Source organism: Faecalibacterium prausnitzii (genome assembly GCF_003324185.1).
GTDB lineage: Bacteria > Bacillota > Clostridia > Oscillospirales > Ruminococcaceae > Faecalibacterium > Faecalibacterium prausnitzii.
On record NZ_PXUP01000005.1, the window covers coordinates 115344 to 159723 of the forward strand.

A 44380-nucleotide genomic window follows, 5' to 3' on the forward strand; every position below is an offset into this window, starting at 1 on the left:
TGCGCAGCAAGCTGCAGGGATTATAAGAACGAAAGGAGAATTACATGGCATCCAAAAAGAAGGAGGAACTGCTGCAGCCGGAGATGCAAACGCAGGCACAGCCCGCCGCGCAGTCCACTTACAGCGCCGAGGGGCTGAACAGCCGCGCCGATGTGGAAAAGGCCATGGCAAACGTCAGCTACCGCCCCGGTCAGCAGGTGACCGATGCGGCCGACGCCCTGAAGCAGTGGCAGCAGAACCGCCCCGCAGACTACCAGAGCAGCTATCAGGATAAGATCAACAGCCTGCTGGGGCAGCTGCTGGAGCGGGAGAATTTTCAGTACAGCTACACCCGCGACCCGCTTTACCGCCAGTACGAGCAGCTGTATACCCAGAACGCCCACAACGCCAGCGCGGACGCGGCGGCACAGGCTGCTGCCCTGACCGGCGGATATGGTTCCAGCTATGCCACCAGTGCGGCGCAGCAGGCCTATCAGCAGCAGATCGGCGGGCTGGCCAGCGCCATCCCCACCCTGTACAATCTGGCGCTGGATACCTACCAGAGCGGCGGCGAGGAGCTGGTGAACCGGCTGGACCAACTGAACGGACAGGAGCAGAACGCCCAGACCCTGTACGACCGTCAGCTGCAGGACTACTACACCCAATTGCAGCAGAAAGGCGAGGCTTACAACGACGCCTATGCCAAGGACTACGGCCAGTATCAGGAGCACCTGAACCGGCTGGACACCCTGCACGGCTACTACACCGCGCAGGAGCAGGCGGAAATCAGCCAGCGCCAGCAGACTTTCAATAACATCATGACGGTGCTGGGCGTCATCGGGGACGTGGTGCAGCTGGCCATTACCGGCACCACCGGTCTGGGCACGTTGGCGGGCAGCCTGCTGAACACCGGGTACAACATCTACTCCGGCAACCGCGCCTACGAGGCCGAGCGCGCCGACACCCAGTGGAGCCAGCAGATGCAGGAAAAGCAGCGGCAGGACGCACTGACCCAGCAGCAGTACGATAACACCGCCAGCGAGCGCGCCTATCAGGACGCGCTGAAACAGCAGGCCTTCAACAACAATGTGACTACCCAGAAGCTGAATATCGCCAAGGGCGAGTGGGCGCTGAAGCAGGCTAACGCCCAGCAGAAGGCCGCACAGGCCGCCAGCAAGGCAGCGGCTGCGAGGACAAAGTCCGGCAGCTCCAGCAGCGGAAAGGCCACCGGCAGCAGCGGTTCTGCCTCCGGCGGCAGCCGCAGCGCCGTCAGCGCCGGGGTGCCCTACACGGCAGCGCTGCTGCGCAGTCAGGGCAAGAACGATGTAGCCATCACCTCCGCTCTGCGGCAGGAGGGCTATACCCCCGCCCAGATCGCAAAGATCCTGCAGGAGATGAATAAATAAGAGAAAAGGCACCCCGGCAAAGCAGCTGCTTTGCCGGGGTGCCGTACTTTTTGTAGTATCCTGCCAAAAAGAAAAAGTCCGCTGTTCAAAACAGCGGACTTTTTGGTGGGGTGCCCAGTGGGACTCGAACCCACGGTCTCCAGATCCACAATCTGGCGCGTTAACCGACTACGCTATGGGCACCACATAGATGCGCCCGAAGGGACTCGAACCCCCGGCCCACTGCTTAGAAGGCAGTTGCTCTATCCACCTGAGCTACGGGCGCACGTTGTTATCCCAATGGGTTCCATTATGGCGGCAGTTCTGTGTCGGCACAGGCTGCGAGAGAAATAATACCATACCCATCGCATTCTGTCAAGGAAAATCTGAAAAAAGTTTCAACTTTTTTGCGCTGCGGGCAAAAATGGCCGTTCCAGCGTGTAGGAATGGCCTTACAGCAGCCACATTCCGGCACAGCCCAGCGCAAAGCCCAGTGCAAAGCCGCACACCACGTCCCGCACATGATGCACCCCGGTAAGCACCCGCAGGCAGCAGATGAGCAGGGCAACGCCCACCATCACGCAGCCCGCGGCAGGGTAGAAATACAGCCACACCGCCGCCAGCACGGCGGCGCTCAGCGCGTGACGGGAGGGCATGGAATGCCCACGGCTCTCCTTTGCCACCAGCGGGGTAAAGCCGGGCTGCTCGTAGGGGCGGGGGAAGTGCAGCCGACTGCGCAGCAGCGTGCCGCCCCAGAACACCAGCCCCGGTACAAAGACGGAGCGGGCGATGAGCACCATAAAGTCCAGCGCGGCCTGCTTCTGGGTGAGGAACAGCCGCGAGAGCCGGACGTTCAGCAGGCACAGCAGCACCGGGTAGCACACAAAGGGCACCAGCGGCAGCCACCGGTCCAGAAAAACGACCAGCCGCTTTACAGTCGGGTGGGCGCTGAACCAGTGATAGATGGGCTTATACTGTTCTGCGGTCAAAGCAGCTCTCCTCCTGTCGGGGCGGACATCAGAAACAGGTGTCCAGATAGTTTTCCACATCAAAGGGCTCCGGAGTGGAATCCTTGCGCAGATACAGCGGGTGGTGCGGGTGTCCCTTTTTGCTGCGCTTGCCAAAGGTGACCCACGGGATCTCCCGCTCCCGCGTCAGAGCCACCATCTCCCGCATCAGACCGGGCAGGTAGTCCCGCTTTTCGATCAGGGTGCCCCATGCCGCCCACATGGTGGGCTCGGTCTGGGCCAGAACGGCCTGCAGCCAGCGCAGGTTTTCATCGCACAGGGCGCGGTCGGGTACTTTGTCCATATCGTTGGGGTCGGTGGCGCGCTGGGGGTAGACGTTGAACATGATCCAGCTGTCAAAGCCGTTGGCGGCGGCCAGCCGCTCCACACTTTTTAAGGTGGGGTCCAGCGCACCGGGCTGGGCGGTACTGGGGTTGATGCCGATGCACACCAACGGGTGCTTGCCCACCCGCCCCAGAACGTAACGGTAGCTTTGGTAGGTGTGGGGCTCGTAATACCAGATGCCGCCGGCGTATTCGCCCGCCTCGAGCACGGGCAGAGAAATGGTCTGCATGATCGTAAACTCCTGTCGGTTTTGAATATCATTCTTATCGTACCTGAAACCACCGGGAAAATCAACCGTTTTAGCCCTAAAATACTGCCTTATTTCTGTTTTTGTGGTATACTGGAGGTGTTCCGGTGCGGCAGGGGGACTGCGGCACCGCGCTTCGCTTACAGAAAAAAGGAGTTCTTATGCTGGAAGATTATAAAAGTGCACTGCGCGCAGGGCAGCGCGCCTATCGTGCCCGCATATCCCGCGGCCAGTCGCCCTATCTGGCTGTTCTGGACGATGTGCTCAAGGGCGTGGATATCGTGGCGCAGGAGCCGCTGGGGCTGGTGGAGATCCCGTCGGACAGTCTTGTGGGCACCAAGACCAGCGGACGGCACACTGCCTTTTCGTATGACTTTATGCCCTTGCTGGAGCCGGATACCGAGTTTGCTGCCAAGTGGTCGAACCTGTGTGACGCGCACTTGGAAGAGGGCATCCATACTCCCATCATCGCCTTTGAGTACATGAACCGGTTCTATGTGCAGGAGGGCAACAAGCGGGTCTCGGTGCTCAAGTATTACGGCGCCGTCAAGATCCCGGGCACGGTCACCCGGCTCATCCCCGCCCGCACCGAGGATCTGGAAAATAAGATCTACTACGAGTTTCTGGATTTCTATAAGCTGTCCAAGGTGAACTATGTGCATTTCTCCAAGCTGGGCGGCTACAGCAAGCTGCAGACGCTGGTGTGCAAGGCCAGCGGCGAGGCATGGTCGGAGGATGACCGGCTGAACTTTGCCGCCTTCTACACCATGTTCCACCAGCAGTTCGAAGCCTTGGGCGGCAGATCCCTGGGGCTGACCACCGGTGATGCGCTGCTGGTGTACCTGTCGGTGTACCGCTACTCCGACACCTACGACGCCACCCCGGCGCAGGTACGGCAGAACCTGGAAAAGCTGTGGAACGAGGTGAAGGTGCTCACCGAGCCCCATGGCGTGGAGCTTTCGCTGGAACCGCCCAAGAGCCCCGCAGAGCCGCTGCTGTCCAAGCTGAATATCTTCAGCCCCAGCAAGCAGCCCAGTGAGCTGCGGGTGGTGTTTCTCCACGAGTACAACGCCAAGATCAGCGCATGGGTGCGTGCGCATGACGAGGGGCGCGATGCGCTGGCCAAGGTCTTCCCGGACAAGGTGTATATCAGCTGCTACGAGGATGTGAACCCGGAGGTGGACGCGGAGCAGATATTGGAGGAAGTAGCCCACAACAATGCGGACGTGGTGTTCGCCACCAGCGTGCGGATGTACAACGCCTGCCTGAAGGTGGCGGCGCAGCACCCCAAGACCCGCATCCTGAACTGCTCGCTGAACGCGCCGCACCCGCTGGTGCGCACCTACTACCCCCGCACCTATGAAGTGACCTATCTGCTGGGGATGCTGGCCGGTATCATGACCAAGACCGGGCACATCGGCTATGTGGCGGCAAACCCCGTGTACGGCGTGCCCGCTGCGATCAACGCCTTTGCGCAGGGGCTGAAGAGCGTGCGCCCGGCAGGCCGTATCTGGCTGCGCTGGGCCTGCCAGCCCGATGCCGCCCATCCGCTGGATTTTGCCGACTGCCCGGAGATCGACATGGTCTACGCCCGGGACAGTCGGGAGCCTGCCAACACCAACCGGGACTACGGCCTGTGCCGCAAACTGCCGGACGGCAGCTTACAGCCGCTGGGTCTGCCGATCTGGCGGTGGGATACCTTTTATGTGCAAATCGTGCGCTCCATTTTTGACGGCAGCTGGGACAATGCAGCCACCACCCGCGCAGTGAACTACTGGTGGGGTCTGCGCAGCGGCGCAGAGGATCTGGAGTATCAGGAAGCGCTGCCCAGCGGTACGCGGCAGCTGCTGGATCTGCTGGAAACGCTGCAGGGCTCGGATAATGTGCACATCTTCCCGGAAAAGCTGTATGATAACGAGGACAACCTGCACTCCCCGGAGAATAGAGTTTACAGCCCCAAAGAGCTGATGGAGATGGATTGGCTGGATGCCTGTGTACACGGCAAGCTGCCCCATTACGATGAATTGGACGTCAAGACTCGTACCGTGCTGGCGATCAACGGACTGGACAACGTAAAGGGTCTGGAGAAATGAGCCGGCCTGACCGGAAACAGAATGGAGCATACGAACGTGAAGATTCTTGCCATTTCAGATGTCCCGTCCAAGGCGCTGTGGGACTATGACACCCGCGCCCGGCTGGAAGGCATCGACCTGATCCTCTCCTGCGGGGATCTGCCCAAAAAGTATCTGGAATATCTCACAAACTTTACCGCTGCACCCATCCTGTATGTGCACGGCAACCACGATGGCAGCTACCAGACTCAGGGGGAACCCGGCGGCTGCATCTGCGTGGACGATCAGGTGTACACATGGAAGGGGCTGCGCATCATGGGGCTGGGGGGCTGTCAGCGCTATAATAAAGAGGATACCTACCAGTACACCGAGAAAGCCATGCGCCGCCGTGTGCACAAGCTGAAGCATCAGGCGCACAAAAGGGGCGGCATCGACCTGCTGCTGACCCACGCCCCGGCCAAGGGACTGAACGATGGGGACGACTGTGCCCACAGGGGCTTTGAGTGCTTCAACGAGATTTTGGACGAGTACCAGCCTAAATGGTTCATCCACGGGCATATACACCTGAATTACGATGCAAAGCTGCCTCGGGTATGCACCCGCGGCAACACCACCGTTATTAACGCCACCGAGCGCTATGTGTTCGAGATCCCGGACCCGACACCGACCGAGGAGCGTAAGACCCTTTGGCGGATGCTGGGGTTCTGAGCCGCTGCCTATGCAAAAAAGACACCGCACAGCTGTGCGGTGTCTTTTTTTGTTGGTGGAGCCGTATTGTGGGAATAGCGGGCGCGGCAACAGTGCGGTGCTGCCTGTGACCCTGTAAAAGTTACAGTTCCAGCTTGCCGGAGAACTTATTGATGACGTAGTAGGCTGCGCCTTCTTCGGGCTTGACGTATACCTTGCAGGACTGTACGCCGACCTTGTGGGTGGTGCGGTAGTCTGCCTTGGCGCGGTCAATGATGTCGGTGATGTTGTACTGCTCACCGCCCATCTCTACATACAGCTCGGGGGCCAGCGGCGGGCGGCCGCGGCGGGCGGGAGCCTTGGTGGATTTGCGGGTCTTGCCCTCGGCAGCCGGAGCATCGGCTGCGGGAGTAGAAACTTTCTTTTCAGGCATGATGCATAACCTTCCTTCTGTATTTGATCTGGTGCAGCGGGGCTGCACCGGCGGGCTCCAATGATCTATCGTAAGGCAGAAGCAGTGCAAAAAGCACAGATCCGGCTGCCCCATACGAACCGGTACGAAACTATTTGCGTAAAGAAGTTGAACCTATAATTATATAATATGTTTTTGAAATTCATTTGTAAAGCCTTTTTTGCAAAAAACATTGTAAAATCGGTAAGAAACGGCGGAATAAATGGCCGAAGCAGTCTTCCGGTGCTTTTTCCCGGGCAGAGTACGACTTTTCGGCAAAACAGGCAGCCATTCTCGGGAAAGCCGGGCGGCCCTACGGGTACAAATACGGCGGGCAAAAACGACCTTTCGCAGGGGAGGAATAAGGCGGAACGAAACTGTCGGCACGCGCAGGGGACGCAGCAGATAAAAAGCAGAAGCTGCCGCACCGTATTTTTGTGCGGCAGCTTCTGCTTTTCGGTTTTGATATGTACCCCCAATACTGGGTGTCCAGTATTGGGGGTACATATCATTTTTGCTTATTGCTCAGTCTGTACTCAGAACAGCATTTCCGGTGCTTTCAATTTGTTTGGCAATCATGCTTTCCAGTTCCTGCGTGATCGTTGCACAATTTGCAACACGGTAATTCCAGAAATAAGAAACACCTTCGCACTCTTCCACGGACAAATCGCTGTTGACCAAAAGCAAGCTTTCTGGTGTCACATTCAGCTTTTCGCACAGAGAAGCATATTTTCCATAATCAATGCTTCGGCTGGAGGATTTGGCTTCTACCCAGAAAAATTTTCCATTGATGGAGAACACGACATCCAGCTCATGCGTGCTCCCTACGGATGCCGTTTCTGAAAGGACCACATTGGAGCAAACCGAAACTTCAGCGCCCTGCTCCTCCCGATAGTGGTTCAGGATCTGCTGAACCTGATGCTCTACAAAAAGCTCCAGCCACTTTCCGCTCAAAAAATGCCGGACGGTTTCATTTTGCGCAAGTTCATAGACGATATTCTGCGGATAAATCACAATGGCTGCAAAAAGTCCCATTTTGTCCCACGTCTGAGCAATCTCTGAAAGTGTGGCAAACGATTTTTTGGACGCACCCTTTGGAATACGGAACGAAAAAGAGCCGTCGCTCTGCATATGTGTTCGGATAAACTGCAAGAAATCCACCACCACCGGGTCGCAAAGAGCCTCGCCTGTTTTCCATGCCATCCGCTGAACAGCAATCGGTGGGAGTTTTTCCGGCACGACCTGCTGAACGATTTTATACCCACAGCGTTCCAGATGCTCCAATGCGGTCAAAGGCTTCTGGATTTTTGCTTTGACTTCGGGCTTTTCTGCTCCGGGTGTATTCTCGGCCAGATAGTTGAACTTCCATCCGTATTCCCAAGCAGGCGAACGGGTCAGTACTCCGACCGCATGAAATCCGCTGTCATGCTCCTCCATCGGAAAAGTAATCTTGTTCTTATGAATATTGATTTGGAGCGTTTTGTTTTTTAGTGCTTTCTGATAAGCGGCAAGAAAAAATTCCTTTCCCTTATACGCCAGCTCACTGGAATTGTTTGCAGAAAGACCAGCATTTTTTGCCAAAGAGAGGAGCAGACAGGTCGCTTTGGGCAGCTCAAGGATCTGCTCCATCTGTGCACCGTCCGGAATATTTGCATTATCGGACTGCGACGATTCGTCTACCGGAATCTCCTTTGCTGGTGCAGAAACCTCGGGTGTCTTTTTTGAAGCAGTCTCAGATTTTCCAGACTTGGGCAAGGGCTTTGGCTCCGTGTAAACTTCCGCAATGAATGATTCATAGGAATCGATGCACGGAAGTTTTCCTGCCGCTGCAAGTCCTACATAGATTGCAGCTGCCCGCGAGGAATCGCCATAATATTTTTTAGAATCCGCTGCGGCAGCAATATCAGAAAAGGCATTATATCTGCTCAGCTGCGCAGCCTTTTCAGGGAACTGCTTCAACGCACGGCAGTAGAGCCACTCAAAAAATGAATCCGGGTACGGCTCTATCGGATACTCACTTCCTTCCAAAGAGTAGCGCAGCAGCTTTCCATTGGTTCGCAGCCGAGTGTCCTTATGGACTTTGGATGGCGCACAGGTCAGAAGGTCAGCGAATGGCCCACCATGTTCAAATACCTTGGCGGCTTCAAAAACCGTGCTGATGGGCACATCCTGCGCAACAGAATCCAGACGCAGCAGAAGCCGCAGAGATGAAACAGCCTCACCCTCCGGCTGAACGGATGCAGAGCTGATTTCCAGAATGGAAACATCCGGGTCTGTTGTATGGACGGCATCATGGACGGCACGGATATTCTGCCGCTTGCTACCGTTTAGCCATGTGAATGTCACCGGCTGTTCTTTGCAATAGGGGTAGCCGGATATGGGAAAACAAATGGTTCGTGTAGCCATGAACACCTCCAACTTTTTAGGGCAAACAGGTTTATGTAAATCAAGTATAGCACAATCCCGGATGTGCTGCATAGCACTATTTTCTGCTTCCCGGAATCCATCTGTGCAAAAAGTGCCGATACCACAGGCATCGGCACTCAGATCAAAAAAGCGTTTTGCAAAAATGCGCAGCCTGCATCCACCGGACGCAGAACACAAGGGGTTTGGGCACAGCCCAACAAGCATTTTGAATTTGGATTTTGAAAAATCCGATTCAAAAATCGCAAGTTGGTACCAAGTTGCACTGCTTGCGACGTAGATGTTTCCGTCAACTGCTGCGTCAGAAATTTTAAATCACTTCAGCTTTGCGAGGATATCGTCTGCACTCACGCCGCTTGCCAGCAGCTTTTTCAGCACGTCCTCTGCTTCAGCTTTCTTTGCGGATTCCGCTGCTTTGGTTTCAGCCTTGACCTTTTTAGCCTCGATTCTGGCGATTTCCTTGTCGATAGATTTCAGCTCGGATTTCTTGGCTTTCAGGTCAGCTTTCAGCGCATCGATGTTCGCAGTGATGGATGCGATTTCGGCAGCAGCGGCTTCCTTTGCGGACTGCTTTTCGGCAATCTGCGCAGCAAAGTCAACGGTTGCTTTTACGGTCTTGGTCTTGTTCTTGCTTCCTTTGGGACGGGGCATAGGGGACACCTCCAATGTTTTTTGATGGCTTCAGTATAACACGCGTTTTTTGTGTTCGCAAGAGGTGCAGTTTGTAGAATAAAAATATATCTATGAGTAAAACAATAAATCGATTTTGGAATATGCACCGGCGCGGGTCGCCAATTCGTTGGGACATATCCCCCGTTGATCGCAGAGCTGTTCAAAGCGTTTGGCAACGGCATCTTTTACAGTCATGATAAAGTTCACCTCAATATGATGGTACAGAAGTTCGTGCGGTTTTGTATACGCAGCTGCGTATACTGCAAAAGTATTTTATGATATGGCCATTACGCGGCTGCGTAATGGTGAGTAAAGATTTTTTTAACAAAAAAGTATCCTCCACAGTGATAATGGAGGATACCGATCTTTCGACATCGTTGTTTGAATTCTCCTATTATTTTATCATGGTTATATCTGGGAATCAATAGAAAACCATACAAATGTATCCCACCTGACCTTAGAAAAAAACTCGCAGAAGCTGAAAGTTTATTGCACATTGCCCATTTTTGCATGAAAAACCCAGCTATAAACGATGGTGGACAAAATAAGTGGTCAGGTGGGTGTCCAAGCCGCAGGAGGAAACAAAATGGCACGACGGGGAGAAAACATTCACAAACGCAAGGATGGTCGGTGGGAAGGCCGGTACATCAAGGCGCGCACGCCGGAGGGCAAAATCCAGTGGGGTTACGTCTACGGCATAGTCTATGCAGAGGTCAAACGGGTGCTGATCCAGAAAAAAGCCGAGGCGGGCTTCTACAACCTGAAAAGAACCGACCTGACCTTTGAAGCACTGGCTGAAGTATGGCTGCACTCCCTGCGGAACAGTATAAAAGAATCCACCTATGCGCATTATTCGTACACCCTGCACAAGTATCTTCTTCCTGTTTTGAGCAAAGTGCCCGTTGCGTCCCTTGAGGAAAGCTTTCTGGAACAGGCCATGCAGCAGATCATCACGCCTATGGATGCTGCACACAAGCCACTGGGGAAATCCTCTGCCCGGGAATGCCTCTCGATGCTGCGACGCATCTGCAAATATGCCGCGCATTTACGCCTGATCCGTCCGATGGAGCTGGAAGTAGCACTGCCAAAAGCTGTTGATAAAATTTCTGAGCCACTCTCCCCCACGGAACAGCAACGGCTTTATCAATATGTGCAGGAGAATCCAACAGCGCGCAAGATTGGGCTACTATTGGGGCTTGAATTAGGTCTGCGTATTGGTGAGATTTGCGGCCTGCAATGGGGTGATTTTGACCTAAAACTTGGAATACTGAAAATCAATCGGACGGTCTGTCGAATTTCCTGTGGAAACGGTCATACAAAGGTAGTCATCCAAACGCCGAAAACCCGCACCTCGCGCCGGGAAATTCCAATCCCGAGACAACTGCTTGTTATCCTGAAAAAGCTGCGCGGAAATACCAGTAATTCTACATGGTTTCTGTCCGGAAACGAGTCCAAGCCTACCGAACCCCGCTGCTACCGGAAAAGCATCAAGGCATATCTGAAGCAGGCAACTGTCCGGCAAGTACGTCCGCACGCGCTACGCCATACCTTTGCGACGACCTGTCTGCAGGCGGGGTGCGATGTAAAGACCCTCAGCGAATTGTTAGGACACGCTAACGCTAACATCACCTTGCAGCGTTATGTGCACTCTGACCTGAGCCGAAAGCGCCGGGAGATGAACCGGATATTCTCCCATCAGGTGTCTATAAGGGGCGGGAAAACATTAAATCCAATGGAATAACGCCGGATTTTGCACATGGTCTTTCATTATCACTGTGGAGGATACCCCTTTATTGCGGGAAGGGGTGAACAAGGTGGCATTGCGTCTGTTTGAGCACAACGAGAAAGCATATCATGCGGCAGTCCGGATGATGGACCAGTATGGCAAGGCTGCCATTGTTCATCCCACCGGCACCGGAAAAAGCTATATTGCGTTCAAGCTGATCGAGGACAACCCGGAGAAGGTCGTGATCTGGCTTTCTCCCAGTGAATATATCTTTAAGACCCAGCTGGAGAGCCTGAAAAGGAACGACCCGGATTTTCCGCTGGCAAACGTTCACTTTTATACCTACGCCAAACTGATGTGCTGTACGCAGGCACAGCTGGACGAAATTGCGGCGCAAAAGCCCGCCTATATTATACTCGATGAATTCCACCGTGCCGGTGCTGAATGTTGGGGCGAAAGCACAGTGGCTTTATTAAAGTTGTGCCCGGATGCAAAGCTTCTGGGGCTGACGGCAACAAACATCCGATATCTGGATAATAACCGCGATATGGCCGAAGAACTTTTCGATAGCCGTGTTGCGAGTGACATGACCCTTGGCGAAGCAGTCGTCAGGGGGATTTTGCCTGCCCCGAAATATGTGACCACGGTTTATCAGTACCAGAAAGCCCTCGCAAAGTATCAGGCACGGGTGGACAACCTGCGGGCACCGGGCATTCAGGATGTGAATCAGAAATATCTGGACGCGCTGCGCCGCGCACTGGAGCAGGCAGACGGCCTGGATAAAGTATTTGCCCATCATATCACGAATAAGGCTGGCAAGTACATTGTGTTCTGCGTCAACAAGGAGCACATGGACGAGATGGTGTCCCATGTGCCGGAGTGGTTCGCCGGGGTCAACCCGGACGTTGTGGTGTATCAGGCCTATTCAGATGACCCGAATACGGACAAGGCGTTTGCGGACTTCAAGACGGATACGACCAACCGGCTGAAGCTGCTGTTCTGCATCGATATGCTCAACGAGGGCGTCCATGTGGAGGGCATTTCCGGTGTCATTTTGTTCCGTCCAACGATTTCACCCATTATCTACAAGCAGCAGATAGGACGTGCCCTGACCGCTGGGGATAATACAACGCCGCTTATCCTAGATGTTGTCAACAATTTCGAGGGCTTGACCAGTATTTCCGGTTTGCAAGGCGAGATGCAGGAGGCGGTCCACCGGCTCTATGCCAACGGTGAGGGCGATAGGATCGTCACCGAGCGATTCGAGGTCATCGAGCAGGTGCATGACTGCCGGGTGCTGTTCGAGCAGCTGCAGGCGAGCCTTTCGTCCGGTTGGGAGCACTACTTCTCCGAGGCAAGCATCTACTATGCGGAACACGGCAACCTGAACGTCCCGAAACTGTATACCACGCCCGGTGGTCTGAGCCTCGGCGTGTGGCTGGTCACCCAGCGCCGGGTGCGTGAGGGACAGATCCAAGGCAACCTGACCGAGCAGCAGATTCAACGGCTGGACAGCATCGGCATGGTCTGGGGCAACCGAAAGGAAATTGCGTGGCAACACGGATTTGAGGTCGCAAAGAAATATCGCAATACCTACGGAAATCTGATGGTACCCGGCAAATACACCGACCTGGACGGCTATCCACTGGGGCAGTGGATCATCAAGACCAGACAGCAAAAGCTGAACGGACGCTTGAAGGAAGAGCGCATCGCGCAGCTTGATGAGCTTGGTATGGTGTGGAACATTTTCGATGCCAAGTGGGAAAAGGCTTATGCGCTGGCCGCTGCCTATTACGAGGAGAATGGCAATCTGAACATTCCGCGTTCCTATGTGACAGCGGCTGGTGAACGGCTGGGGCAATGGGTCGCAAGTCAGCAATGGGCGTACCCGAAAGGAAAGCTGACGGACGAACAGGTCGAACGGCTCAACCGTATCGGAATGTACTGGGGCAACCGCAATGACCGCCAGTGGAACGAAGGATATCAGGAAGCGAAGCGCTACTTTGATGCCCACGGCGACCTGAACGTCCCGGCAGAATATGTGTCGCCGGGCGGTTACAACCTCGGAAATTGGGTCAAGCGGCAGAGGTACACCCGCCAGAATCCTGAAAAAAGCTGCGCTGTTCTGACAGAGGAGCGGATTGCAAAGCTGGATGCAATCGGGATGCGGTGGGAGAAAGCGGATTCGAGACCGCGCCGGTTGGAGTTGGCACAAGGACCTCATAGGGAAAGCGAAAAACTGAATGTTTCGGCTAACCACAAAACGGGGGAAGATATCGGTTTGTGTAGTTAATAACGCGACCCAAAACAGTTGCTGTAATCTGGGTCGTAAAAAGAAAATCTAAAGGAGTTATTGGAGAGGATTATGTCAAAGTTTCAGCATGATGTGATGTTGAGGGTCGTGAAGATCCTGAATGTTCTGATGATCGAGCTGCCGTTTGCGGCCTGCTGGTTCCTGTACTACTCGCACCAGACCTATGCAAATCTGGCATGGGAGGGTCATTTTGCGATTTTAGGCCTGTTTTTTATCCTGTACATTGTACTTGGCAAGGTCTACGATGCGTTCTGGATGTCCATGCAGCGGGTCTCGGAGCTGGTGTACGGCCAGATCCTTGGTGCGATGGCAACCGATGGCATCTTATACATTGTAATCTGCCTGATGTCGGCAAAGCTCTGCAATCTGTTGCCGGGTATTGCGGCAATTGTAGGGCAGCTGGTGATGGCCGCGATCTGGGCATCTTGTGCACATAAATGGTACTATACGACCTTCCCGCCGCAGAAGACCGCAGTTGTCTACGATGTACGTCATGGTATGGAAAAGCTCATCAACGAGTATGGTCTGAACCAGAAATACGACGTGCAGGTTACCCTGAGCGTGTCGGAGTGCTTGGCAGACCTGAGCATTCTGGACGACATGGAGACTGTTTTTGTCAGTGGTGTTCACAGCCATGAGCGAAACATTATTCTGAAACACTGCGTAGGGAAGGGCATCAATATGTTCGTCATTCCCCGCGTTGGCGACGTTATTATGAGCGGCGCGTGGCCCATGCATATGTTCCATCTGCCGATGCTGCGCGTCGGTCGCTACATGGCAAGCCCGGAATTCTTGTTCATCAAGCGCGCGATGGACATTGTAATCTCGCTGGTGGCACTGATTATCTTGAGCCCGCTGTTTCTGATCACAGCCATTGCGGTCAAATCCGATGGTGGTCCCGCCTTCTACAAGCAGGTTCGCCTGACCAAGGACGGCAAGCAGTTCGAAATTCTGAAGTTCCGCTCCATGCGTGTGGATGCAGAAAAGGATGGCGTAGCACGTCTTTCCACCGGCGACAAGGATGACCGCATTACAAAGGTCGGTCACATTATCCGCGCTTGCCGTCTGGACGAGCTGCCGCAGTTGCTGAACATCCTGAAGGGTGACCTGTCTGTTGTTGGTCCCCGCCCGGAGCGCCCGGAGATCGCCGCCCAGTATTGCGAGGAGATGCCAGAGTTTGCGCTGCGTCTGCAGGCAAAGGCTGGTTTGACCGGCTATGCACAGGTGTACGGCAAGTATAACACCACCCCCTACGATAAGCTGCAGATGGATCTGATGTATATTGCACATCCCAGCCTGATCGAGGATTTGAAGATTATGCTGGCAACCGTGAAGATTTTGTTTATGCCGGAGAGTACAGAGGGCGTTTCTGAGGGTCAAACCACTGCTATGAGTGGAGAAAACCACTAAGTATCGACGTTTTCGCACATTTCAGACTGCTAAAAATTAGAAGAAATTCCGGAGTGGGGTCAGGCATAAAAGCAGCTTTTACAGTAGCGTTAAGCCGGAAAGTTGGCAGATTGTCCTGTGTGAAGCCGAAATGCTGCTTATAACCGTGCAAAATGCCAAGAATATGGGCGTGAGAGCGGGCAAAACGAGTATGAATTGAAGCTTTTATGCCCCGAAAAAGCACTTTTATGGATGCGACGGTAGCTCGCGGGTTTATGCCAGATGGCACTGTGATGAGATGTGCTGATATTTACACAGTGGTTTCGGGACGGAGCAATGATAACCTCATCTGCGATTTCATCCCGGTCTTGAAGATAACAAGTCGGGTGTGAGCAAGATGATGATAAACACATGGTCGCAGAGATACTCATTCGTGTGGGGGGATCCGGCAAAAGCAAGGGAGCTACTGTAGCGTGGATGAGTGGGGTCTGGAATAAGCACATGACTTACTGTAGCTATTGTAGCAGTACAAGCCGCAGAAACGCTTGTTTTTGTGGTACAAGACATAGCGGCTGTGTGTAGATTACAATGCTGAGGACGATATAAGGAATAAACGGCTTAAGCAAATATGAGGTGATATTGTGAAAAACAAAGAAGCAAACTTTCAGATTCTAAAAATAGCTGCGATGCTCATGATTGTTTCACATCATCTTGTGGCAAAGAATGCATTTAACATTGACACGCAGGTTATAGGAATAACAGGTAATAAACTTGCATTGCAGATACTAGGGAACAACGCTTTTATTGGCAATAACCTGTTCTTTTTGGTTTCGGCGTGGTTTCTGAGCAAAAAACCAGATGAAAAGGTAGATCTCAACTATTCGGCAAGGTCGTGCTGGAAAATTGAAAAAACGGTTTTATTTTACGGACTCTCGATGTGTATTGGCACATTTATTTTCGGGGGGGGCAGAGCAAAATATTACTGCTCCAATCTGTATTTCCAACACTGACAGGAATGTGGTGGTACCCAACAACGTACATGATTTTTCTTTTGATCTGGCCTTTCTATCACAAAGCACTTATGGGGTTCTCTGTGGATGTCCTAAAGCAGTTTACGACAGTCATGCTTGTGATTTGGAGTGTTTCAACAATTGTTCCGTTTATTAATTGGGGCGCTAATAATTTACTTGCGTTTTTAATGCTGTACTCAATTGTGATAATGATTAAAAGAATGGGAATAACGTATGAAAATCATAAATCAGGATTCAAGGCATTGATACTGATTCCATACAGTGTTGCCGTTATAAGTATTATTGTACTTGATTTAGTAGGGGAAAAGATATCATTTGCCGCAGAGTATAGTTGCTATTTCATGCGTGGAAATTATCGTCCTGTTTCTATGATGGTATCGATTGGACTCTTTATGTGGGGAACTTCATGGAAGGTAAGGACCAACAAAGTACTTGACTATTTGGCGGAAGCAACTTTTGGAGTGTACCTGTTCCATATGTATCCGGCTAATATGACGTATCTCTTTGAAAAGTTGTTTTCACTTCAGAAAGTGATTGAAAAACCATACGCCGTTTTATGGGTTGTTGCAGTTACCGCTATTATTTTTGTGACAGGAGTTGCAATTGACTCGTTGCGAAAGGCGATGTTCTCTAGCTTTGAATTTTTGACAAATTTGATTCGAGCAAAAAATAACTCAGCGTGTAGCTGAGAAAATGTGGCTCAGACTCTTTGAGATGAGTCTGGGCTGTTTTAGTGGGAGAGGAATTCGAGATGAAAAAAGTACTTCTAGTGACATTTTCAGACAATGCGGATCATCAGGATACGTTGTTTGGAATGTACGAAGAAATGAGAAATCGAAGTGACTGGGATGCTTACTTGCTTTGCATCAAGACTCCGAAGGTGGAACTCCAGAAATCAGATCATACATGGCTGGTTGACTGCCCGGAAAGGCCTGGTGTAACAAAGAAAACATTCAATCTCCCACTGTTGGTTTCGATTATTCATCGTATCCGCAAGGAACATTTTGACGCAATTTATTTTGAAAGTCTGCATACGTGGAATCTTCCGATTATGATTATGTCTGGAAAAGCCAAGACCTATCAGGTAATCCACGAGGTCATTCCACACGAAGGAGACAGTCAGGTCAAGATGGTTGATTTGATGAACAAGGCTGTGGTTAAGTTCGCAGATACGATTGTCCTGCGCAACAAAACCTATATTCAGGATATGATCGGCCGCTACGGAATCAGCGCAGACCGTGTAAAGTATCTGGAATTGTGGCGTAGATATCCAGCATATACGTCCCCGGTACATAGTAGTCGTGCTCTTTTCTTTGGGAGAATCAATCCTTACAAAGGTGCAGATAACCTGTTAGAGATTGTTCGCCTGTGCCCGGATATTCAATTTGATGTTATTGGTCGGGTTGATCCGCAGATGCAGAAAGTTGTTGAGCAACTTGCAAAAGAGAAAAATGTAAAGCTCAACAATGATTATGTCACTGATGAAGAAATGCGGGAGGCTTTCATTAACTGTGACTGGGTAATCGTTCCATATAATTCTGCTTCTCAGTCCGGCATTATTATCGACGCTTACAAGTATAGCCGACCTGTCATTGCGTTTGCTGTGGGTGCTATTCCGGAGCAGGTGGATGATGGGAAGAGCGGTTATCTTGTTGAGGCGGGCGATAATAAAAAGTTTGCGGATAAGCTAAAGGAAGCTATGAAACTGAGTACAGAAGAATATGATACGATGAGTAGCTATGCTTACCAGTATGGTAGTAAAAAATATGCAACAGGCGACGCTATGAATCGTTTTATGGAACTGTTCTGAATAATGGAGACGGAAAATGAAGCTGTTATATGTAACGAGTCAGTCAGGACGGAGAATAAACGGGTTTATGCGTTCGGCGATTATTGCAGCAAGACAATTGAATATTGATTTTACGATTGTCAGCAATATGGATCACGCAGACAAACAGTTATATGAAGAAGACTGCAAAACATACGGAATTAAAGCAGAACACATAGACTGCGACAGAAATCCGTTAGCAAAGAAGAACTACACGCTTGCTAAAAAACAGTTGCTCGATCTGATGAAGCGAGAAAAATACGATGTGGTTCATTGCAATACTCCGATTGGTGGTGTGTTAGGAAGAATCTGTGCAAATAAGGCTAAAATTCCGTATGTGATTTATGAGGCGCATGGATTTCATTTTTGGACAGGTGCCCCCATAAAAAATTGGATTTGCTACTATCCGATAGAAAGATATATGGCGCACTTTACGGATATGCTTATCACAATAAATGATGCAGATTATGTTCAGGCAAAAAAATTCCGGTTAAAGAAAAATGGTCGAGTAGAAAAAGTTCCTGGTGTTGGAGTTGATCTGTCAAAATTTGATAAGGAACAACGCAAAACAGAAAAGGGTGAGGAGATTCGTTTGTCTCTGAGAAAGACCTGGAACATAGACCCGAGTGCATTTGTTTTTGTATCTGTGGGAGAACTTAATGACAACAAAAATCAGGAAGTGGCGATTCGTGCCCTCGCAAAGGCCAATGATCTCAATTTTTATTATCTAATTTGTGGTGAAGGCGAAAACCGAAAGTACCTGGTAGAACTGGCCGAACAGCTTGGCGTTGGAAAACAAGTAAAACTGCTTGGATTTCAGAGCAACATTCCAGAAGTGCTCCTTGCATGTGATTGCTTTGTGTTTACGTCTTTTAGGGAGGGCCTGCCCGGAGCGCTGATGGAGGCAATGGCGTCAGGTTTGCCCTGTATTGCTTCAAAGATCCGTGGGTGTACTGATTTGTTGGGTGACAGTGATTATCTGTTTGACCCGAAGAACGCAGATGAGCTGGCAGATAAGATGAGGAGCATAGTAGATAAAGGCGAAAGACTGCGCGAGGTTACAAGAAATAGCAATAATGTTGTGAACTTCGATCTAGATCACGCCATTCAAAGTCTTAAGAAACTGTATAAGAGTGTAGAGGATAGGTAAGATGAGTAAGAAAATCATGCATCTTTTAACAGGAACGAGTTTTTCAGGGGCGGAAAACGTTGCATGCCAAATTATGGCGTGCTTTAAGAACGATGCAGAGTATGAAATGTTTTACTGCAGTCCAGATGGGAAAATTCGTGAGGCACTAAAAGAACGTAATGTGCGGTTTGCGCCGATGAAAGAATGGTCCTTGTCAGAAGTTAAGCGCATTATCCGTGAAGAAAAACCAGATATTATTCATGCTCACGACATGAAAGCATCTTTTTTTGCAGCATTGCTTTGCGGAAGGATTCCGCTGATTTCCCATGTGCATAATAATAATTTTGACTCTCGAGGAATCTCTGCGAAAGCGTTGTTTTACAGGTATGCTGCCCAAAAAGCAAAGCATATTTTTTGGGTGTCGAAATCTGCATATGAAGGATATGCATTTCATGAACAGTTCGAGGGAAAAAGCAGCATCCTTTATAACGTAATCGACGCAGAAGAAGTCTATAAAAAGGCCGCACAAGATGAAAAAGAATATGCCTACGATATTGTATATGTGGGTAGATTGACCCCCCCAAAAAACCCCCAGAGGTTGGTCAAAGTACTTGCTGGAATAGCAGAAAAGTATCCGAAGATGAAAGCCGCTATTATCGGCACAGGCGATTTGGAGGCAGAAACAAAGCAGGCGATTGCCGAGCACCATGCGGAGCATAGCATCGATATGCTGGGATATAGCAGCAACCCATATGGGGCAATGAAGCAGGCTAAAATTCTGATTATGACTTCGAGATGGGAAGGGCTTCCGATGTGCGCTCTGGAAGCAATGGCACTTGGTGTGCCGATTGTAAGCACACCGACGGATGGACTGAAGGAAATCGTCGATGATGGTAAGACAGGGTATTTGAGCGATGATGACGATGTCCTGATCGAGCGTTGCACGGATGTTCTGGAAAATAAAGAACTGTACCAGAACCTGCATCACGCTACATTGGAAAAGGCAGCGCAAATTCTGGATATTAAAACATATAAGGAAGCACTGGATAAGGTTTATCGGCAAACGATGTAAAGAAACAATAGGTGGGGAGGAAATATCAGCGTGAAAGCAAGAATAGCTCTTTTTACAGCAAACGTGCAAGGTGGAATTTTACAGCTAACCGTACAGTTGTACAAGACACTTGTCGAAGAAGGGTACGACGTGAAGGTTGTAATGCCCTATGAAATTCATGATACAGACATCAGCTTGATTGCAAAGACTGATCTCATCCAATACCATAAAGAAAAGAAAGTAATTGATCAGTCTCCTTATAAAAAAATAGCGGGCAGAATCAATAATATTCAGCCTGAGTTCATTTGGTATATGGACGATAGCGTGATATGTTCAAATGTTGGAATGTTTTTGAAAGGCGAAATCAAGCAGCTTTTAACGCTCCACGACGCAGGAACGCACCATCCTACAAATAACAGAAGCCTGCGGATGGTCTTATTGGAGAAATACACGGAATTCATAAATAGAAGGTTCTATAAACGTGTAGATAAGTTTGTGTTGATGTCTCCGGAGAGTGTTGTGACGTTTGGTAATCTGTATCCGCACTATAAAGAAAAAGCTGTAATGATAACGCTTGGAGCGCATCTGCCAGATGCAAATGAAATTAAGCCTGTGGAAATGAATGCAGAAAGCGATTATTTGCTGTTCTTTGGACGGATTGATAAATATAAAGGCATTGGAAATCTATTAAAAGTATATCAGGATATTTCGGATAAAGCTCTCCCGCTGGTTATAGCAGGCGGTGGAAATTTTACAGAGGAAGAAAAAAGCCTGATTAATCAGTGCAATAACCTCACAGTTATCAATCGGTATATCGATGATGGAGAAATGAAATGGCTACTTCATCATATGACGGCAGCCGTATTACCGTATATTGAAGCAACTCAAAGTGGTATTATTCCGCTGGCATATTTGTTTGGCAAGCCGGTTGTTGTATCAAATGTTGCGGGGCTGACACAGTTCGTTGTGAATGGAAAGACGGGCATTATATGTAGCACACAAAATGAGTGGAAAAATGCCCTGATTGAAATGACCTCTGAAACCGCAAGAGCCTTTGAGAAAGAGATTCTCGAGTACTATTCTAAGAATATGGACTGGAACGCAAATGTAAGGGGCATGTTAGAAAAAATTGAAGGGGAAAAATAATAATGCTGATAAACCAGAGAAGACCCAAAAAAGGATGTGCCCTCTTGTTGTTTATTGTGTTGTGGCACTATTTCTTTTCGTCATCGTTTGTCCTTCGACTTGATCCAAAGATTTTTTGGCCAACTATATTTGCCATAGCATTTGTGATTCTGCTGATGAAAAGAGAAGTGCTTCAAGGAACAGAATTAACGCTGTTTAAATTCTTGTATGTTGGTTTTCTAGTGTGCTTTCTTTCTGCGGACGCATGGACATCAATAATAAATGACGTGTATTTTTTTGTCTATCTTGGCGTTGCAGCTATGATAGGTAGGAACATTACAACAACCAAAGTTATGAAGACAACTCTTGGCTTTTGTGTCGTTCATTTGATCTGCATATACATTCAGGTATTTGTACCAAACGCCTATAAAAGTATCATCCTTCCGTTACTTCCGTCATATTCTCATGCGGATATTCTGTATCAGATGACATATAATGCCTCCTTTTATGGTTTTACGGTTCAAACTAGCATGGCAGCAATGTATATGACAATTGGTGCAATATGCGCAGCTATTTTTGCTAAGCATTCAAAAAGAAGTATTACGAAGATTTTATATATCGTTCTTGTTGCCTTGTTTTTAACAGGTGTGTTGTTTACAACACGAAGAGGTTCATTGTTGGCACTTTGTCTTGTGCTGGCATATATTTACTTTGACACAAGCGGAGGCAAATTTTCAAAGATAGTGTTACTACTTCTTGGTATCGCTTTTTTGCTTTCGGTTGGCGTAGATTGGATTCCAGGGATGCAAGGTCTGCTGGATAAATTTGATCGTCTTTCGGGCAATATGATGAATGGCAGACAAACTATATGGGGAAATGCATTATCAAATTTCTGGAATTACCCATTATTCGGATATGGAGTTGGCAATTCCAGTTTAGCTGGTGGCGGTGCATTAATAGATAATGCATATCTGGCGGTATTGGTTGAACGAGGTCTAATCGGTAGTGTTATTTGGTTTATACCAATCATTTGGACCTTCATCAAAACGTACAGCAAAAAGAAACATGCTTCGGATATGGATAATATTGCACAGGACTTCTCGCTTTATATTCAACTTCTATTTGTCATCATGAGCATGATGGAAAACTATTTTGGACAGGCTTTGGCAATGTTCATCTACTATGTGGCTGTTTTGTGTGAAGATTTTACAAGAATGAGGGGAAATTATGAAATTGATTAATCTAATTAAAAAAGTGATTGATCCTAATCATTGTTCAAATGAAGCATATATCAATTATCTTAAACGAAATAATATTTACGTTGGAGATCACACTATTTTTTATTCGCCGAGACATACATCGGTAGATATTCAAAAACCGCATCTGATTTCTATTGGATCCTATTGTAAGATAACGACTGGAGTTATTATTTTGGCACACGATTATTCGATTTCAGTGGCACGTCGTGTGTTTGGTGAATTTATTGGAGGCACGGCGCCAACAAAAATTGGCGATAATTGTTTTTTGGGAATGAATTCAATTATCCTTCCAGGAACGACGATTGGAAACAATTGTATTGTGGGTGCTGGATCCGTTGTCGGGGGGGGGGTACCCTGATAATGTTGTAATCGCTGGAAATCCGGCAAGAGTTATTTGCACACTGGATGAGTATTACCAGAAAAGAAAAAATAGATGGGTGGACGATGCAAAAAAATGTGCATTGGAAATTTATCATAATACCGGACGGCGGCCAACAGTTGAAGAAATGAAGGACGGTTTTTATTGGTTGTATGCTCCTCGAACACAAGAGAGCATAGAGTTACATAAAAATTTCTTCACCTTAACAGGTGATGATTATGAAGATGTCTGTAAAAATTTTCTGGCGTCTGACCCGGTCTATTTGTCTTTTGAAGATTTCCTTAAAGACTGTGGGATTTAACTTTTACATTAAGAAAAAACTACAAACATACTGAATATGGAGAGATTTAAATGATTATCACGAAAACACCATTTCGGATGTCCTTCTTCGGTGGTGGCACCGATATGGAAAGCTTTTTTAGGGAGAATGGTGGTGCTGTCCTTTCCACTACCTTCGACAAATATTGCTATGTGAACGTTCGTCATTTGCCGCGGTTCTTTGATTATTCTACAGAGCTTTCCTACTCAAAGACGGAGCGTGTAACAAACATCGATGATATTCAGCATCCGGCGATTCGAAATGCGATGAAGATGCTTGACATGCACGAAATCCGCCTTACATATGAAGCCGATCTCCCTGCACGTTCTGGCCTGGGAACATCTAGTTCCTTCGCTGTTGGAATGCTGAACGCATTTTACGCACTCAAAGGCAAGTATGCGGACAAGAAAAAGTTGGCGGACGAAGCAATTTACCTTGAGCGCAACCTGTGCCAGGAGGCCGGTGGCTGGCAAGATCAGATTGCAGCGTCTTTTGGCGGATTTAACCGAATCAATTTCAATGCGGACGGCTACGAAGTGCTGCCGGTTATTATCTCACCGGATCGTAAAAAGCAGCTTAATAAAAATCTGATGATGTTCTTTACGGGCTTTACTCGTTTCTCTTCTGATGTGCAGAAAGCAAACGCTGTAGGTAAGCAGGATAAGACTGCTCAACTTAAGGAAATGCTTGCGCTCGTTGATGATGCGGAGCGTGTTTTGACCGACAAGAACACTGACCTCGATGATTTTGGCAGAATGCTTGATCACACTTGGAAACTGAAACGTCAAACCGGTTCGGCTGTTTCGACTAATAGCATTGATGATTTGTACGCAAAAGGCATGGCTGCCGGCGCGCTGGGTGGAAAACTGCTCGGTGCTGGTGGCGGAGGATTCCTTGTGTTCTATGTGCAGCCGGATCACCAGGATGCTGTTCGTTGGGCAATGCGGGATTTGATGTATATTCCGTTTGAATTTGAAGACGGTGGAACGAGAGTTATTCATTATACACCGGAAATGTATGAACCAAAGAATTGAGGAAAGTTATGAATAGCAAATTGTGGAGAATAAGTCACCAATTGTATGTGGGGGGGGGCACACCACATTGCAAGGCTCATAGAAATCCTGTATAACGTGCTATGCGGAAATGGAATATCAGCGCAAGCGCGGATAGGTAAAGGAACAGTATTCTATCATCACGGAGTGGGATGCGTTGTGCATGAGCTATGTACGATTGGCGAGAATTGCCGCATATTCGGTAATGTTACACTTGGATGCAAATGGGCAGAAAACAAACAACCTGGGTTGCCGCCTCGAATTGGGAATAACGTGATGATTGGTGCGGGAGCAGTTATTTTGGGAGATATTAGTGTAGGAGATAATTCTATTATTGGGGCAAATGCTGTGGTTTTAGAGGATGTGCCGGAAAACGCGATTGCAGTTGGTGTTCCTGCAGTTATCAAGAGTAGAAATGTAATAGCATGAGGTATTGATAGATATAAAACAATGAAAACAGTAATAATGGCAGGCGGCAGGGGCACTCGGATTTCCTCTGTTGCCAGTGATATCCCCAAGCCGATGATAAAAATCGAAGGAAAGCCTGTTCTGGAACGTGAGCTGGAGTGTCTGCGCGACCAAGGATTCACAGACATTATTTTGACCGTTTCTCATCTCGGAAACATCATCATGGACTATTTCGGAGATGGTTCAGGCGTATCTCCGGCAACAGGAAAACCCTTTGGTGTTCATATTGAATACTATTTTGAGAAGGAGCCGCTGGGTAATGCTGGTGCGCTTTTCAAAATCAAGGATAAGTTGGATTCGGATTTTCTGTTGCTGAATGCAGATGCGGTGTTCGATGTGGATTTCAACCGGTTCGTTGCATTTCATAAACAGCATGGCGGTTTGGTTACTCTTTTCACACATCCAAATAGCCATCCCTACGATAGCGGACTCATTATTGCTGATAAAAATGGAGCTGTCGAGCAATGGCTGGCGAAGGAAGATGAACGCCCGGAATACTACCGCAACCGTGTGAATGCAGGACTTCATGTAATCAATCCAATTATCTTGGAGCGGTCAGGAATTGATGCGGACAAGGTTGGCACCGTTGGAGAGAACGGGAAACCCATCAAGGTTGACCTGGATCGGCAGCTCCTTAAGCCGTTGGCGGGTACCGGAAAGATGTTCTGCTACGATAGTCCTGAGTATGTGAAGGACATGGGTACGCCTGAACGCTATTACTCTGTATGCGAGGACTACAAGACTGGTCGCGTTTCCGGTAAGAATCTGAAGAACAAGCAGAAAGCGGTGTTCCTTGATCGGGACGGTACAATCAATAAATATGTGGGGTTCCTACGGAACATAGCCGAGTTTGAGTTGATGGACGGCGTTGCAGATGCAATCAAAAAAATCAATGCTTCTGGTTATTTGGCAATCGTTGTTACGAATCAGCCTGTGATCGCCCGTGGTGAAGTGTCCTTTGAAGAACTCGAAGAGATTCACAACAAAATGGAGACACTTCTAGGCAAAGAAGGCGCATATCTGGATGCCATCTACTTCTGCCCACACCATCCGCATAAGGGATATGAAGGGGAGCGCCCAGAACTGAAGTTTGACTGTGATTGCCGCAAACCGAAACCTGGAATGCTGCTGAATGCAGCACGGGATTTTAACATTGATCTGTCGCAGTCTTGGATGATTGGCGATGGGGAAAATGATATCAAGGCGGGTCAGAATGCCGGATGTCAGACTGCTTTGATTGGCTCTGAGTCCTGCGGACAAACTGTGACGGTATCGTCTTTGAAGGACTTTGTGGAAAGCTATTTGAGAAATTAAGTGTTCCATTATTGCAACTGAACGGATTGTGAAATAATAAAACAAGTGGAGTGGTTAAATGGGAATTAAGAATTCAAGAGGCGGCGATAAAATTCAAATTGTTGTAGCGATGCTGTGTTCAGTATTTGCAATGATTATTAACTACATGATTTCTTTTTTCCTAACGCCATATATCACGAATACATTGGGAACGGAAGCATATGGTTTTGTTTCGTTGGCAAAGACAGTGGCTAATTATGGTGTGATAATAACTAGTTGCTTGAATGCATATGCGTCACGATTTGTGGTAGTAGCCTATCACGAAGGAAATAAGAAACGAGCGAATTCATTCTATAGCAGTGTTGTAATTGCTGATGTTTTATTAATTGCGGTTAGCCTAGGTGCGGCACTATTTTTGGCAAAAAATATTAGATCGTTTTTCTCGGTTCCAGATGAACTACTGCATGACGTTAGAATCTTGTTTTATTTGGATATAGTAAACTGCATGGTTCTTGCGCTCGCTAATATTTATACGGTATCTGGATACATAAAAAACAGACTTCAGTATATTAGTGTTTCGAAAATTGTTACATACACCGCTGAGGCGTTGATTCTTATAGTACTCTTTTCCTTGTTTAAACCTAAGGTATGGTTTGTTGGAGCTGCATTGTTGCTTTCGAGCATTGTCTATGGAACAATCAATTTCGGCGTGAAGCAGAAATTAACTCCGGATCTTGTTTGCCGGAGCAATTCGTTTTCTTTTTCTGCTGTAAAGGAACTTCTAGGTAGGGGGCTGTGGAGTGCATTTAATCAAATCGGAAATCTTCTGAATACAGGTTTGGATCTTTGGGTTACGAACTTGATGTTGGATGCGCTAAAAATGGGACAGCTTTCGATTGTTAAGACAGTGGCATCAATGTGTTCTGCGCTTCCTCCACTAATTACACAGCCTTTTCAGCCGACGTTGTTGAAGCTTTATGCCGATAAGAATAAAGTTGGAGTGCGAGATACAATAATTTTTCAAATGAAGCTTTTGGGGATTCTATCAGGGGTCATTTTAGCAGGGTTCTCTGTATTGGGAGAGTCGTACTTTGAGCTGTGGACCCCCAACAATGATAGCAGTCTCTTAAATAGAATTGCTATCGTTACGTTGATTGGTTTTGTTTTTGAAAGTGTAGCAAATCCAATGTTTTATACCTATACGCTATCTTTGAAAAATACAGCTGCTTGTATTGTGACGGTGATTAGTGGCGCATTAAACGTGATTAGTATGTTTGTCTTATTGACATATACAGAACTTGATTTATATGCGGTCGTTGGAACAACTACGGTATTGGGGTTTGTTACATTCCTGATCTTTACCCCGCTATATTCGGCTTGGTGTATTGACTTACCGCTGATGTCATTCTATGGAGCAATCACAAGAATTGTGGTGTCAGATCTGATTCTTGTTAGTGTAGTAAGGATTGTTTTTGGCGGAATTATAGTAAAATCGTGGACGGGTTTTATAATTAACGTCTGCCTGATTGGACTATTTGGAACTGTAACTTATATGGTATGTGTATTTGACAGAAGTGAACGTTCAAAGATGATTGCATTGGCTAAGAAATTGCTTCATAAATGAGAGAGGAAAGAAAATGCGCGAGATAACAAGTTTGGATGAATTGAAAACCATAGAACTTTCAATCATGAAAAAAGTTCATCAGTTTTGTGAAGAAAAAGGAATCTGGTATGTTTTAACATACGGTACGCTGATCGGTGCTGTTCGACATGAGGGCTTTATTCCATGGGATGACGATATAGACATTTTTGTTATGCGGGATGGGTTTGAAAAGTTTGAAAGAGAATTCCCTCAATGGGGAGAATCGCATGGCTTGTTTTTAGCAGGACCAAATTCAAAAGAGCATTTCTTTCCTCGCGATTTGCTAAAGATATGTGATTCAAGAACTTCGTTAATTGAGAAGGCCTTCAAACGAACAGATCCAATTGGCGTTTTTGTTGATGTATGGGTATTAGATGATGCACCCCAAGATGAAAAAGAAATGTCGCAATGGATTAAGCAAGGGAATTTCTTGCGAGCAATGAATCTGTATGCAGATACGTCATGGGAATATGCAAAACAAAATATGAATTTAAGGTCGAAACTAATAGTTGGGCTGCTTAATTGGCATCGAACAGAATCAATACTTCGCCGACAACTGGCATTGGCAAAAAAGTATAGATCCGTACACGGAGAAAAACTCATATGCATTCAAGGTGATTGCATTCTATATGATCGCAAGGATTTTTCTGAGCGAATGTTGCACAGATTTGAAGATGGCGAATTCTATATTCCGTCTGGCTATGATAACATTCTAAGAAATACATATGGTGATTATATGACTCTGCCACCGATTGAACAACAAAAACCACACCATATACAGGACGTGTGGTGGAATTGAAATAATGTCGAGGGAATGAAATGAATAAAGTGAATGATCGACTGCTCAAACACATTGACCTGCTGGTAGAACGATACCCTTCTTTAGAATCGGCGAAGAATGATATTGTTGCCGCATACCTTTTGCTGGAGGAGTCCTATGAGAATGGTGGAAAGCTTCTTGTGGCTGGCAACGGTGGTTCTGCAGCAGACGCGGAGCATATCGTTGGTGAACTGATGAAGGGGTTCAAGCTGCCCCGTAAGCCTGAAACTGACTTCGCAGAAAAACTGGTTGCGGAAAATCAGGAACTCGGTTCTGTTCTGGCAGAAAACCTGCAGGGGGCGCTTCCGGCTATTGCGTTGGATGGTCATCCTGCTTTGTCCACAGCTTACATGAACGACTGTGAACCACTACTCTGCTTCGCACAGCAGGTCAACGGCTATGGTAAGGCTGGAGACGTATTCCTTGGCATTTCCACCAGTGGTAATAGCAAAAATGTGCTGTTTGCGGCGACAACCGCACACGCTAAGGGAATGAAGGTCATTGGACTGACGGGGGCAAAGGATAGCAAACTGAAGGATATGAGCGATGTGTGCATCAAGGCTCCGCAGACCGAGACCTATATGATTCAGGAATTACATCTGCCTATCTATCATTGCCTGTGCCTGATGCTGGAAGACAGATTTTTTGGGGAGAAGAACCATTAACTAGGCAATTGAAATGACAAAAAACAAGCGCTTACGAATGGTAGATAAAACTGAATCAGAATTCTAAAAATCAAGGATATCTTTAGAGACTGATGAGCACAGATAGTGCAAGCAGAAGCTTTTGAGAATGAAAGTTTTTGCTTTACAAAACTGTTCACCAAAAAGCGATGGAGGAGTGTACATGAATAAACAAGAAAGCGATATTCTGAACGCTCTGCTACTTGAGCCGTTCATCAATCAGCGTGTTTTAGCGGAGGTTTCGGGTCATTCCTTGGGAGTAGTAAACCGTTCCCTCAAGGAACTCATTAAGGCAGGGTATCTGAACGAAGCAATTTGTCCCACAGCCAAAGCTGTGTTAGAGTACAAGAATAAGACTCCCAAACGAGCAATTATCCTGGCAGCCGGTTTTGGTATGCGGATGGTCCCCATCAACACAGAAATGCCCAAGGGGCTTTTGGAAGTCAATGGTGAGCCTTTGATTGAACGCATCATCAAGCAGCTTCATGAAGTGGGAATTCAGGAAGTCTATGTTGTTGTGGGTTTCATGAAGGAAAAATATGAATACCTGATGGATGAGTATGGCGTGGAACTGGTGGTTAACCCGGACTATGCCGCAAAGAACAATCTGCACTCTCTCAGATTGGTAAAAGAGCATCTGGAGAATGCGTACATTGTCCCTTGCGACATCTGGTGTGACCGCAATCCGTTTCACCGTCATGAGCTGTACTCATGGTATATGGTCAGCGATCTTGTGGAAAACGAAAGCAATGTTCGTGTAAACCGCAAGATGGAACTGGTAACTGTGCCGGAAAACGCTGGCGGCAATGCGATGGTTGGTATCAGCTACCTTATAAAAGAGGACGCTGATACGGTGTCCAATCGTATAGAGGAACTTTGCAAGAAACCGCAGTACGATGGTTCGTTTTGGGAAGAAGCACTCTATAATAAGGATCGCATGATCGTTGCAGCTCGGGTGGTGCATTCGGCAGATGTTGTGGAAATCAATACCTACGAACAGCTTCGTGAGATCGACAGCGATTCCAACCAACTGAAAACGGATGCGATTCGTTTGATCTGCAAGGCATTGTGCGCAAAACCGGAGGAAGTCACGGACATCACAGTCCTGAAAAAGGGAATGACCAACCGTTCCTTCCTGTTTACCTGTAAGGACAAAAAGTACATTATGCGCATTCCAGGAGAGGGCACAGACCAGCTTATCAACCGCCGTCAGGAAGCGGCAGTGTATCATGCCATCGCTGATAAAAACATCTGTGACGATATTGCCTATATTAACCCGGATAACGGCTATAAGATCACAGAATTTCTGGAGGGTGCCCGGGTATGCGACCCTACCGACTATGAGGATGTCAAGAAGTGCATGAGCCGTTTGCGTGATTTCCATGCGTTGAAGCTGAAGGTGGCGCATGAATTTGACATTTTCGGGCAGATGGAGTTCTACGAAACCTTGTGGGATGGCACTCCTTCTGTCTACAAGGATTATGAGAAAACCAAAGCGAATGTCTGGTCTTTGAAGCCTTATATTGATGCTCATGTAGGTGAGAAGATTTTGACGCATATTGACGCAGTTCCGGACAACTTCCTGTTTGTCCAGAAGGATAGAAAAGAGGAAATTCGTCTGATTGACTGGGAGTATGCAGGTATGCAGGATCCTCATGTGGATATCGCAATGTTCTGCATTTATTCACTTTACAACAAGCGGCAGGTGGATCGCTTGATTGCGGCATATTTCACAGACGGTTGCGATGATGCGACACGGATCAAGATTTACTGCTACATTGCTGCTTGTGGACTGTTATGGAGCAACTGGTGTGAGTATAAGCGGAATCTGGGCGTGGAATTTGGCGAGTATTCCCTGCGGCAGTATCGCTACGCAAAAGACTACTACAGAATCGTTCAGGATGAACTGAAGAAATCAGGGGAAAGTGGGGCACAGGAAAATGCCTAAAGTAGAAAGAGCCATTATTATGGCGGCCGGGTTGGGAAACCGGATGCACCCGGTCACGCTGACAACGCCGAAGCCGCTGGTCAAGGTAAACGGCAAGCGGATGATTGATACGGTAATTGAGGGGCTGCACAAAAACGGCATTTCGGAGATATACATCGTGGTGGGCTATCTGAAAGAACAGTTCGCTCCGCTGGTGACAGAGTATCCCGGCGTTCGACTGATTGAAAACCCCTACTTTGATACCTGCAATAACATCGCATCCCTGTATGTGGCAAGAGATCACATCGAAAATGCGATTATTTTGGATGGCGATCAAATTATCTATAACCCGGATATTCTGGCTCCGGAGTTTGAGCGTTCCGGCTACAACAGCGTATGGACGGACGAGGAAACGGACGAGTGGCTGCAAACTGTAGAAGATGGAATCGTGACCTCTTGTAGCCGTACCGGCGGCAAGGGTGGATGGCAGTTATATAGCATTTCTCGCTGGACAGCAGAGGACGGAAAAAGACTGAAGCACCATCTGGAAATCGAGTTTGAACAGAAGCAGAATCGTCAGATTTACTGGGATGATGTGGCACTGTTCTGCTATCCGGAAGAATATCGACTGGGAATTCGTCCCATGAATCAGGGCGATATTATTGAGGTGGACAACTTCAGTGAACTGACTGCTCTGGATTCCAGCTACAAAAAATATGAGGGGGAAGCATAAATGAACAAAAATAGAGAGCGTGGGAAAATTGATTGGATGATAACGCTGCTCCCACTGACCATTATCATTGCCCTGTGCATTCTGTTCTTCTTTGCACCGGAACAGTCCAATGCCGTGCTGAGCCAGATCCGGTTCTTTTTCGGAGATACCTTTGGTACCTATTATCTGGTGATCGGACTGGGTATTTTCATCCTGTCACTGTACATTGCGTGTTCGAAGTACGGGGACATTGTTCTGGGTGAACCCAACGAAAAGCCTCAGTATTCCTTTTTTGCATGGGGATCCATGATGTTTACTTGCGGTCTTGCTGCGGATATCCTGTTTTACTCTTTTTCGGAATGGGTGCTGTATGCAACCGACCCCCATCTGGCAGAGATGGGCAGCATTCAGGATTGGGCGGGGGTATATCCCTTGTTCCATTGGAGCTTTATCCCGTGGGGTTTCTATCTGGTGCTGGCGGTAGCGTTCGGCTTTATGCTCCATGTGAGAAAGAGAACTCGCCAGAAATACTCCGAAGCCTGCCGCCCGATTCTGGGTAAGCACACCGATGGCTGGGCAGGTCGCATCATTGACCTGCTGGCGGTGTTCGCTTTGCTGGCAGGTACGGCCACTACCTTCAGCGTAGCAACACCGCTGATGGCAACCATCATCGGAGAGCTGTTCCATGTTGCTGTCAGTCGCACAGTCATCAATATCATCATCCTGTTGATCACCTGCGCCGTGTATACCTACTCTTTGCTGCATGGCTTCAAGGGCATCAGCAAATTGGCCAATGTCTGCATCTATCTATTCTTCGGGCTGCTTGCATTTGTCCTCCTGTTTGGCGGCGAGACCCGGTATATTATCGAAACTGGTTTCTCCTCACTGGGACGGATGATGCAGAATTTCATCGACCTTTCCACCTTTACCGACCCGCTGCGTACCTCCAACTTCCCCCAAAATTGGACCATTTATTACTGGGCCTACTGGATGGTTTGGTGTGTGGCAGCACCGTTCTTTATTGGCAGCATTTCCCGTGGCAGAACGGTACGCCAGACAATTTTGGGCGGCTATGTGTTTGGCGTGGGCTCTACACTGACCAGCTTCATTGTGCTGGGTAACTACTCCATGGGACTGCAAATGACTGACAAGGCGGATTTTATCGCGAAATATCTGGAAAACGGCGATATGTACGGCATGATCGTGGATATGATCAAAACCATGCCGGGTGCACCGGTCGTTATGGTAGCTGTTCTGATTACGATGATTGCTTTCTATGCAACGTCCTTTGATTCTATCGCACTGACAGCTTCCTGCTATAGCTACCACACTCTCAAGGACGATGAACAGCCCAATAAGGGCATCCAGCTGATGTGGTGCATCCTGCTGATTCTGCTGCCCATTGCATTGCTGTTTGCGGAAAGCTCTATGAACAATCTGCAGTCGGTCAGCATCGTGGCGGCATTCCCGATTGGCGCAGTCATCGTGATGATTGCGGCGAGCTTTTTGAAGGATGCTAAAAAATATCAAGCAGAGCTGGAAACGTATCAAAACGAATAAATTGATAAGATAAGACAATGCAGCCATGCACCAGCATGGCTGTGCTGCTCAAATGTGCTACCTCTCCGTGGTGAGCAGCAGGCAACGGATAATTATCCGGCTAAAGGCACATTTCTATTCGTCAATTCACTCTTTGGATGGGGAAAAAACTATAATGGGAAAATATTTTGGAACCGATGGCTTCCGTGGTGAAGCTGGTATTGATCTGACCGCTGACCACGCCTACAAGGTTGGTCGTTTTCTGGGCTGGTATTATAATGCACTGCGCGAGCGCAACGGCAACAATGAGCCTGCCCGCATCGTCATCGGCAAGGACACCCGCCGCAGTTCCTATATGTTCGAGTACAGCTTGGTTGCTGGTCTGACTGCCTCCGGCGCAGACGCCTATCTGCTGCACGTCACCACCACGCCTTCTGTAGCTTACATCGCCCGGGTGGACGACTTCGACTGCGGCATCATGATTTCCGCCAGTCATAATCCCTACTACGATAACGGCATCAAGCTGATTGACTGCTATGGCGAGAAGATGCCGGAGGAGATCTTGCTGTTAGTCGAGGATTACATTGACGGCAAACTCCATGTGTTCGATAAAGACTGGCCGGAGCTGCCCTTTGCCCATCGTGAGCATATCGGCTGCACTGTGGACTATGTGGCAGGCCGCAACCGCTACATGGGCTATTTGATCTCTCTGGGCATCTATTCCTTCAAGGGTGTCAAGGTTGGTCTGGACTGCGCCAACGGCTCTAGTTGGAACATCGCTAAGTCTGTGTTCGATGCTCTGGGAGCTGATACCTATGTCATCAATGCACAGCCCAACGGTCTGAACATCAACAACAATGCTGGTTCTACCCACATTGAGGGTCTGCAGAAGTTCGTGGTAGAGAAGGGACTGGACATCGGTTTTGCCTATGACGGCGATGCTGACCGTTGCCTGTGTGTGGATGAAAAGGGTAATGTCATCACTGGTGACCACATTCTGTACATCTACGGCTGCTATATGAAGGAGCGTGGCAAGCTGCTGACCAATACCGTCGTTACTACGGTCATGTCCAATTTTGGCCTGTACAAGGCTTTTGATAAGCAGGGGATTGGCTACGCTAAGACTGCGGTAGGCGACAAGTACGTCTACGAATACATGGCTAAGAATGGCTGCCGTATTGGCGGTGAGCAGAGTGGTCATATTATCTTCAGCAAGTATGCCAGCACTGGTGATGGTATCCTGACCAGTCTCAAGATGATGGAAGTCATGCTTGCAAAGAAGGTTCCCATGAGCAAGCTGGCTGAGCCCCTGAAGATCTACCCGCAGGTGCTGGAGAACGTCCGTGTGACCGACAAGAAGGCCGCACAGAACGACCCGGCGGTGCAGGAAGCAGTTAAGGCTGTGGCAGAAGCGCTGGGCGATAGCGGTCGTATTCTGGTGCGTGAATCCGGTACTGAGCCGGTCGTGCGTGTGATGGTGGAAGCACCTGACCATGATACCTGCCAGAAGTATGTGGACGAAGTAGCCAATGTGATTTGCGAAAAGGGATATAAGGTTTAACCTTGCGGATTTTATCACAGCGGAGTAAAATAAAAGTACCAGAAATCAATCTTCAGCCTCTTTAACCCCATCCCACCCTATGTACCGTACTTCTACATCATCAAACCCACTCCAGCTCAGTCTTTGACCACAGTGGTTGCAGAAGAGCTGGTACTCACGCTCTATGGTGGTTCCGCATCGTGGACACTTTGGAAACTCAGCCCCCACCTATACGAGCATACAATTTTTACTTTCCAAGGCCATCGGTAAGTAGGGGAGAGCAGAAGCTCATATAGCATCCGTGTGGGCAGTACATCCCACTTCCAGTCATCATCGAACCAATCTAATTTATTCTTCATGTGATTTACACCTCCAAGATTATTGTAAGATGTATCACATGATGATGTGAATGAACTCATAACTTCTTGCTTTTTTGATAAGTTGGAGAAAAATATGCAAACGACAAAACTGTATGTTGAATACATTGTAATTGGTATGGAGTCGTTAGTTTGGATAGTTTTATTGGTTTTGATGTGTTTAGGAAAATCGTCACTTGTGTTTTTTGATTACTGTATTCAAAATTTGTTGACGTCCATATTTATGATTGGAGCTTGCTATGTTCTGGGATTGTTGACGGATCGTGTTGCTGATAGATTGACAGATAAAAAGAAAAGGCGAATAAAGAATCGTTATCCGATTAAAGCGAGCACAAGCATTTTGGTGTGGGAAAAAGTCAAGCAGGACACATTTGCAGCATTTACATTGTCCCGGATTAGAATTCTAAGATCAACTATGGTAAATTTTGCAGTAATTGGTGTCGCTGGAATGCTAGTGTCGTTTTGTGTGTATTGCAATGGGATACTGGGAATATTGTCGTTAGTTTTTTTTGAAATAATGGCCTTAATTGCGTGGCAAGCGCATACAAGTCTTCTGATTAACTATTATAGAAAAACGCAGAATCTTGAACGGGACATGGCAAACGAAGAAGAAAAAATATAGAGGCATTGTAGTGACACTTGAGGAATAGGCATTAAAAATTTGAAGTGTGGGAGTGTGAACTCCCATTGCTGCTTGAAGCTTTGCACACCTCTCCGTGGTGAGCAGCAGGCAACACGGTAAAAAGTATTGTGACTAAGAATGTGAAGGACAATTTTATGATGGAGGGATTATTTGTGAATTTAGTGGAGCAATTTCAAAATTTATTTGACCCATCTACGGCACTGGGAGCATTCCTAATTAGTCTTGCTTCTGGAATTGTTGTTTCTTTTTTGGGCGGATTTTTCAGCGGTAGAAGTTACCAAAAGAAAATCGACAAGGAAAATAGCATAGAAGTACAAAAAGCAGGTGAGATACTACAGGATATCCGTAAAGAAAGTACGCCGAATGTAGGTGATGAAAAAATTAAAAAAACAAATAGTATAAAAGCAGGAACGGTAACAGGTGCAATTAAACAGGATGTCGAAGAATAAGGAAGTACATTATGCTGAAATATGCATTTGAGACAATAAGAAAATTACTCCACAAAAATGTGAAGCAGAATAGTATTCGGGTTGGTACTGTGGAAAATGGAAATATATATCAAGATTCGGTAGTAAAAATTGAAAATCCAGCGACCGCAATTAATCATATAAAAGATAATCCGGAGGATTTGAAGATAACATTTGATTCAATCTCTAATGTTTTACTAAAGGAAAATAGGGCTTTGCCACAAGGATATCAAGTGGCTGTAAGCATGAAAGATGGCAAAGCGGATTTATGTAGTGAACCGATAAATGAAGAAGCACGGAAGAAATATCCTCAGAGAGTAAAAGCAAAAGCTAAAATTGATATTCCAACAGGTATGTCATTTCAAGAGGCGTTAAACAGGGCAAGAATCTCACAAAGACCCATTAATGTTGAAATGCTCGATATGCAAAAGATGATTGGAGATAAAATTGATCCATATCAGGACCGATTTCAAAGGGAGTGGAGAAGTAGTACATATAGGATTGTTCCAGAGGCTCTACCGGCAGGAATGAAGTGTGTAATAGGTATTGAAAACAGCCCATACCAATACAATACTGTTATGAGAATTCAACCGGTTGACCCGGATGCTAAAATAGTAAAAGTATCAAATAAAGAGTATGCAGAGGATTTTATATTGACCTTGACCTATCATACCGATACTGAAATTACAGATTTTTCTTATGAGTTTACTGCGAAAACGTGGAAAAATATATATATTTTTTTGAATTTTATGAAGGCGGCAACTCCAGAAAATAGGCTATATGTCCATGTGACAGAGCAAAATCAAGATTTATTTAGCGTTAAGCTTGACCGTGTTTTGCTTGGGGATGAATATGACAGTATAGACTTCAATCTTGATATTGCCAAAAGATTAGTTATGATCGAAAATCAATACGGAATTCAATTTCCGATTGATCAAGCACTATCCAATGAAGATACTGAGTTGGTGTGGTTCTTGTCTGATAGCATAATGGGAAAACCAAGTGGATTTACATGGGAAAACTTTAATATGACTGCGAATTTTTGCTTGGAGAATCCGGAAGGATTGGATGTGGATACTTGCTTAGAATTCAAAGAAACTGCAAGCATTACTATATTAGGGAAAAAAATTGCTGATCTGATTATAAAAGTTGAGCTTGAAGCTGTAAAAATTGCTAACATATATGAAGTGAAAGAGGCGGTTAGGGCACATAAAACTGAGCAGATACTGATTTCTCTGATTCCGGGTAGTAGGGGAAATCATGGAACAAGAATTGTAGAAATATAAGATATGTATATTATCTTCATATATACACGGCACTATACTTAAACTACTAGAAAGAAAAGAGATTCCTAAAATGAACCGCGCCGCGCGCGCAAGCCCGGTGGAGGGCGGAAGTCATCAAAGCCGGAGTACAGCGCATCCAAGAACCTGGCACAGCAGATGAAAGCAGCTGCTGACCTTTATACGGACGAAATGAGCCTGCAAGTCATCGCAGATGCACTGTCCCTTAACCCCATCAAGGTTCGGAAGCTGCTCATCACAGCCGGGGTCTATGAGTCAGACACGGCAAAGCTCGTCCAGCAGACGTTCGGTTCTTTTAGAAGCACGCAGAGTTATTCTGCTGCTGTCACCTCCACTATGTCGGCTTTGCAGTTGTCCCGCCCCTCTGTGACCTCTTATCTGCCGTATGAGAAAGGCGTGTACTTCCCGGAGGAAGCTGAAGCAGCGAATATCAGTGCCGGGGCAGAGCGGCAGCGACACTACCGAGCTGTGGTTGCGCTGAGGAAGGATCCCTGCGAAGAAAACCTCTGGAAGTGTGTGGTGGCTTTTCGGGGATACAAGTTCAAGACGATGTCCGGCTTGCCCTTTACATATACGCTGAAAAAGGGCAGGGGAGATGAGTTCACCAAGGAGCTGTGGATTGACCGCAGAGAGGATAGCAAGAGCCTTGCTTGGAGTTCCGTGACGCTGGCGTATCACAATATCGGTAAAATCGGAGAGGTAGTGGACAGACCTAAGGCTCTGGGAGATATCCGGGGTGTGTCGTATATCTATGGGCTGTTCTACCGATTTGGCCTGATCGACGTGCCGGACAAGGTTAAGGAGAAGATGGCGAAGCAATAAGAAAACGAGACATATTTTGTTTTAAAATGGAATGTGATATAATAAAACTGGCGGTTTACCGTACTACATGAAAAGGGCAGGTGAATGTGCAAATGTACATCATTTGTCAAAATTCAACACTTTCATCAGCTATCGATGCAGTTGCTAAAGCAGTCAGCTTATTATGTTTGAAGCAAGAAAAGAACAGAATCAATAAGCGGATTCAGTCATTGCTTCATATTGCTGATGATCTGGCACCGGATTCTGTGGAGTGTCAGTGCGTTTATGAAAGAATTCTCGAATTGGAAAGGATGCGAGAACTGATCAGACGCATTAGAAAGGCTAAGTGTGCACAGATTTATGCGCAGTTGCATATGCTATGGGTTAATAGAGCCCAAAAGGCCAGTCGCGCGACTGCGGGTTTGACTACTGATCCAATGAGCATCGCTATGCCCATTCCTCCCACGTTTGAGGCTACCTTGAGTAGTTTCGGACGTGGGAGGGATTTGGATGCCCTCGCATGCTGAAAAAAATCAAACAGAGATCGAAAACTACTATCATATTATAGACCCGGAAGGAAGGCTGTCTAAGTACGAGAAGGCTGAAGAAGAACGCAAGGTGTTAGCGAATATGCCTGCTTGCTTCCCGGAAGCACTACGATATGTGATGACACGCTTCGGATTTACGCAAGAGGCTCTGGCCTTTGAATCAAAGGTGTCGGAGTCAACGATCGGTCGCTACAGAAACGGAAAGGTTGAAAGTTTTTCTGAGAAAAACGTGGTTGCACTATGCGTTGCTATGCACCTTCCTCCATGGCTTTCGTTTGCGCTCATAGCAAAAGCGGGTTTTAGCTTGGCTGCGACCAAAGAACAGCTAGCACATTTGATGATTCTTAACTGTATGTATATGAGGTCAATTGATGAGGTGAACGAGTACTTAAGGGAAAGAGGAAATGCTTCACTGTCCCGAGAGACGGCACAGGATTGTCGAGCTTCTTGAGATTCTGAACCTAAAATGATGAGCCGTGTGTTCAACTCCCTGCCGGAGAAGGATACACGGCTCATTTGCACTGTTTGAGGATAAGGACAGGAAAAGGCAGATGCGAATCTGCACACTTGGCTCATCAGGAGACCGTGTGAGCCAGCTTAAAATTGAATTGCTGCCTGTTTGGTTTGGTACTGCTCGAATGGGTAGTAAGCCGGGGTGGATTTCAAAAAATCTGAAATTATTTCGGATTTTAGGAGTTTATTCCGGCTCTTTTGCGTTTATAGGATCGGAATTGGCAGATTACACAATTTTCTGGCTTATTTCTCGTCGCTTCGATGAAAAGTGGCTGCTCCTATTTACAAATAGAGTTTTGGCTGCTATATTATAGATATAATAATAGCCTGAAAGGCTCTATTGAAAAGATAATAATTTGTAACGTGGAGGTGTATTACCAGACAAAGATAGTCATGTTGTTCAGTTAAAAAAATCCTTCTGAATGACGTCTCAGCAAGAGACATTACATAGGTTTTTAGTAGAGTGCCGCGATTGTTGGAGGCAGTCAGCGCACAATTATTGAGGAGTTATAACTAAACGGTCCTTAATTCAATACTAAAACACTACTGTAAGGTTGAAGTGCGTCTACTTGCTGATAAGACTATAAAATGTCTGGCTAATACACATCCGGTCAATGAGTACGGAAACGGAAATACATAAGACCGGAGTAAATTTAGAAACAAGTAATGCGTAAGCAACTTGAAATCTGAATTTGCTCCGGTCTTTTTTTATTAAAATTTTCAGCGAAGGAGGTGAACCGAGGTGGCATCCGCTGTACATAAGAATATCGAGACCAAAGCGGCATCTGTCAATGTCAACTCGGTTTGCCGCCAGAATACTGCTGAGCAGGGGATGGCTGCGCCAGATGAGTTTATGGCAGAGGTTCAGTGGTCCATGGCAATACGGAAGATGATTGCAAAACTTGAGTTCGGAGACGCTCTAAAGCTGCTGATGAACGACCGGGATATGTCTGTAGAGAATATGGAGTCTGAGTCCGGACTCTCTGTGTCCACAGTGAAGCGGCTTCGTGCGGGTCAGGAGGCAAGCGCGGAACAAGTCGTTGCCATTTCGGTGGCATTGCGGCTTCCGCCAATGGTCAGCAGTGATTTATTGAGAATGTGTGGAATCACACTGGACTTTAACAATCAAAGGAATACGGTCTATCAGATGATTCTGACGGGCCATTACAAAGACGGTATCGAGAAAGTCAACGTCTATCTTGCAGCTTGTGGATGCGCCCCACTCAAAACTGCCTGCTAAGGTACCTACAACAGAATATCCATGAGGCGATTAGACCATAAAACGGTCTGGTCGCCTCTTTTTTTTGAAATTTTTTCTGAGGTAAGGGCTCAAGAAGTGAGCCCTAAACGGTAATAAAACGGCGCAGTAAGGCTGCATAAGAGCATCTGACATGACGGTATTTTTTATAAAAGTACGAAATAACGATGCTTTGTGTGCTGCTTTTTAGAGCTCACCTGATGAACTGGTGATTTGAGGTGTTCTCGGTTATCATGTAGTCAGTTCAAGGGACAAGCCCCAAGAACAAAAATATCGTAAGGCCCGATTCTAGAGAGGGTTAAGGATACCATAACGGAGTTTTACCAGCCGGCAGACGCTGTCTGCTGCGGTAGAACGACCGGTCTATGGGTGTACCTCCCATCTCTGGAATCGGGCCTTTTTGCGTTTTGCAGGCTGGTTCAGTGCACGGTGTGAACCCCTATCCAGTCTCCGTCATCGGTATCCTTCCCCTCCCTGAGTCCGGGGGAAAGGACACGAAAATGACTGACGTGATGAACTGCGTGGACAAGCTGCTGGAGAAAAAGATCACCGGCTACAAGCAGCGCATGGCTGTGAACCGCTACGGTGTTTATCATTAGCCTTCCAAATTTTCGACTTTTTACGCTTTATCGAAAATTTGGAGGTTTATATGAACTACAATAGCGGAAATGCCCGCCGTAGCTTCTATGCTAAATGGGACAAGCTCCGGGAAGAATACCGGGCTGCTGGCATGATGGAGGATGCTATCCAGAAGATGTATGAGTACGATTTGGCGGTGTTCAATGATGACCGTGCCCACCATCGTTACGATGTTGAGATTCCAAGTGCAGACGATTCCGAAAATCGGAACGATTATGCTGACTTTGTGCGAGCCACTACCGTGACGGATACCTATCACGAAACGAAAACGCGGTTTGCATGGGTGGGTGAAGTCCAAAACGAACGCCTGCAAGCCGGACTAGAGAAGCTGTCTGATGATGACCTTAAACTTTTGACGCTCTATGTCTATGAGGAGTATAGCACGGTGGAATTATCTAAAGCTTATGGCATTGCCCATCAGAATATAAGTAAGCGTATCATTAAAATCACTAATTTTTTGAAAAACTTTGATTTTCAGGGTGCAGATTGACCTTTCAACTGGGTTCGTAAGTGAAGGGACAATTTCCCAAGCGGCACCTGCCGCAGGGCAAAGTGTCCGACCTCGCGGCCCTTGAAAACTGAAGAGTTCCATCGTCTGGTACTTCGATTTCGATAATGATACTTCCGTAATTCGCGGCCCGGTCACAAAGAAGACGGGGTGGCTGAAATGCCAATGAAGCGGTAAAAGTCCGCTGCCAGATGTTTATGCCCCACTCGCAGGGGGCCGAGGGCGAATATGCGAGACCTTTAATCATATTGATCCGGGAACTGCCGGGTACGTTTTTGCGCATTCGGCAGCTCCCGTTTTTTACGTATCCCAATTTATTCTTTACCCGAATATTCACTTTTGATACATATAGGAGGACACTTTTATGGATGAGTTGAACCCCACGGTGCGCGAGCAGGAGATCTACGAGGAGATGGAGCTGACCCCTGAGATGGTCAAGTCCATCCGCACCCTCTGCAGTACCTGTCTGCGGCATTTTGTGGATGCAAAAGTTTTCAAGATCGCGCTTGTACCCAGCGCAGACCGGAGCATGGACACCTGCACCGTCTGTCAGATGCGGCGCGGTTACGATTATGTGGTCATGCACCGCTGACCCGACCATACCACCATACCTTGAACGAAGCCCGCTGCGGAACATCCGGCAGCGGGCTTTGCACATAACAACATGGAGGTACAATTTTGCAGCAAAACTGGAAATTCCAACGCGGAGACATCTTCTTCACCCATTTCGGGGCGAGCACCGGTTCGGAACAGTGCGGTGACCGTCCGGCGGTCATTCTTCAGAATGACGTGGGCAACTATCACTCTCCGACCCTGATCGTTGCGACCATGACAAGCAAGGCGGAAAAGAAAGTAAACCAGCCGACCCACTGCCTGTTGGAAAACGCAGGGTTGAATATGCCGTCCGTTGTGCAGGCAGAGCAGATCTTCACCATCGACAAGAGCCGGGCGCTGAAGTATCTGGGGCATCTGACCCCGGAGGAGATGCGCAGGGTGGATGATGCAGTGCGTATCAGCCTTGCGCTGAACCCCATGGGCAGCATCCAGCAGATGGAGCCTATCCGGCGCTCTACGGCGCTTTACGCGCCGCCTGAGGTGGTGGATGGCAAACCACCTGTCTACCCCTATACGCCCATCAAATCGTCTTTTGAGAACGCCGGAAGCATCGAGGAAATGATGCTGTACACCGAGTTGCAATCCGCGGTTCATGCCATGATCCAGCGGTTGGAATACAGCTTCACCTTCAATCCCAGCCTGCTCACCAGCCCGAAGCGTAAGCAGCAGGTGGCTGAGATCTTAGAGGAAGCCGAGAAGTACATTTGGAGAATTAAGGAGGAAATGCGATGCGCCTGAACGAAAACAATACCTTCATTGGTATCAACCCGCCGTACCAGCTTTCGGTCATCCACAGCAGCAAGCTGATCTATCCCCGCGAGATCTACCAGCGGGGCGTGGAGCGCAAGCGGGTGGAGCTGATCGCCAGAGACTTCAATGAGTACATCGTTAACGAGCCGAAGGTCAGCTTCCGCAACGGCAGATACTATGTGATGGACGGGCAGCACACCATCGAGGGCTGCATCCTCCTCAACGGCGGCGAGGACCGCCCGATCCTCTGCAAGGTCTACACCGGACTGACGATGGAGCAGGAAGCCCTGCTCTTTGCGGAGCAGAACGGTCACGCCGCACCCCTGTCGGCGGGCATCAAGCTGCGCGCCAAGGTGGTGGGCGGCGATGCGCCTTCCAAGGCGTTTGTCGCAGCCACCAACCGGGTGGGGCTGTCCCTCAACTACGACAGCATGCAGCTGAGCGACTACCGTATCAGCTGCGTGGGCACGGCACTGAAGCTGTACGACCAGCTGGGCGAAGAAATCTACTGCGAAGCCCTGCGGCACATCGTGGAAGCGTGGGAGGGCAGACCGGATTCCTTCCGGGCGGCTGTCCTGCGGGGCGTGATGTACTTTGTGCAGCTGTATCATGGACAGTACAGCGCGGAGCGGCTTGTCCGTGCGCTGAGCGGAGTCCATCCCATGGAGCTCTACCGTATCAGCCGGGATAATCCCGCCAAGCTTCCGGGCTGGCGGCGGTACGTTTACCCCATCTACACCACCTACAACGGCAAGTGCAGGAAGGATGCGCTGCCGATGAAGTTCTAAACTCAAATATCTCCTTTGGCAAGGGCGATGGTACCCGGAAAAAGGCCATCGCTCTTTACATATAGTATTTTCTTTCAAATAATTGACATATTGAACTGGAAAGGAGAGGACCGGAATGAGCGAAATCGCAGCCTGCACTTTGATTCAGGAAGAGCCCGACCGCAAGACAGAGCGGTACATGATGATGTTCAAGGATTACCCGGATGTGGTATCCGTAGACATTCTTCAGGAAATGCTTGGCATCTGCCGGAAGAATGCGTATCTGCTGGTCAAGCAGAATAAGATCCACTCGGCGCGTGTAGGACGCAGTTATAAGATACCAAAACTCTGCGTGGTAGAGTACCTGATCGATCAGAATCGGCAGTTTGGAGGGATGCGCCTTTCAAACTCTCTTGCGCCATCCTTGCAAAACACTTCAGAGTCTTCTAAACTTATGATGCCTAAGCAAAGGACGTTTGGCTGCGAACAGAAAGGAGCATCACTATGACAAATGTGGCCGGACATTTAAGAGAACAAAACGGTATGTATCAGATGATTCTGAGCTGGAAAGACACAAATGGAAAGCGCAGAACCAAATCCATCAGCACAGGACTTCCGGTTAAAGGAAACAAAAAAAGAGCTGAATCTCTGTTGCGTAAAACACAAAAAGAGTTTAACCCTGAAACGATGCAGCA

General features: G+C 47.8%; 45 protein-coding genes, 2 tRNA genes and 1 pseudogene (1 of these 48 running past the window's edge). 40 read left to right on the forward strand and 8 right to left on the reverse strand.

Annotated features, from left to right (window positions below; genetic code table 11):
- Positions 1–26, forward strand: the final stretch of a protein-coding gene (locus C7J97_RS04980; protein WP_015536643.1) for a hypothetical protein. The gene continues 160 nt to the left of window position 1, outside the view; 26 of the gene's 186 nt are visible here — the last part of the coding sequence; its start codon lies off the left edge, out of view; the stop codon is at positions 24–26.
- Positions 27–44: 18 nt separating this feature from the next.
- The gene (locus C7J97_RS04985) at positions 45–1385 is read left to right on the forward strand and encodes a cell envelope biogenesis protein TolA (RefSeq protein WP_113992190.1); all 1341 of its coding nucleotides are present in this window, start codon (positions 45–47) and stop codon (positions 1383–1385) included.
- 106 nt (positions 1386–1491) lie between these two features.
- On the opposite strand, the gene C7J97_RS04990 is transcribed toward C7J97_RS04985, so the two are convergent.
- The 4 genes from C7J97_RS04990 to C7J97_RS05005 all read right to left on the reverse strand — a co-directional run bounded on the left by C7J97_RS04990 (position 1492) and on the right by C7J97_RS05005 (position 2945).
- Positions 1492–1568 (reverse strand) — tRNA-His (locus C7J97_RS04990).
- An 8-nt stretch (positions 1569–1576) separates the two neighbouring features.
- Positions 1577–1650: transfer RNA gene (locus C7J97_RS04995), tRNA-Arg, on the reverse strand.
- A 166-nt stretch (positions 1651–1816) separates the two neighbouring features.
- Positions 1817–2353: a phosphatase PAP2 family protein gene (locus tag C7J97_RS05000; RefSeq protein WP_112121282.1), complete on the reverse strand. Its 537-nt coding sequence runs from the start codon at positions 2351–2353 to the stop codon at positions 1817–1819.
- 28 nt (positions 2354–2381) lie between these two features.
- On the reverse strand, positions 2382–2945 hold the full coding sequence (locus C7J97_RS05005; protein ID WP_005927221.1) for a DUF1643 domain-containing protein: 564 nt from the start codon (positions 2943–2945) through the stop codon (positions 2382–2384).
- 179 nt (positions 2946–3124) lie between these two features.
- On the opposite strand from C7J97_RS05005, the gene C7J97_RS05010 reads away from it, so the two are divergent.
- The gene (locus C7J97_RS05010; RefSeq protein WP_005927224.1) at positions 3125–5056 is read left to right on the forward strand and encodes a BMP family ABC transporter substrate-binding protein; all 1932 of its coding nucleotides are present in this window, start codon (positions 3125–3127) and stop codon (positions 5054–5056) included.
- A 21-nt stretch (positions 5057–5077) separates the two neighbouring features.
- Positions 5078–5743: a metallophosphoesterase family protein gene (locus C7J97_RS05015; RefSeq protein WP_005927227.1), complete on the forward strand. Its 666-nt coding sequence runs from the start codon at positions 5078–5080 to the stop codon at positions 5741–5743.
- A gap of 121 nt (positions 5744–5864) precedes the next feature.
- Here the strand turns inward: C7J97_RS05015 and C7J97_RS05020 are convergent, their stop codons facing one another.
- The 3 genes from C7J97_RS05020 to C7J97_RS05025 form a co-directional block, all read right to left on the reverse strand.
- On the reverse strand, positions 5865–6155 hold the full coding sequence (locus tag C7J97_RS05020; protein ID WP_005927234.1) for a DUF6465 family protein: 291 nt from the start codon (positions 6153–6155) through the stop codon (positions 5865–5867).
- 159 nt (positions 6156–6314) lie between these two features.
- On the reverse strand, positions 6315–6680 hold the full coding sequence (locus tag C7J97_RS15185; RefSeq protein ID WP_207657559.1) for a hypothetical protein: 366 nt from the start codon (positions 6678–6680) through the stop codon (positions 6315–6317).
- Between the two features lie 18 nt (positions 6681–6698).
- Complete coding sequence (locus C7J97_RS05025) at positions 6699–8579, reverse strand: DarT1-associated NADAR antitoxin family protein (RefSeq protein ID WP_113992189.1); 1881 nt, start codon at positions 8577–8579, stop codon at positions 6699–6701.
- Here C7J97_RS05025 and C7J97_RS14815 point away from each other — a divergent pair.
- Entirely contained in the window at positions 8578–8877 is a 300-nt protein-coding gene (locus C7J97_RS14815) for a hypothetical protein (RefSeq protein WP_207657560.1), read from the forward strand. The genes C7J97_RS05025 and C7J97_RS14815 overlap by 2 nt on opposite strands.
- A gap of 35 nt (positions 8878–8912) precedes the next feature.
- Here the strand turns inward: C7J97_RS14815 and C7J97_RS05030 are convergent, their stop codons facing one another.
- On the reverse strand, positions 8913–9248 hold the full coding sequence (locus C7J97_RS05030; RefSeq protein ID WP_113992188.1) for a hypothetical protein: 336 nt from the start codon (positions 9246–9248) through the stop codon (positions 8913–8915).
- A 607-nt stretch (positions 9249–9855) separates the two neighbouring features.
- Here C7J97_RS05030 and C7J97_RS05035 point away from each other — a divergent pair.
- From C7J97_RS05035 to C7J97_RS05210, 35 genes and pseudogenes are all read left to right on the forward strand, one after another.
- A complete protein-coding gene (locus tag C7J97_RS05035) occupies positions 9856–11010 on the forward strand; it encodes a tyrosine-type recombinase/integrase (protein WP_113992187.1) in 1155 nt (384 codons plus the stop codon).
- Positions 11011–11083: 73 nt separating this feature from the next.
- Entirely contained in the window at positions 11084–13288 is a 2205-nt protein-coding gene (locus C7J97_RS05040; protein WP_170126635.1) for a Helicase associated domain protein, read from the forward strand.
- Between the two features lie 72 nt (positions 13289–13360).
- Positions 13361–14719: a sugar transferase gene (locus C7J97_RS05045; protein ID WP_113992185.1), complete on the forward strand. Its 1359-nt coding sequence runs from the start codon at positions 13361–13363 to the stop codon at positions 14717–14719.
- A 620-nt stretch (positions 14720–15339) separates the two neighbouring features.
- The gene (locus C7J97_RS05050) at positions 15340–15708 is read left to right on the forward strand and encodes a hypothetical protein (RefSeq protein WP_113992184.1); all 369 of its coding nucleotides are present in this window, start codon (positions 15340–15342) and stop codon (positions 15706–15708) included.
- Positions 15636–16418 (forward strand): acyltransferase family protein, encoded by a 783-nt coding sequence (locus C7J97_RS05055; protein ID WP_341458538.1) that lies wholly within the window; start codon positions 15636–15638, stop codon positions 16416–16418. The genes C7J97_RS05050 and C7J97_RS05055 overlap by 73 nt, the downstream gene beginning before the upstream one ends.
- Positions 16419–16480: 62 nt before the next feature.
- The gene (locus C7J97_RS05060; RefSeq protein WP_113992182.1) at positions 16481–17539 is read left to right on the forward strand and encodes a glycosyltransferase family 4 protein; all 1059 of its coding nucleotides are present in this window, start codon (positions 16481–16483) and stop codon (positions 17537–17539) included.
- 16 nt (positions 17540–17555) lie between these two features.
- Positions 17556–18707 (forward strand): glycosyltransferase family 4 protein, encoded by a 1152-nt coding sequence (locus tag C7J97_RS05065; protein ID WP_113992181.1) that lies wholly within the window; start codon positions 17556–17558, stop codon positions 18705–18707.
- A 1-nt stretch (position 18708) separates the two neighbouring features.
- Positions 18709–19758 (forward strand): glycosyltransferase, encoded by a 1050-nt coding sequence (locus C7J97_RS05070; RefSeq protein WP_113992180.1) that lies wholly within the window; start codon positions 18709–18711, stop codon positions 19756–19758.
- A 30-nt stretch (positions 19759–19788) separates the two neighbouring features.
- On the forward strand, positions 19789–20883 hold the full coding sequence (locus C7J97_RS05075) for a glycosyltransferase family 4 protein (protein ID WP_113992179.1): 1095 nt from the start codon (positions 19789–19791) through the stop codon (positions 20881–20883).
- Between the two features lie 2 nt (positions 20884–20885).
- On the forward strand, positions 20886–22103 hold the full coding sequence (locus C7J97_RS05080) for an O-antigen ligase family protein (RefSeq protein ID WP_113992178.1): 1218 nt from the start codon (positions 20886–20888) through the stop codon (positions 22101–22103).
- Positions 22090–22479 (forward strand): acyltransferase, encoded by a 390-nt coding sequence (locus C7J97_RS15335; RefSeq protein ID WP_113998214.1) that lies wholly within the window; start codon positions 22090–22092, stop codon positions 22477–22479. Before C7J97_RS05080 ends, C7J97_RS15335 begins: the two co-directional genes overlap by 14 nt.
- 79 nt (positions 22480–22558) lie before the next feature.
- Positions 22559–22801, forward strand: coding sequence for a hypothetical protein (locus C7J97_RS15340; protein WP_147232744.1), 243 nt, complete (start codon positions 22559–22561; stop codon positions 22799–22801).
- Positions 22802–22851: 50 nt separating this feature from the next.
- Entirely contained in the window at positions 22852–23853 is a 1002-nt protein-coding gene (locus C7J97_RS05090) for a GHMP family kinase ATP-binding protein (RefSeq protein WP_113992176.1), read from the forward strand.
- A gap of 294 nt (positions 23854–24147) precedes the next feature.
- Complete coding sequence (locus C7J97_RS15345) at positions 24148–24300, forward strand: hypothetical protein (RefSeq protein WP_242983443.1); 153 nt, start codon at positions 24148–24150, stop codon at positions 24298–24300.
- Positions 24301–24321: 21 nt separating this feature from the next.
- On the forward strand, positions 24322–25653 hold the full coding sequence (gene gmhB, locus C7J97_RS05100) for a D-glycero-beta-D-manno-heptose 1,7-bisphosphate 7-phosphatase (RefSeq protein WP_113992175.1): 1332 nt from the start codon (positions 24322–24324) through the stop codon (positions 25651–25653).
- Positions 25654–25711: 58 nt separating this feature from the next.
- Positions 25712–27256 (forward strand): oligosaccharide flippase family protein, encoded by a 1545-nt coding sequence (locus C7J97_RS05105; RefSeq protein ID WP_113992174.1) that lies wholly within the window; start codon positions 25712–25714, stop codon positions 27254–27256.
- Positions 27257–27287: 31 nt separating this feature from the next.
- Positions 27288–28073 carry a LicD family protein gene (locus tag C7J97_RS05110; RefSeq protein WP_170126637.1) on the forward strand — a complete coding sequence of 262 codons (786 nt, stop codon included), beginning with the start codon at positions 27288–27290 and terminating at the stop codon, positions 28071–28073.
- A gap of 20 nt (positions 28074–28093) precedes the next feature.
- Positions 28094–28759: a D-sedoheptulose-7-phosphate isomerase gene (locus C7J97_RS05115; RefSeq protein WP_113992172.1), complete on the forward strand. Its 666-nt coding sequence runs from the start codon at positions 28094–28096 to the stop codon at positions 28757–28759.
- A gap of 181 nt (positions 28760–28940) precedes the next feature.
- Entirely contained in the window at positions 28941–30725 is a 1785-nt protein-coding gene (locus C7J97_RS05120) for an NTP transferase domain-containing protein (protein ID WP_113992171.1), read from the forward strand.
- A complete protein-coding gene (locus C7J97_RS05125) occupies positions 30718–31437 on the forward strand; it encodes an NTP transferase domain-containing protein (protein WP_113992170.1) in 720 nt (239 codons plus the stop codon). Before C7J97_RS05120 ends, C7J97_RS05125 begins: the two co-directional genes overlap by 8 nt.
- Positions 31438–32976: a BCCT family transporter gene (locus C7J97_RS05130; RefSeq protein ID WP_113992169.1), complete on the forward strand. Its 1539-nt coding sequence runs from the start codon at positions 31438–31440 to the stop codon at positions 32974–32976.
- Positions 32977–33130: 154 nt separating this feature from the next.
- A complete protein-coding gene (glmM, locus tag C7J97_RS05135) occupies positions 33131–34516 on the forward strand; it encodes a phosphoglucosamine mutase (RefSeq protein WP_113992168.1) in 1386 nt (461 codons plus the stop codon).
- 474 nt (positions 34517–34990) lie between these two features.
- Positions 34991–35494, forward strand: a complete 504-nt coding sequence (locus tag C7J97_RS14975) for a hypothetical protein (protein ID WP_207657561.1) — start codon at positions 34991–34993, stop codon at positions 35492–35494.
- 173 nt (positions 35495–35667) lie between these two features.
- Entirely contained in the window at positions 35668–35964 is a 297-nt protein-coding gene (locus tag C7J97_RS05150) for a hypothetical protein (RefSeq protein ID WP_146746928.1), read from the forward strand.
- 11 nt (positions 35965–35975) lie between these two features.
- Complete coding sequence (locus C7J97_RS05155) at positions 35976–37268, forward strand: hypothetical protein (protein ID WP_112121309.1); 1293 nt, start codon at positions 35976–35978, stop codon at positions 37266–37268.
- 156 nt (positions 37269–37424) lie between these two features.
- Positions 37425–38108 (forward strand): hypothetical protein, encoded by a 684-nt coding sequence (locus C7J97_RS15355; RefSeq protein ID WP_242983441.1) that lies wholly within the window; start codon positions 37425–37427, stop codon positions 38106–38108.
- A 489-nt stretch (positions 38109–38597) separates the two neighbouring features.
- Complete coding sequence (locus C7J97_RS05170; protein WP_113992164.1) at positions 38598–39086, forward strand: helix-turn-helix domain-containing protein; 489 nt, start codon at positions 38598–38600, stop codon at positions 39084–39086.
- 136 nt (positions 39087–39222) lie between these two features.
- Positions 39223–39462: a hypothetical protein gene (locus tag C7J97_RS14825; RefSeq protein ID WP_147232743.1), complete on the forward strand. Its 240-nt coding sequence runs from the start codon at positions 39223–39225 to the stop codon at positions 39460–39462.
- Between the two features lie 428 nt (positions 39463–39890).
- A complete protein-coding gene (locus C7J97_RS05175; protein WP_113992163.1) occupies positions 39891–40388 on the forward strand; it encodes a helix-turn-helix domain-containing protein in 498 nt (165 codons plus the stop codon).
- A 667-nt stretch (positions 40389–41055) separates the two neighbouring features.
- A complete protein-coding gene (locus C7J97_RS05180) occupies positions 41056–41535 on the forward strand; it encodes a sigma-70 RNA polymerase sigma factor region 4 domain-containing protein (protein ID WP_113992162.1) in 480 nt (159 codons plus the stop codon).
- A gap of 382 nt (positions 41536–41917) precedes the next feature.
- The gene (locus C7J97_RS05190; RefSeq protein WP_113992161.1) at positions 41918–42145 is read left to right on the forward strand and encodes a hypothetical protein; all 228 of its coding nucleotides are present in this window, start codon (positions 41918–41920) and stop codon (positions 42143–42145) included.
- Positions 42146–42231: 86 nt separating this feature from the next.
- Positions 42232–42906, forward strand: coding sequence for a type II toxin-antitoxin system PemK/MazF family toxin (locus C7J97_RS05195; protein ID WP_097839050.1), 675 nt, complete (start codon positions 42232–42234; stop codon positions 42904–42906).
- Positions 42897–43706: a DUF6551 family protein gene (locus C7J97_RS05200; RefSeq protein WP_097771476.1), complete on the forward strand. Its 810-nt coding sequence runs from the start codon at positions 42897–42899 to the stop codon at positions 43704–43706. The genes C7J97_RS05195 and C7J97_RS05200 overlap by 10 nt, the downstream gene beginning before the upstream one ends.
- A gap of 115 nt (positions 43707–43821) precedes the next feature.
- Complete coding sequence (locus tag C7J97_RS05205; RefSeq protein WP_113992160.1) at positions 43822–44193, forward strand: helix-turn-helix domain-containing protein; 372 nt, start codon at positions 43822–43824, stop codon at positions 44191–44193.
- Positions 44190–44380: pseudogene (locus tag C7J97_RS05210) on the forward strand (tyrosine-type recombinase/integrase); the annotation flags it as partial. The gene C7J97_RS05205 and the pseudogene C7J97_RS05210, both read left to right, overlap by 4 nt.

Bases quoted from the DNA above. Each gene is read 5' to 3' on its own strand.
- C7J97_RS04985 (WP_113992190.1), top strand. From the start codon at position 45: ATGGCATCCAAAAAGAAGGAGGAACTGCTGCAGCCGGAGATGCAAACG.
- C7J97_RS05005 (WP_005927221.1), bottom strand. From the start codon at position 2,945: ATGCAGACCATTTCTCTGCCCGTGCTCGAGGCGGGCGAATACGCCGGC.
- C7J97_RS05010 (WP_005927224.1), top strand. From the start codon at position 3,125: ATGCTGGAAGATTATAAAAGTGCACTGCGCGCAGGGCAGCGCGCCTAT.
- C7J97_RS05015 (WP_005927227.1), top strand. From the start codon at position 5,078: ATGGAGCATACGAACGTGAAGATTCTTGCCATTTCAGATGTCCCGTCC.
- C7J97_RS05020 (WP_005927234.1), bottom strand. From the start codon at position 6,155: ATGCCTGAAAAGAAAGTTTCTACTCCCGCAGCCGATGCTCCGGCTGCC.
- C7J97_RS15185 (WP_207657559.1), bottom strand. From the start codon at position 6,680: ATGTACCCCCAATACTGGACACCCAGTATTGGGGGTACATATCAAAAC.
- C7J97_RS14815 (WP_207657560.1), top strand. From the start codon at position 8,578: ATGAACACCTCCAACTTTTTAGGGCAAACAGGTTTATGTAAATCAAGT.
- C7J97_RS05025 (WP_113992189.1), bottom strand. From the start codon at position 8,579: ATGGCTACACGAACCATTTGTTTTCCCATATCCGGCTACCCCTATTGC.
- C7J97_RS05030 (WP_113992188.1), bottom strand. From the start codon at position 9,248: ATGCCCCGTCCCAAAGGAAGCAAGAACAAGACCAAGACCGTAAAAGCA.
- C7J97_RS05035 (WP_113992187.1), top strand. From the start codon at position 9,856: ATGGCACGACGGGGAGAAAACATTCACAAACGCAAGGATGGTCGGTGG.
- C7J97_RS05045 (WP_113992185.1), top strand. From the start codon at position 13,361: ATGTCAAAGTTTCAGCATGATGTGATGTTGAGGGTCGTGAAGATCCTG.
- C7J97_RS05060 (WP_113992182.1), top strand. From the start codon at position 16,481: ATGAAAAAAGTACTTCTAGTGACATTTTCAGACAATGCGGATCATCAG.
- C7J97_RS05065 (WP_113992181.1), top strand. From the start codon at position 17,556: ATGAAGCTGTTATATGTAACGAGTCAGTCAGGACGGAGAATAAACGGG.
- C7J97_RS05070 (WP_113992180.1), top strand. From the start codon at position 18,709: ATGAGTAAGAAAATCATGCATCTTTTAACAGGAACGAGTTTTTCAGGG.
- C7J97_RS05080 (WP_113992178.1), top strand. From the start codon at position 20,886: ATGCTGATAAACCAGAGAAGACCCAAAAAAGGATGTGCCCTCTTGTTG.
- C7J97_RS15335 (WP_113998214.1), top strand. From the start codon at position 22,090: ATGAAATTGATTAATCTAATTAAAAAAGTGATTGATCCTAATCATTGT.
- C7J97_RS05090 (WP_113992176.1), top strand. From the start codon at position 22,852: ATGATTATCACGAAAACACCATTTCGGATGTCCTTCTTCGGTGGTGGC.
- C7J97_RS15345 (WP_242983443.1), top strand. From the start codon at position 24,148: ATGATTGGTGCGGGAGCAGTTATTTTGGGAGATATTAGTGTAGGAGAT.
- gmhB (WP_113992175.1), top strand. From the start codon at position 24,322: ATGAAAACAGTAATAATGGCAGGCGGCAGGGGCACTCGGATTTCCTCT.
- C7J97_RS05105 (WP_113992174.1), top strand. From the start codon at position 25,712: ATGGGAATTAAGAATTCAAGAGGCGGCGATAAAATTCAAATTGTTGTA.
- C7J97_RS05115 (WP_113992172.1), top strand. From the start codon at position 28,094: ATGAATAAAGTGAATGATCGACTGCTCAAACACATTGACCTGCTGGTA.
- C7J97_RS05120 (WP_113992171.1), top strand. From the start codon at position 28,941: ATGAATAAACAAGAAAGCGATATTCTGAACGCTCTGCTACTTGAGCCG.
- C7J97_RS05125 (WP_113992170.1), top strand. From the start codon at position 30,718: ATGCCTAAAGTAGAAAGAGCCATTATTATGGCGGCCGGGTTGGGAAAC.
- C7J97_RS05130 (WP_113992169.1), top strand. From the start codon at position 31,438: ATGAACAAAAATAGAGAGCGTGGGAAAATTGATTGGATGATAACGCTG.
- glmM (WP_113992168.1), top strand. From the start codon at position 33,131: ATGGGAAAATATTTTGGAACCGATGGCTTCCGTGGTGAAGCTGGTATT.
- C7J97_RS14975 (WP_207657561.1), top strand. From the start codon at position 34,991: ATGGAGTCGTTAGTTTGGATAGTTTTATTGGTTTTGATGTGTTTAGGA.
- C7J97_RS05155 (WP_112121309.1), top strand. From the start codon at position 35,976: ATGCTGAAATATGCATTTGAGACAATAAGAAAATTACTCCACAAAAAT.
- C7J97_RS15355 (WP_242983441.1), top strand. From the start codon at position 37,425: ATGAAAGCAGCTGCTGACCTTTATACGGACGAAATGAGCCTGCAAGTC.
- C7J97_RS05170 (WP_113992164.1), top strand. From the start codon at position 38,598: ATGCCCTCGCATGCTGAAAAAAATCAAACAGAGATCGAAAACTACTAT.
- C7J97_RS05180 (WP_113992162.1), top strand. From the start codon at position 41,056: ATGAACTACAATAGCGGAAATGCCCGCCGTAGCTTCTATGCTAAATGG.
- C7J97_RS05190 (WP_113992161.1), top strand. From the start codon at position 41,918: ATGGATGAGTTGAACCCCACGGTGCGCGAGCAGGAGATCTACGAGGAG.
- C7J97_RS05200 (WP_097771476.1), top strand. From the start codon at position 42,897: ATGCGCCTGAACGAAAACAATACCTTCATTGGTATCAACCCGCCGTAC.
- C7J97_RS05205 (WP_113992160.1), top strand. From the start codon at position 43,822: ATGAGCGAAATCGCAGCCTGCACTTTGATTCAGGAAGAGCCCGACCGC.